Source organism: Pseudonocardia petroleophila (assembly GCF_014235185.1).
In the GTDB taxonomy this organism is placed as follows: domain Bacteria; phylum Actinomycetota; class Actinomycetes; order Mycobacteriales; family Pseudonocardiaceae; genus Pseudonocardia; species Pseudonocardia petroleophila.
The window spans coordinates 4684638-4740138 of record NZ_CP060131.1; the positions used below are offsets into that span (position 1 = coordinate 4684638).

Here is a 55501-nt window from a genome sequence, read left to right on the forward strand (position 1 = left end):
TCGGCATCGCCGACGGCGACCGCGTGCGCGTCACGTCGCGGCGGGGCTCGGTGGAGGCGCCGGTGGCGTTCGACCCCTCGCTGCGGCCCGGGCTCGCGAGCTTCACCCCGCACTTCTCCGAGGAGGTCGACGTCAACGTGCTGACGAACGACGCGTGGGACCCGAAGTCGGGCACCTCGGAGTTCAAGGCGACGGCCGTGCGCATCGAGCGGGTCGCCGAGGCGGAGCGGCCGGCGACCCTGCCGGTGGCGGGCGGCTGACGGACGTGTGCACGGTCGAGCGGGGAGTGTGAGTGGATCTTCGTCTGTCGGGAGCCGTGGCGAGCGCCGTCGAGCGGGATGCGGTCGAGGCGGTGGTGGCCGAGCACGCCCGGGCCACCGGTGACCGCATCCGCCACGACGTCCACTTCGCCGACGCCGGGCACGCCGCCCGCGGCCGCCGCCACCTGCTGCTGCCGGCGCTGCACGCGGTGATGGACGCCGTCGGGCACATCACCGAGGGGGCGCTCACCCACGTCGCGCGCACGCTGTCGGTCCCGCCCGCCGACGTGTACGGCGTGGCCACGTTCTACGCGATGTTCGCCACCGAGCCCCGGCCCCCGCACGTCGTGCACGTCTGCGACGACATCGCGTGCGGCGCCGCGGGCGGCGAGGAGGTCCTGGACGCGCTCGGCGACGGCGGGGACCCGCGGGTCGCGGTGGTGCGCAGCCCCTGTCTGGGCCTGTGCGAGCGGGCGCCCGCCGTGCTGCTGCAGCTCACCGCGCAGCCCGACGTGAGCCTCGCCCCGGCCACCGCCGCGGACGTCCGGACCGCACTGGAGCGGGCCGCCGCCATCCCTGCCGACCCCACCCTCTCCGCCGACCCCGCCCCCTCCGCCGACACCGCGTTCGCCGATCCCCGCCGCAGCGTGCCGCAGGCCGGCTCGCCGGAGCTGCGGCTGCTGCGGCGGGTCGGGGTGGTGGACCCGACGAGCCTCGCGAGCTACCGCGAGCACGGCGGGTACACGGCGCTGGCCCGGGCCGTCGAGCTGGGACGGGAACGGGTGATCGCCGAGGTGTCGGAGTCCTCGCTGACCGGACGCGGCGGCGCGGCGTTCCCGACCGGCGTCAAGTGGGACGGGGTCGCGCGGGCACCCGAGCAGCCCCACCACCTCGTGTGCAACGCCGACGAGTCCGAGCCCGGCACCTTCAAGGACCGCGTGCTGATGGAGCACGACCCGTTCGGGCTCATCGAGGCCATGACGGTGGCCGGGTACGCCACCGGGTGCGCGCGCGGGTACCTCTACATCCGCGGCGAGTACCCGCTCGCGACGCGGCGGCTGCAGCACGCGATCGAGCAGGCGCGGGCGGCCGGGCTGCTCGGCGACGACGTGCTCGGCGCCGGGTTCGCGTTCGACGTCGAGCTGCGGCGGGGCGCGGGCGCGTACATCTGCGGCGAGGAGACGGCGCTGCTCAACTCCATCGAGGGGTTCCGCGGGGAGCCGCGCAACAAGCCGCCGTTCCCGTCGGTGAAGGGGCTGTTCGGCCGGCCCACTGTGATCAACAACGTGGAGACGCTCTACAACGTCCTCGGCGTCCTCGACGTCGGCGGGGCCGAGTTCGCCACCGTCGGCGGCGGGCGCTCCACCGGGTCGAAGCTGTTCTGCGTCTCCGGCGCGGTCGGCGTCCCGGGCGTCTACGAGGTCGACTTCGGCACCACGCTGCGCGAGCTGCTCGCGCTCGCGGGCGGCGTCACCGGGGAGCTGCGCACGGTCCTGCTCGGCGGCGCGGCGGGCGGGTTCGTGCTGCCCGACCAGCTCGACGTCGTCCTGACGCTGGAGGGCGCCCGGGAGATCGGTGCGACGCTCGGCTCGGGCGTCGTGCTGGCGTTCGACACCGCCACCGATCTCACCGCGATCCTGCGGCGCATCGCCGCGTTCTTCCGCGACGAGTCGTGCGGGCAGTGCGTGCCGTGCCGGGTGGGGACCGTCCGGCAGGAGGAGTCGCTGGCCCGGCTGGAGCGCGGCGCACCGCGCGGGCCGGAGCTGGTGCTGCTCGGCGACCTCGCCCGCGTCATGGCGGACGCCTCGATCTGCGGGCTCGGGCACACCGCACCCGCCGCGGTGCAGTCGGCGCTGGCGCTCGGGCTGCTCGACGGCCCGCCCGAGTCCTCGCCCAACGGGTCGCGCAACGGGAAGGTGCCCCACTGATGGCTGCTCCGGTGATGCTCGGGACGATCGGGCGGATGGTCACCGTCACCGTCGACGGCACCGAGATGCGCGTGCCCGAGGGCGCCACGATCCTCGACGCCCTGCACGAGCAGGGCACGCCCGCGCAGGCCGACACCCCGACGCTGTGCTGGGCGCCCAACCTCACCCCGATCAACGCCTGCCGCGCGTGCGTGGTCGAGGTGGAGAACTCGCGGGTCCTCGTGCCGTCGTGCGCGCGGAAGGTCGAGGACGGGATGGTGGTGCGCACCGACACCGAGAAGGTGCGCCACAGCCGCCGGATGGTGCTGGAGCTGCTGGCCTCGTCGGCCGACCTGAGCCAGGCGAGCGCCGACGTCGCCCGCTGGATGGACGACTACGGCGTCGACGCGGAGCGCTACGGCCCGCCCGCCCCGCCCTCGACCGACCGCGACACCCGCCACGCGGGCCACCACCGCGCACCCGACGGCTCCACCGCGGAGACCGTCGCACAGCCCGTGAAGATCGACAACGACCTCTACGTGCGCGACTACTCGCGCTGCATCATGTGCTACAAGTGCGTCAAGGCCTGCGGGACCGACGCCCAGTTCACGTTCGCGATCTCCGCGGCCGGCCGCGGCTTCGACGCCCGCATCGCCACGGAGTTCGACGCGGAGCTGCCGGAGTCGGCCTGCGTGTACTGCGGCAACTGCATCGGGGTGTGCCCGACGGGGGCGCTGAAGTCGGTCCGCGAGCACGAGCTGCGCGAGGACGGCGACTGGCACCCCGAGTCCGAGACCGTGACCACCACGATCTGCTCGTTCTGCGGCGTCGGCTGCAACCTGGAGCTGCACGTGCAGCAGGGCGAGATCGTCAACGTCACCAGCCCGGCCGACCACTCCGTCACGCACGGGCACCTGTGCATCAAGGGTCGCTTCGGGTTCCAGCACGTGCAGAACCTGCCGCAGCCCTGACGAGGTCCCCGGTCGCGAGCGGGGTCAGCGGGTCCTCGACCAGCCGTCCGTCGAGCAGGACCGCGCCCGCGCCGAGCTCGCCGACGGTCGCGGCGCGCACCGTGCGCAGCCCGAACCGCACGATCGGGGCCGGGACGGCGAGGGCGGCGGCGTAGTCGTCGGGGGCGTTGACGTTGGTCAGCGAGTCGAGGTCGGGGTCCAGGCGGGCGAGGTCGGGGTCGGCGAGCAGGGTGCCGTCGTCGAGGACGGCCACCGCGCACCGGTCGTAGAGCATGCCGGGTCGGCGCTTGCCGTCCGCGAGCAGCGCCGCGATGAGCGGGGCGAGCGAGGTGCGGTAGGCCGCGGCGAGGGGCTGGCGGAACCCGCGGGCGTGCGGCAGCGCCACGTCGACGCCGGGGACCACCGCCCGCAGGACGTGGCGCACGAACGCGGGGTGCAGGAACGGCAGGTCGGTGGAGCAGGCGAACGCCACCTCGGCCCGGTCGGCGACCGCGGCCAGCCCGGCCCCGATCCCGGCGAGCGGGCCGAGACCCTCGACCGGGTCGGTGACCACCTCGACGCCGCCGGGGAGCGCGGGCAGCACCTGCCCGGCGGCGGCGACCACCACGACCGGGCCGTCGACGACGCGGGCGAGCAGGGCGGTCGTGCGGTGCAGCAGCGTGGACCCGTGCCAGGCGAGGTCGGCCTTCGGGGTGCCCATCCGCGACGACCGGCCCCCGGCCAGCACGATCCCCGCCGCGGCACCCACGCCGACGATCCTACGGTCGCCCGCACAGCGGGTCCGGACCCGTGTGCGGGGCTCAGGCGGCGAGCGCCTCCAGCCCGGGGTAGGGGCGCAGGGCGGGCCCGGCGTCCCCGGTGAGGGTGCGCAGGTCGGTGCCGTGGCGGCGCAGCAGCGCCGCCCCGTGCCGGACCGCGGGACGGGCGGGGAACCCGCCTCCGCCGAGCCCCCGCCGCGGCGGACCGGAGGTGTCCCGCGCCGCCGCCGTCGCCAGCCGCGCGAGCGGGGCGCGGACGTCGACGCGCGGACGCTCGACGGCCACCACCACGGCGAGCACCGCGGCGACGACGGCGAGCACCGGCACCGTCGCCAGCGCGGCCGGCAGCCCGGAGTGCTCGGCGAGGAAGCCGATCGCCGGCGGCCCGCCGAGCAGGCCGCTGTAGCCGACGGTCGAGGCCAGCGCGACCCCGCCGGACCCGCCCAGCGCGCCCGCCCGGGCGATCGTGACCGGGAACAGGTTCGCGAACCCCAGCCCGACCAGCACGAACCCGGCGAGCGCGACCGGGGCCGACGACGTCAGCAGGGCCAGCGCCATCCCGGCCGCGGCGAGCAGCGCGCCGCCGCCGAGCAGGCGGGTCTCCCCGAACCGGCTCAGCAGCCGCCCGCCGGCGAGCCGCCCGGTGGCCATGGCCAGGGAGAACCCGGCGTACCCGGCGGCGGCGACCCCGGCGGACGCGCCGAGGGTGTCGGCGAGGTGCAGGGCGCCCCAGTCGGTCAGCGCGCCCTCGCCGAACGCGGTGCAGCCCGCGATGACGCCGAGCAGGACGACCAGCCCGCGGGTGCGGCCCACCGGACGCCCGGCGGGGGCGGCGTCCGCCGCGACCGGGTCGGCGAGGCGGCGCAGGTCCGGGGCGGTCCCGGCCGCGACCGCGAGCCCCGCGACGCCGACGGCGGCGAGGTGCGCCGCGACGCCGACCGAGCCGGACACCAGTCCGCCGACCGCCGCCCCGGCCAGCCCGCCGAGGCTGAACGCGGCGTGCAGGGCGGGCAGCAGCGGACGCCCGGCCCCGGCCTCGACCTGCACCCCCGCGCTGTTGACGGCCACGTTGAGCAGTCCCGTCGCCGCGCCGAACACCACCAGCGCGGCGCCGAGCACCGGGACCGAGCCGGCCGCCCCGGGGAGGGCGACGGCGAGCGAGGCGAGGACGGCCGCCGCCGTCGTGACGCGGCCGGCGCCGAACCGGGCGCACAGGGCACCGGCGGGCTGCATCCCGGCCAGCGCCCCGAACGACAGGCACAGCAGGGCGACGCCGAGGGTCGCGTGCGTCGCACCGACCCGGTCGGTGACGTCGGGGATGCGGGCGGCCCAGCTGCCGAACAGCAGGCCGTCGAGGGCGAAGACGGCACCCACGGCGGACGTGGGCGCGCGCAGGCGGGTGAGGACGTCGGGCATGGGGGAGGACCTCGGACCGGGCGGTGCGCGGACGGCGTCGGTTGCCGTCGCGGGCCCGGCGGTGTCGCGGGCGGTCGGAAGGAGACGCACGACCGCGTGCGCCGCGCTCCATGGTGCGACCGGACCACCCCCTCGACGCAAGCCCGTGCCTGGTGAGTGTCCTCACGATCGATTCAGAAGCCCCCCGCTCACCAGAGGCGGGCGAGGTGGGTCCCCAGGTCCGGGAGCCCGGCGGTGTCGATCAGCAGGTCGCGCTCCAGCACCGTCCGCACCTCGGCCGGTGACCCCAGCTCGTGGCGCTCGCTCGGACCGCCGCGGTGGTGCACCGAGAGGGCGGCGCCCCCGCCCCCGACCCGGCCGCCGAGCGCGAACCGCCGGTCGGGCGCGGCGCGGCCCGCCGCCAGCCCGGTGACGAAGCCGGAGCGGGGATGGCGCGAGACGTACCAGTTGCCCACCTCGAAGTCGATCTCCGGTGCGGCCCGCGGCGCGAAGCGGTACATCGGCCGCCACTCCGCGCCGATGCGGGCCTGCATGACGTGGACGTCCCCGTCTGCGTCCCCGGCACGGACCAGCCGGAACGGCTCGTGCGGCGTCTCCTGGGTGGCGTCCGGGACGAGCGCGAGCACGCCGGTCAGGGTCTGCCCGCCGAACCCGACGTCGACGAGGTGCGGGCCCTCCGGCAGGTCGACGCGCAGCAGCATGTGGGTGAGCGGGCCGAGGGGGGCGTCGGGGGCGCTGCCCCACAGGACCCGCGCCGCGAGCCCGGTGACGGCGTAGCCGAGGCCGTCGAGGACGGAGCGGAGCAGGGTGTTGTGCTCGAAGCAGTAGCCGCCGCGGCCGCCGTCGACGAGCTTGGCGGCGACGGCGGCGGGGGAGATGTCGACGTCGCGCCCGGTCAGCGGGTCGAGGTTCTCGAACGGGATGCTGCGGGTGTGGGCGGCCACGATCGCGCGGAGGCCCGCGAGATCGGGCCGCTCGGGGGCGGTGAGCCCGATGCGGGCGAAGTAGCGGTCGCTCATGGCCGCGATCGTGCAGGCTGCACCCGGGTCGAGGTCAAGGGGCGCCCGAGGTCAGGTCCCCCGAGGTCGGATCCGCACGACGTCAGGGCCGCTCGAGGAGCCACGGGTGCAGGCTGCGGTAGCCGCGCACCGACACCGGCCGCAGCGCCCGCACGCGGAACCGGTCGTCGTCGGCGAGCGCGGCGGCGACGACGTCGTCGACGAGGACGGTGTCCGGGCGGGCGTGGGTGGTCAGGCGCGAGGCGATGTTGACGACCTCGCCGTACACGTCGCCGTAGCGGGTGAGCACGTCCCCGGCGGCGAGCCCGATGCGGAGCTGGGGGAGGACGTCCTCGGCGCGGACCCGCTCCTGCAGCGCCAGCGCGATCCCCGCCGCGGCGGGGGCGTCGTCGGCGACGAACAGCACCTCGTCGCCGACGGTCTTGACGATCCGGCCGCGCCCGTCGGCGATCACCTCGGTCGTCGATGAGCCGAACCGCTCGATCATCTCCGAGAGCTCCTCGGGCGAGCGCCTGCGCGTGGTGCGGGTGAACCCGACCATGTCCGCGAACCCGACGACCAGCGGCCACGTGTCGCCCCCGGCGCCGGCGGCCGGGGCCATCATGCGGTGCACGGTGGCGGCGAGGTGCCGGCGCCAGACGTAGCTCTGCAGCTGCTCCAGCGCCGGGATGACGGCCGCGGCGACCTGCAGCGACTCCACCGGCGTCAGCTCGTCGCCGTGCCCCTCCAGCAGCCGGCGCAGCATCCCGACCTGCCACTCGGCCAGCCGTGACATCGACTGCGCCACCGCCCGCGCGACGGCCTCGCGCACCTCCGGCTCCAGCACGCCCGCCTCGGTGAGCCCGGCCATCAGCCGCACCGCGGCGACGTCCTGGTCGGTGAACAGCACCTCGTCGTCGCCCACCTCGGCGAACCCGAGCGAGCGCCACAGCCTGCGGCCCTCGTCGAGGTCGAAGTCGGCGGCCTCGCTCAGCCCGGCGCGGGTGTAGCGCCGGGGCGCGCCGAGGACGATCTCCTCGACGGCCTCGTCGAGCGGGGCGTCGCCCGCCAGGTGGCGTACGACCGCCCCGTTGAACAGCCGTCCGACGCCGGCGAGGAAGCGGCTCCCGCGCTTGATCGCCCGGCTCCGCTCAGGTGGTGTGGACGATCAGCACGTCGACGCCCGAGCGGCGCGCGACGTCCGAGGGCACCGAGCCGAGGATGCGGCCCGAGAGCGTGTTGAGCCCGCGGTTGCCGACGACGAGGAGGTCGGCGTTCGCGTCCTCGGCGGCCCGGCGCAGGACGTCGACCGGGTTGCCGTCGGCCGCGACGGTGCGGACCTTCTGGGCACCCGCGGCGACCGCGCGCTCCTCGGCGGTGCGCAGCGTCTCCTCGGCCGGGGTCCAGCCGACGACGAGGTAGGCCTCGTCCTTGAGGGTGTCCTCGGCGCCCGCGGTGTCGTCGCGCCCGGCCGGGGTGTAGGCGCAGACGATGACGAGCTCGGCGCTGCTGTCGGCGGCCACCGACGCGGCACGGTCGACCGCGGCGAGGGAGGTGTCGGAACCGTCGGTGCCGACGACGATGGTGCGGTACGCGGACATGGGGGCCTCCGTCTTGGGGGACGTCAGGTTACTCCCGGTAGCACTCGGTTGCCGCACCGGCCCCTCACCCGATCGGGGCAGTCCCGTTGTCGGCGAGCCGGGGCCGGAACGCGGGTCCGACGAGCCTGCGGCGCAGCCGCGCGTCGGCGGCCCCGAAGAGCGCGGTCATCGTCGTGAGCGTGCCGCGCAGGTCGTCACGGCCGGAGAGGTAGGCCCGGCGGTGCCGGTCGGGCAGCGAGAAGAAGACCTCGAAGAAGCCGGCGACCTCCGGGTCGGGCATCCGCAACAGGGCCTCCAGCCCGATGCCCCGGACGTGGTGGACCACCCGGGCGGCGGGCGGCCAGACGGTGGCCCGGGCGGACGCGAGCGCGGCGTCCGGGTGGCGGGCGATCGCGGCGGCCACCGCCGGGGCCAGCCCGAGCGCCGGGGCGAGGCTGTAGCCGCTGGCCGGGTGCACCAGCGGGGCCGCGGCGCCGAAGCCCAGGGCGTGGGCCGCCCGGTGCCGGGGCCGGTCGAGCGGGAAGGAGACCTTCTCCGTCTCCGCGTCCGGCGGGGGCACGATCCCGTGGCGGTGCAGCCGGGCGAGCAGGCGCCGGCGCAGGACCGGCAGCGGCAGGCCGGGGCGGCGGGCCAGCGAGGTCTCCTCCAGCAGCACCCGGCCCCCGCCCAGCGGGATCGCGTAGAGGAACGTCGGCCAGCCGGTCTCGCCGTGGTCGGGGCGCCAGTCCATGAACAGGGCCTCGCCGGGCGCGACGAGCGGGACGGCGAGAGCCTCGTCGACGACGAGGCCGTAGGCGGTCTGCTCGGCCGGCACCCGGGTGCGGTCGCGACCGGCCCGCAGCGGCTGGGCGCGCCCCCCGGCGTCGACGACGATCCCGGCCCGCAGCGCGGTGCCGTCGGCCAGCACCGCGGTGCCCGGTCCCGGGGCGGCGATTGCGCGTCCGGTGACGACCCGTACGCCGCCGCGGGCCATCCGGTCGTCGAGGTGGGCGCGCAGGGCCGCGACGTCGAGGACGGCGTAGGTGCGGTCGAGCCGGTGCGCGGTGAGCGCGATCGCCCGGCCCTCGGCCCGGGCCGCCACCACGCCGTCCGGGAGGTCGGGGAGCTCGTCGTCCCAGACGCCGTAGGTGGCGGGCCAGGCGCGGCCGGGCGCGGGGTCGAGCAGCGTCGTGCGCAGGCCCAGGGCGCCGCACTCCGCGGCCAGGGCCCGGCCCGCCGGTCCGCCCCCGACGACCAGGACGTCGTCGACGGCGGTCATGGCGCAGTTCTACCCGGTCCCCGGCCGCGGCACGCGGCCACCGGCCGGGCGCTAGCGTCTGGCCCGTGAGCGACCCGACCAGCACCGCCCGCACCGCCCGGCGCTCCGGGCCGGGGGAGTCCGGGGCGGGGCTGGCCGCGGGCCCGTTCCGCGTCGACCGCGACCGGATCGTCGCCTCGCCGTTCTTCGCGCGCCTGGCCGGCGTCACCCAGGTCGTCAGCCCGACCGGGACGGGCCTGGTCGTGCACAACCGGCTGACCCACTCGCTGCAGGTGGCGCAGGTGGCCCGGGCGATCGCGGAACGGGTCCCGGACTGCGACCCCGACGTCGTCGAGGCCGCGGCGCTCGCGCACGACCTCGGGCACCCGCCGTTCGGGCACCAGGGCGAGCAGGTCCTCGACCGCCTGGCCCGCGAGCGCCTCGGGCTGCCCGACGGCTTCGAGGGCAACGCGCAGAGCTTCCGGATCGTCACCACGATCGACCTGCACGGCCCGACGGGCACCGGCCTGGACCTCACCGCCGCCGTCCGCGCCGCGATCCTCAAGTACCCGTGGACCCGGCGCGGGTACCCCGACCCGCACCCCAGCCGGGCCGCGGTGCCTCCGCGCGGGGGCGGCCCGCTGCCGGGGGAGCCGGAGGCCGGGTCGGCGAAGTTCTCCTGCTACGAGACCGAGCTCGACGACCTGCGCTCCGCCCGTGCCGCGTTCCCCGGCACCGGCCCGTGGCGCCAGACCGTCGAGGCCGCGGTGATGGACACCGCCGACGACGTCGCCTACGCCATCCACGACCTGGAGGACTTCCACCGCGTCGGGGTGCTGCAGCAGGCCGGGGTCGCGGCCGAGCTGGCCGGGTGGCGGCGCAACGCGGGCACGTCGGGGCCCGGGGCCGGGCTGGAGGCGATGCGGCGGCGGCTGGCCGACAAGGACGCCTGGGCCTACGACGACGACCTGTTCGCCGCAGCCGTCGACCGCGTCCGCGACGAGCTGGTCGACGGCCTGCTCGGGGTCGCCTTCGACGGCTCGATGGCCGCGGAGCGGGCGGTGGCGGAGTTCTCCGCCCGCTGGACGGCCCGCCTCGCCGGCGGTGTGGTCCGCGACCCCGACCCGCCGGTGCGGTCCGGGCCCGTCGCGCTCGCCGGGCCGCAGTGGCACGAGGTGGCGGTGCTGAAGTTCGTCCACCAGCGGTTCGTGCTCGGCCGCGCCGACCTCGCGTCCTACCAGCGGGGGCAGGGCACCGTGCTGACCGGGCTGGTGGGGGCGCTGGCCGACTGGCTCGCCGACGACGACGCGCCCCGGCTCCCGGCCCGGCTGCACGACCTCGCCGAGCTCGCCCGCAGCCAGGGCGCGCCGCTGGAGCAGGCCCGCGGCCGCGCGGTGATCGACTACACCGCCAGCCTGACCGACGGCCAGGCCGGCGCCCTGCTCGACGTGCTCACCGGCCGCACCGGCCGGATCTGGACCGACGCCGCGGTCCTCTGACGCGGGTCCGGGGGACGCGGGCGGGTCAGACCGCGCCGAGGCTGCCCGTCGCGAGGATCCCGCCGTCGACGCGGACGGTCTCGCCCGTCATCCAGCCCGCGGCGTCGGAGACCAGGAAGCCGACGACGTTCGCGATGTCCTCGGGCTCGCCCAGGCGCTTGAGCGGGTACGGCGCGCTAGCCTTCTCCTCGCCCTCGGAGTAGAGCGCGGCGGCGAACTTCGTCTTGACGACGGCGGGGGCCACCGCGTTGACCCGGATCGACGGGCCCAGCTGCCAGGCCAGCTCCTCGGTGAGCCGGATCAGGGCGGCCTTCGACGCGCCGTAGGCCGGGATGACCCCGTTGGAGCGCAGGCCCGCGACCGAGGCGATGTTGACGATCGTGCCGCCGTGCTCGCCCATCCAGGCGCGGTAGGCGAGCTGCACGTAGCCCAGTGTGGCGACGACGTTGGTGTCGAAGGTCTTGCTGACCGCGGCGAGGTCGGCGTCCATGAGGAAGCCGTAGGTGGGGTTGATGCCGGTGTTGTTGATGAGGATGTCGAGGCTGCCGAACCGCTCGACCGTCCGCGTCACCGACTCCTCCCGCGACTCAGCGGAGCCCGCGTTCGCGGCGATCGCCAGCACGCGCCCGGCGTCGCCGCCCGCGTGGTCGGCGGCGAGCGTGGCCGCGGCGGCGTCGAGTTCGTCGGGCTTGCGGGCGGTGATGGTCACCGAGGCGCCACGGGTGAGGAGCTCGGCGGCGATGGCGTAGCCGATTCCGCGGCTGGCGCCGGTGACGAGGGCGGTGCGGCCGGTGAGATCAGTCATGCGCCGACCCTACGTCGGGAATCCCGGTGCACCGGCCGGTACTCTGGTCGGCGTGATCCGGATCGGGTAGCGGCCGTCTCGGCCCACGTCCCCCGAACCCTGGAGTCCTCTCGTGATCACCGCCACCGACCTGGAACTGCGTGCCGGGTCCCGCATCCTGTTGTCCGGGGCCACGCTGCGCGTGCAGCCCGGCGACCGGATCGGGCTGGTCGGGCGCAACGGCGCCGGCAAGACCACCTCGATGCGCGTGCTGGCCAACGAGGGCGAGCCCTACGGCGGCGGCGTCCACGCCAACAGCCCCGTCGGCTACCTGCCCCAGGACCCCCGCGAGGGCGACCTGCGGGTCACGGCCAAGGACCGCGTCCTGTCGGCCAAGGGCCTCGACGTGATGCTGCGCGAGATGGAGAAGGCGCGGAACGCGATGGCCGAGCTGGTCGACGGCGACGCCAACGACAAGGCCGTGCGCGACTACGGCCGCATCGAGGAGCGCTTCTCCGCGCTCGGCGGGTACGCCGCGGAGAGCGACGCCGCCCGGATCTGCGCCCACCTGGGCCTGCCCGACCGCATCCTCGGCCAGCAGATCGCCACGCTCTCCGGTGGCCAGCGCCGCCGGGTGGAGCTCGCGCGGATCCTGTTCTCGGCCACCGACGGCGGCGCGTCGAGCAACACCACGCTGCTGCTCGACGAGCCCACCAACCACCTCGACGCCGACTCGATCACGTGGCTGCGCTCGTTCCTGCAGAACCACGACGGCGGGCTCGTCGTCATCAGCCACGACACCGACCTGCTCGCCGACGTCGTCAACAAGGTGTGGTTCCTCGACGCCACCCGCGGCGAGGTCGACGTCTACAACATGAACTGGAAGCGGTACCAGGAGGCGCGCGCCACCGACGAGAAGCGCCGCCGCCGCGAGCGCGCCAACGCCGAGAAGAAGGCGTCGGTGCTGCACACGCAGGCGCTGAAGATGGGCGCGAAGGCCACCAAGGCCGTGGCCGCGAAGAACATGGCCCGCCGGGCCGACGAGCTGCTGGCCAACCTCGAGCCCGAGCAGCAGCACGACCGCGTCGCCAAGATCCGCTTCCCGGACCCGGCGCCGTGCGGCAAGACCCCGCTCACCGCCGAGGGCCTGAGCAAGGCGTTCGGGTCGCTGGAGGTGTTCACCGGTGTCGACCTCGCGGTCGACCGCGGCGCCAAGGTCGTCGTGCTCGGGCTCAACGGCGCGGGCAAGACCACGCTGCTGCGGCTGCTCGCGGGCACCGAGCGCGCCGACGCGGGCGACGTGCGTCCCGGCCACGGGCTGCGCGTCGGCTACTTCGCGCAGGAGCACGAGACGCTCGACCCCGACGCCACGGTGTGGGAGAACATCCGGCACGCCTCTCCCGACACCCCCGAGCAGCAGCTGCGCACGGTGCTCGGCACGTTCATGTTCTCCGGGGAGCAGCTCCAGCAACCCGCCGGCACGCTCTCGGGCGGTGAGAAGACCCGCCTCGCGCTGGCCGGCCTGGTGTCCAGCGCGGCCAACGTCCTGCTGCTCGACGAGCCCACGAACAACCTCGACCCGGCCAGCCGCGCCCAGGTGCTCGACGCCCTGCGCCGCTTCACCGGCGCCGTCGTGCTGGTCTCGCACGACCCGGGCGCGGTGGAGGCGCTGCACCCGGACAAGGTCATCGTGCTGCCCGACGGCACCGAGGACCTCTGGTCGGCGGAGTACCTGGAGCTCGTGCAGTTGGCCTGATCGGGCGATCATGGTCCCGGCCGCGCCACCCGAACGCCGGTGTGACCGGCGTCTCGTCGGCCGCGCTCGTCGTCCGGGTGACGGGGGAGCGGCGTCGGGGTGACGCCCCGGTGTCGCCCGTGCAGAGATGATCACCCGTACGCGTGATCCATTCGGGCGAACCGCTCACCGATCATCGAGTCGATCTCCTTCTCGTGGCCTCTGACCTGGACGATCATTGCTGCACCGGGGGGCCGGACGAGATCCCTCGCGGGGATCCGCGGGGAGCTAACGAGGAGGCGCGCGTCATGCCCGACCTGAAGAAGGGGGCCCGTATCACGGGTACCCAGCGCGACAAGCTCGCAGGCGATCTGAAGAAGAAGTACGAGAAGGGCGCCAGCATCCGGGCGCTCGCGGAGTCCACCGGCCGTTCCTACGGCTTCGTGCACCGCGTGCTGTCGGAGACCGGGGTCACGCTGCGCGGGCGCGGCGGAGCCACCCGGACCAAGAAGAAGTAGCCCGTGGGCGGGCGGGTTACGGAGCAGTAGCCTGCCGGGCATGACCCTCGCGGAACCCGACCTGCTCCAGCGCGGCGGACTGACCCTGGACGTCGACGGCGCCCGGGCCACCATCACGCTGTCCCGACCCGAGTCGCTCAACTCCCAGACCCCGCACACGTGGGCCGCGCTGGCCGCGGTCGGCGAGTCGCTGTCCGACGACGTGCGGGTGGTCGTCGTGCGCGGACAGGGCCGGGCGTTCTCCGCCGGTCTGGACCGCAGCCTGTTCACGCCCTCGGCCGACGAGCCCGGGATCAGCGCACTGGGCACGATGCCGCCGGAGGAGGCGGACCTGACGATCGCGGGGTACCAGTCCGGGTTCTCCTGGCTGCGCGACCCGGCCCGGGTCACGGTCGCCGCGGTGCAGGGCCACGCGATCGGCGGGGGGTTCCAGCTCGCGCTGGCCTGCGACCTGCGGATCGTCGCCGACGACGTGCAGTTCTGCATGGCCGAGCCCGCGCTGGGCATCGTGCCCGACCTCGGGGGCACCTACCCGCTGGTGCGGGCCGTCGGCTACGCCCGGGCCGTCGAGATCTGCCTGACCGGCCGCCGCGTCGGGGCCGTCGAGTCCGTCGCGCTCGGCCTCGCGCTGCGCTCGGTGCCCGCCGATGAGCTCGACGCCGCCGTCGACGAGCTCGCGACCGCACTGGTCTCGGCCCCGCCGAAGGCCGCCGCGGAGACCCTGCGCCTGCTCTCCGGCGTCGCCGACGGCCTGGACCCCGCCGCCGCGCTCGCCGCCGAGCGCGCGGCCCAGATCCGCCGGCTCCGCTCGCTGGCCGCCGGCACCGGCTGACCCCGGCGACCGGCCTCACCGGCCTGCGTCAGGTGGTGCCGTCCGCCCGGCCGCGGTCGGCGTCGGGACCGGGGTGCGCGGCGTGGTGCGCCTCGAGCTCGTCGATGCGGGCGCGCGCGGTGTCGAGCTCGTCCTGCAGGCCCACGATGCGGGCGGCGGCGTCGAGGGTCATGCCCTCGTCGAAGAGCTTCCGCAGGCGGGCGGCGAGCTCGAGCTGGCGGCGGGAGTAGCGGCGGTGCCCGCCGCTGGAGCGCTGCGGTGTGAGCACCCCGGCCGCGTCGAGGCTGCGCAGGAACGCCGGTTGGACCTCGAGCAGCTCCGCGGCCTGGCCCATGGTGACCGCGGGGTAGTCGTCGTCGTCGAGCCGGCCGACACCCATCGAGACCCCGTTCCCGCCCGCTGTCCGGACGTGTCGCCCACCGATCCGACGGTCGGCGAGCGCGCTGTGCTGCGGAGCGCGCTGCAGCAACTGTACAGCCCGCGCTGCAGGTTCCGGAGCAGGTCACGCGGGTGGGCCGTGCACCGCGGCGTCCGCGGTGCACGGCCCACCCGGTGACTCAGGCGTCGATCTGCTGCCGTCCGCCGTCGGCGTGGGCGATGGAGATCCGGCGGGGCTTGGCCCGCTCCGCGATCGGGATCCGCAGGGTCAGCACGCCGGCGTCGTAGGCGGCGTCGATGTGCTCGGTGTCGAGGGTGTCGCCCAGGAACAACTGCCGGGAGAACACCCCGAGCGGCCGTTCGGCCACCTGCATCTCGACGTGCTCACCGGACGCGGCGGGCCGCCGCTCGGCCTTGACGGTCAGCACGTTGCGCTCGACGTCGAGCTCGATCGCGTCGGGGGACACGCCGGGCAGGTCGAAGGAGACGACGAACTCGTCCCCGGCGCGGTAGGCGTCCATCGGCATCGCGCTGGGACGGCTCCAGGTCCCGGGCGCGTTGCCGAACACCTGCTGGGTCAGCCGGTCCATCTCGCGGAACGGGTCGGTGCGCATCAGCATCGCAGGCCACTCCTCTCTCGGTCGACATCAGGAGGCGATGCTCCGGGCGGTCCCTGGGGTGACTCGGGTCCGCTCCGGATATCTGCAACCATAGATGCAGATTTGCTCCGGCGCAAGAGGTAGAGTTGTCGCAGTCGCCGATGGCGGTCCGTCGTCGGCCCGAGCGGTGGGGAGGGTGCGGTGAGCCTGACGAACGTGTGGGTGCAGACCCAGTCGGACGGGTTGGTGCGGGCCGACCAGGTGGTGGGCGTCGACGCCCACACCACGCCCGCGCTGAGCGGCAAGCCCTCGCGGTGGCTGCTCGACGTGGTGCTGGCCGGGCCGCTCGGCAGCGGCACCCGGGACGGGTGGACGGTGACGATGGCCCACCGCACGCTGGTCCAGACCGCGGAGGATCCCGGTGACGCGCCGGCGGCGCTGGTCCGGCTGCTCGCCCAGCTCGACCTGGTCAACGCGGCGGGCATCGTCACGGCGACCCGTGCGGACGCGCGCGACGACGACGGGCCGGGCCGCCCCGGCCCCGCCGGGGACGTCGTCGCCGGGGGCGGTCGGGTGCGGTTGCGCTTCGTGCCCTTCGCCGGCCCGGAACCCGGGCACCACACCGGCGCCGAGTACCTCTGAACGGCCGACCCGCCGGGCGCGGTCGCGCGTCGCGGCCGGGGTACGGAGGATGGGGGAGTAGGCGGGCGCCGCACGGCGTTGTCCGACGCAACCGTGTAGGTGGAGGTGGTGCCCGTGGAACGGCCCGTCGGGATGATGAGCAAGGTGGCGGCCGGGGTGGACGCGCCGCGGTCGGTCGCACCCGGGACGATCCCGCGGATCTGGCGCTTCGCCGCCCCCTACCGCGGCTGGCTGCTGGCGTTCCTGCTGCTCACCGTCGTGATGGCGACCATCGGCGTCGCGACGCCGGTGCTCGCGGGGCAGGTCGTCAACGCGATCGTCGGGGGCGGCACGGCGTCGGCGGCCGCCGCGACCGTCGTCGCGCTGGCGGCGGGCATCGCGGGACTGGCGATCCTCGAGGCGGTCACCGGGCTGGCGTCGCGGTGGTTCTCCTCCCGCATCGGCGAGGGCCTGATCGTCGACCTGCGCAAGGCCGTCTACACCCACGTCCAGACGATGCCGGTGGCGTTCTTCACCCGGACCCGCACCGGGGCGCTGGTCAGCCGGCTCAACAACGACGTCATCGGGGCGCAGTCGGCGATCACCTCGACGCTGGCGACGGTGCTGTCCAACTCGATCCAGCTCGCCCTCGCGCTCGGGGTGATGCTGACGCTGGCCTGGCAGGTCACGCTGCTGGCCCTGCTGCTGCTGCCGATCTTCGTGCTCCCGGCCCGGCGGATGGGGCGCACCATCGCCGACCTGCGCCGCGAGTCCGCCGACCTCAACGCCGGCATGGGCTCCCAGATGACCGAGCGGTTCTCCGCGCCCGGGGCCACGCTGGTCAAGCTGTTCGGCCGCCCCGACGAGGAGGCCGCCGACTTCGGCGAGCGGGCCGAGCGCGTCCGCGACATCGGGGTGCGCACCGCGATGGTCTCCCGCGTGTTCGTCACCGCGCTGTCGCTCGTCTCGGCGCTGGCCCAGGCCCTGGTCTACGGCCTCGGCGGCTACCTGGCCGTCACCGGGCAGATCGAGCCGGGCACGGTCGTCACCCTCGCGCTGCTGCTCACCCGCCTCTACACGCCGATGACGGCACTGGCCAACGCCCGCGTCGACGTCATGACGGCGCTGGTGTCGTTCGAGCGGGTCTTCGAGGTGCTCGACCTCGACCCGATGATCCGCGAGCGCCCCGACCCGCTCCCGCTGCCGGACGGCCCGGTCTCCGTCGCCCTGCGCGACGTCCGGTTCGGCTACCCGAGCGCGGAGCAGGTGTCGCTCGCGTCGCTGGAGGAGGTCGCGGTGCTGGACCAGCGGCCCAGCGAGGAGGTGCTGCACGGCGTCGACCTGGAGGTGGGCGCCGGGCAGCTGCTGGCGCTCGTCGGGTCGTCGGGGGCGGGGAAGTCGACGATCGCCTCGCTCGTGCCGCGCCTCTACGACGTCGACTCCGGGGCGGTGACGCTGTCCGGCGTCGACGTGCGCGACCTGGCCTTCGCCGACCTGCGCGGCGCGGTCGGCGTCGTCACCCAGGACGGGCACCTGTTCCACTCCTCGATCGCGGAGAACCTGCGCTACGCGAAGCCGGACGCCACCGACGCCGAGATCGTCGAGGCCCTGCGCCGCGCGCGGCTCGGCGAGCTGTTCGAGAGCCTGCCCGACGGGCTCGACACGGTGGTGGGGGAGCGCGGGTACCGGCTCTCCGGCGGTGAGCGCCAGCGCCTGACGATCGCGCGGCTGCTGCTGGCCCGCCCGCGCGTGGTGATCCTCGACGAGGCGACGGCGCACCTGGACTCGGAGTCGGAGTCGGCGGTGCAGGAGGCGCTGGTGGAGGCCCTGTCCGGGCGCACGGCGATCGTCATCGCCCACCGCCTGTCGACGGTGCGCCGCGCCGACACGATCGCGGTCGTCGAGCACGGGAGGGTCGTGGAGAGCGGCACGCACGAGGAGCTGATCGCCGCGGGCGGCCGGTACGCGGTGCTGCACCGGACCCAGTTCGCGCAGCAGCCCGACCCGGACCCGCCGCACGACGGGATCGAGTGCGGCATCGACGGCTGCACCGTGCGGCACAGCGAGGAGCACCTGGTCCGCTGAGGGGTCGTGCGCGGGAACGGCGGCCAGGGCCGCCGTTCCCGCGCACGGGCTCTATCTCCGGACCGCGGTCTCCACCAGGTCGAGCACCGGGCCGAGGTCGTCGGCGGACAGGCCCATCGCGAGGTGCGACACCAGCCCTTCCATCACCAGCTCGAGGTACTGCGCGAGCACCGCGACGGGCACGTCGTCGCGCACCGCCCCGGCCCGGGCCTGGCGCTCCAGGCGGGCGCGGGTGGCGCGGGTCAGCGCCGCGGAGTGCGCGCTCCAGCGCTCGCGGAACTCCGGCTCGGTGCGCAGCCGCCGCGACACCTCCAGCCGGGTGCCCAGCCAGCTGCGCTCGTCGACGGGATCGGCCAGGAGGTTGCGCATGACCTGCACCAGGCCGTCGGCGGCGACGACGTCGGCCATCCGCTCGGCGTCCTGCTCGGCCAGCGCCAGGAACAGGGCGTCCTTGTCGCGGAAGTAGTGGAAGATCGCGCCGCGGGACAGGCCGGTGGACTGCTCCAGCCGCCGGACGGTGGCGCCCTCGTAGCCGTGCCGCGCGAAGCAGGTGCGGGCCCCGTCGAGGATCTCCTGGCGCCGCGCCGCGAGCTGGTCGGTGCTGACGCGGGGCATCGCACCAGGATAGCCACCCAGACGTACGTACGGCTTGGGAAGGATGTCACGAGTTCGTTCGCCGCAGCACCCCTGCGCGCGGCCCGGCGCGCGGGTAGCGTCGTTCCGCGTGAGTCAGGACGTGTCCTCGGGGATCGACGAGGCGAGGGAAGCAGATCCGGTTCGTCCGGATCCGGGTCCGTCGGTGCTGCGCGACTGCGCCGACGCCGAGGCCTACGTCGCGTCGGTCTGCTTCAAGCACGGGCCGCCGCGGCTGATCGGCGTCGAGCTGGAGTGGCTGCTGCACCGCCGGGCGGTGCCGGACGGCCCCCTCGACGTCGACACGCTCGTGGCCGCACTCGGCCCGCACGCCCCCACGACCCTCGATCCCGCGTCACCGGCCCGCCCGCTCCCGGCCGGGTCCTCCGTCACCGTCGAGCCCGGCGGCCAGGCCGAGCTGGCCAGCCCGCCGTTCCCCGACCTCCCGGGCCTGCTGCGCGCGGTCCGCACCGACAGCGCGGCCCTGCTGGGCCGCCTCGCCGCCCGCGGCCTGCAGCCGCACCCCCGGGCCGCCGACTCGCTGCGTCCTCCCGTGCGCCTGCTGCAGGTGCCGCGCTACCGCGCGATGGAGCAGTCCTTCGACCGCACCGGCCCCTACGGCCGCAGCGCGATGTGCTCGACCGCCGCGGTCCAGGTCTGCGTCGACACCGGGGAGGGCGCCGACGCGGCCCGCCGCTGGGCGGCCGTGCACGCCGTCGGGCCGGTGCTGCTCGCCGCGTTCGCCAACTCGCCGGTCCTGCACGGGCGGCGCACCGGCTGGAAGTCCTCGCGCTGGGCGGCGTGGCAGGCCTGCGACCCGGCGCGCACCGGCCCTCCGCCGCTGCACGACACCGACCCCGACGTCGATCCCGCACCGGCGTGGGCGCGTCGCGTCGTGGCGAGCCCGCTGCTGTGCGTCCGGAGCGCGGGCACGTGGACGGTGCCCCGCGGCGTCACCTTCGGCGACTGGGTGAACGGCGCGCTGCCCACCCCGCCCACCACCGCCGACCTCGACTACCACGTCTCCACGCTGTTCCCGCCGGTCCGCCCGCACGGGTTCCTGGAGATCCGCTACGTCGACGCCCAGCCCGGCGACGGGTGGGCGCTGCCCACCGCCGTCCTGGCCGCGGTGCTCGCCGACCCGGCCACCGTCGACCGGGTGCTGGAGCTGTGCGAGCCCGCCCGCGGCCGCTGGGTCTCCGGGGCCCGCCACGGCCTCGACGACCTCGTGCTCGCCCGCGCGGCCGCCGGCGTGTTCACCCTCGCGCTGGACCGGCTACCCGGTCTGGGCGCGCCGCGGTGGGTGCTCGACGCGCTCACCACCATGACCGAGCGCCACGTCCTGCGCGGGCTGTGCCCCGCCGACGACCCGGTGGCCGGCGACCTCGACGCCGTCACCGCCCCCCGTCTCGAACCGGGGATCCCGGAAGGAGAGACCGCATGACCGCCACCTCCACCCAGGACGGCGACGCCGAGGCCCTGCGCACCCGCGTGGCCGACCTGCTCGCCGCCTCCCGCGCCCGCAGCATCGCCCTCACCGACGCCGTCGACGAGGCCGACCTCGTCGCCCAGCACTCCCCGCTGATGTCGCCGCTGGTCTGGGACCTCGCGCACATCGGCAGCCAGGAGGAGCTGTGGCTGGTCCGCGACGTCGGCGGCCGCGAGCCGCTGCGCCCCGAGATCGACGGGCTCTACGACGCGTTCCAGCACTCCCGCGCGAGCCGCGTCGAGCTGCCGCTGCTCACGCCGTCGGAGGCCCGGACCTACGTCGCCGAGGTCCGGGACAAGGCCCTCGACGCGCTGGGCCGCAGCCCGCTGACCGGGCGCCGCCTGGAGCGGCACGGGTTCGCGTTCGGGATGATCGTGCAGCACGAGCAGCAGCACGACGAGACCATGCTCGCCACCCACCAGCTCCGCACCGGCGCCCCGGTCCTGCACGCGCCCGCCCCGCCCCCGGGGTCCGCGCTGCCGGCCCGCGAGGTGTACGTCCCGGCCGGGCCGTTCGAGATGGGCACCTCCGTCGAGCCGTGGGCGCTGGACAACGAGCGCCCCGCCCACACCGTCGACGTCGGCGCGTACTGGATCGACACCGCGCCCGTCACGAACGGGGAGTACGCCGAGTTCGTCGACGCCGGCGGCTACGACGACCCGCGCTGGTGGAGCGACGCCGGCTGGCGCCACCGCGTCGACGCCGGGGTGGTCGCGCCGCAGTTCTGGGAGCGCGACGCGTCCGGGGCCTGGTTCCGCGACCGGTTCGGCGTCCGCGCGCCGGTCGTCGCCGACGAGCCGGTGGTGCACGTCTGCTTCCACGAGGCCGCCGCGTACGCCCGCTGGGCCGGCAAGCGGCTGCCCACCGAGGCGGAGTGGGAGAAGGCGGCCCGCCACGACCCCGCCACCGGCCGCACCCGCCGCTACCCCTGGGGCGACGACGAGCCGACGCCCCGGCACGCCAACCTCGGCCAGCGCCACCTGCAGCCCGCCCCCGTCGGCGCGTACCCGCTGGGCGCGTCGCCGCTGGGGGTGCACCAGCTCATCGGCGACGTGTGGGAGTGGCTCGACACCGGGTTCCACCCGTACCCGGGCTACGAGACGTTCCCGTACCCGGAGTACTCCGAGGTGTTCTTCGGCGGCGACTACCGGATGCTGCGCGGCGGCTCCTTCGGTACCGACCCGTCGGCGCTGCGGTCGACGTTCCGCAACTGGGACCACCCGATCCGCCGGCAGATCTTCTCCGGCTTCCGCTGCGCGCGCGACGCCGGAGCGCGTGACGCCGCCGAGCGGGGCGCCTGACCGGGTGTGCCGACATCTGGCCTACGTCGGGCCACCGGTGACGCTGTCGTCGCTGGTCCTCGACGCCCCGCACTCGCTGCGGCACCAGTCCTACGCGCCTGCCGACATGCGCGGCGGGGGCACCGTGAACGTCGACGGGTTCGGCGCGGGCTGGTACCCCGAGCCGGGCGGTGCCGCCCTGCGCTACCGCACGTCGGTGCCGATCTGGGCCGACGACTCGTTCGCGGCCCTCGCCGCAGCCACCCGGACCGGGGCACTGCTCGCCGCGGTCCGCTCGGCCACCACGGGGATGCCGGTCACGCCGAGCGCCAACGCCCCCTTCGTCGACGGGCCGTGGCTGTTCAGCCACAACGGCCGCGTCGCGGGCTGGCCGGACGCCGTGGCCGCGCTGGCCGGCGAGCTGCCGGTCACCGACCTGCTCACCCTCGACGCCCCGACCGACGCCGCCCTGCTGTGGGCCCTGGTCCGGCGCCGGCTGCGCGCGGGCGAGGACCCGGCCGCCGTGCTCGCCGGCACCGTCACCGCGGTCGGCGCGGCGGCGCCGGGGTCGCGGCTCAACCTCCTGCTCACCGACGGCGCGACGGTCTGGGCCACCGCCTGGGACCACGCGCTGTCGCTGCGGGTCGACGACGGATCGGCGCTCGTCGCGTCCGAACCGCTCGACGACCACCCCTCCTGGACCGAGGTGCCCGACCGGCACCTGGTGGTGGCCCGCCCGGGCCGGCACCGCCTGGATCCGCTTCTGACGACAACGGGAGTCCGATGAACGCCCTGCTCGACGTCCACCTCACCGACGGCGACGCCGACCGCGCCCTGCGCGCCGACGCCGCCGCCGGCCTGACCGCCGTACCCAAGTCGCTGCCGCCCAAGTGGTTCTACGACGCCCGCGGCAGCGCGCTGTTCGAGGACATCACCGAGCTCCCCGAGTACTACCCGACCCGCACGGAGGCGGCGCTGCTCGCGCAGAGCGTCGACGAGATCGCGGCGGCCTCCGGGGCGCAGACGCTCGTCGAGCTGGGGTCGGGGTCGTCGTCGAAGACGCGGCTGCTGCTCGACGCGTTCGGGCGCACCGGGACGCTGCGCCGGTACGTGCCCCAGGACGTCAGCGAGTCGGCGCTGCGCCTGGCGATGGACGCGCTCGCCGTGGAGTACCCGGACCTGGAGCTGCACGGGGTCGTCGGGGACTTCACCCAGCACCTCGACCGGCTCCCGCGCGGGGGGCGGCGGATGGTCGCGTTCCTCGGGGGCACGATCGGCAACCTCACCCGCGACGAGCGCTACGCCTTCCTCCGGCAGCTGCGCGGGGTGCTGGAGCCGGGGGAGCAGCTGCTGCTGGGCACCGGTCTGGTCGTCGAGGAGTCGGTGATGGTGCCCGCCTACGACGACGCGGCGGGCGTGACCGCGGAGTTCAACCGCAACGTGCTGCACGTGCTCAACCGCGAGCTGCGCGCCGACTTCGACGTCGAGGCGTTCCGGCACCGGGCGCTGTGGGACGCGGAGAACAGCTGGATCGAGATGCGGCTGGTGGCGCAGCGGGCGATGACGGTGCGGGTCGCCGAGCTGGACCTGACCGTCGAGTTCGCCCAGGGGGAGGAGATGCGCACCGAGATCTCCACGAAGTTCCGCCCCGACGGCGTGGCCGAGGCGCTGGAGGACACCGGCTACGCGGTGACCCGCACCTGGACCGACCCCGACGACCGCTTCGCCCTGACGCTGGCCACCGCCGTGTGATCCCGGGCAGGATCTCGGGCGTGAGCACCGACTGGCGAGACGACGGCGTCCGGGTGATCCCGCCCGACGCCCTCGACACGAACACCCCGCAGACCCCCGGCATGCACCGGGCCGCCGCGGTCACCCACGCGCGGGCCGGGGCGGAGAAGCTGTGGGCGGGCACCGTGACCATCCATCCCGGTGCCCGCACCGGCGCCCACCACCACGGCGAGCTGGAGAGCGTGATCTACGTGGTGCGGGGCCGGGCCCGGATGCGCTGGGGCGAGAACCTGGAGTTCGTCGCGGAGGCGGGGCCGGGCGGGTTCATCTTCGTGCCGCCGTGGGTGCCGCACCAGGAGATCAACGCCCTCGACGACGAGCCGCTGGAGTGCGTGCTGACCCGCAGCGGGCAGGACCCGGTGGTGGTCAACCTCGAGATCGAGGGCGTGGCGGAGCCGGAGCACGTGCCCTGGGTCGACCCGCTGCACCGGGCCTGACCGATCCCGCCCCGCGGCTGGTCCGTCGCCCTCCAGAAGTCAACGACTCATTGACGCCGTCGTTCCGGCAGCGGTTCGTTGACGAGATCAGACCGCGGCGGCGAGAGCCGTGTAGTCGGGCAGGTCGATGGCGTCGGCCTTCGCGAACTGCCGCTCCAGCAGCGGACGCACGGGCCGGCGGGTCATCGCCCGCAGGGCCGCCGCCCCCGCGCGGATGGCCAGGCGGCTGTTCGGGGCGTACCCGCCGACCCCGCCGGGCGGGAGCGTCTGGGCCTGCGCGACGTAGGGCCGGAGCACCCGCTCGTAGCGGTCGAACGCGACGCGGTGGTCGCCGCCCGCCGCGGCGAGCTCGCCCGCCAGCACGTACGCCCCGACCAGGGCGAGGCTCGTGCCCAGACCGGTCAGGGGAGTGGGGCAGTAGCCCGCGTCCCCGAGGAGCACCACCCGCCCGCGCGACCAGCGGGGCATGTGGACCTGTGACACGGCGTCGACGGCGAGGTCCGGGGCGTCCCGCATGGCCTCGACCAGCCACCCCGCCCGCCACCCGACGCCCGCGAACCGGGCCGCGAACTCCTCGACCCACTCCGCGGGCTCCCGGCGGTCCGTCGACGCCGTCCGGAAGCTCAGCTCGGCCTTCGACTCGTGCGGCAGGCGGCCGGGCCGCAGCGACGCGACGAGGCCGGGCGCGCGGTGCGTGAGGTACCAGCCGTCGAGGTCGGGTGCGGCGGGTGCGGTGAACCAGGCGGTGCGCAGGCCCAACGGGCGGACGCCGCCGTCGCCGAAGGTCAGGGTCCGGACGGCGGAGTGCAGGCCGTCGGCGCCGACCACCAGCCCGACGCGGCGCGGCGGCGCGTTCTCGAAGGTGACGGTGACCCCGTCGGCGTCCTCGTCCAGGCCGGTGATCGTGTCGCCGTGGACGTGCTCGACGTCCGGGCCCGCGCCGGCCAGCACCGCGGCGAGGTCGCCGCGCAGGATCTCGTGCGCGGAGACGATGCCCTCGCCGCCGAACGCCTCGACGGGCATCCGGGCGGTCACCCGGCCGTCGGCGTCGACCCACGCGATGCCCCTCTGGTGGAGGGTGACCTCGCGGAGCCGGTCGGTGAGCCCCATCCGCGCGACGACGGTGCGTCCCGCGCCGCGCAGGTCGACGGCCTGGCCGCCGGTGCGCGGGGCGGGCGCCCGCTCCACGACGGTGGCCCGGAAGCCGTACCGGGTGAGCCAGTGGGCGAGCGCCGGGCCGGCGATGCCGCCGCCGGACACGATGATGTCGGTGTTCTGCATGGCCCGTAACGTACGACGTACACGGTGTTCTAGCAAGTGCGTTTTACGAGCTCAGAGACCTGATCGTACTAGTGCACTGGCCATCCGGCGAGCCGTGCTGTACTAGTACAGGGGTGACGACGACGGGTTCTGCGGCCATCACCGGTGAGCTGCGCAGGCGGATCCTGTCCGGGGAGCTGGCGCCGGGGGAGCGGGTGCCGTCGACGCGGGCGATCACGCGCGAGTGGGGCGTCGCCATCGCCACCGCGAGCCGGGTCCTCGCGGCGCTGCAGGCCGAGGGGCTGGTGCGGGCCGTCCCGGGCGTCGGCACGGTCGTCGCGGCCCCCGCGGACCCGTCGGCCCCCACCGAACCCGGTGTCGCGGCACCGCCGTGGGCCCGGTCGAGGGCGCCCGCCACCGACCGCGCGGTCCCGGAGCCGGTCCTCACGCCCGAGCGGATCGTCGGCGCGGCGGTGCGGGTCGCCGACGTCGAGGGGCTCACGGCGGTGTCGATGCGCCGGGTCGCGGCCGACCTCGGGGTCGTGCCGATGGCGCTCTACCGGCACGTGGGCGACAAGGACGACCTCGTCGTGCGGATGCTCGACGCGGCGCTGGGGGAGTGGCGCCCGCCCGTCGACGCCCCGGCCGGGTGGCGGCCGCGCGTCGAGGTCGCGGTGCGGGCGCTGTGGGCGGGGTTCCGGCGCCATCCGTGGCTGGCGCACGCGCTGTCGATCACCCGGCCGCAGCTGATCCCGGCGGGCATGGCGTACTCGGAGTGGGTGCTGTCCGCGCTCGACCCGCACCTGGAGCCGACGGAGGCGTTCGACGTCCACCTCATGCTGATCAACTTCGTGCGCGGCACGGCGGTGGGGCTGGAGTCCGAGCGCGACGCCGAGGCCGCGTCGGGGCTCGACAACGAGGAGTGGATGGCCGAGCAGGAGCCCGCCCTGCTCGCGCTCGTGTCGTCGGGGGACTTCCCGCACCTGCAGCGGATGGTGTCCGGGGAGTACGACCTCGACGTCGACGCCCTGTTCGAGCGGGGCCTGCGCCTGCTGCTCGACGGCCTGGCGGTGCAGTTCGACCGCAGCGCCGACGCAAGCCGCACCGCCGCCCCGCCCTGGACCCGCGCCTGAGCCGTCCGCGCCCGAGCCGCCCGCGCCCGAGCCGCCCGCGCCCGACCCTCAGCCGGTCGCGGCCTGGACCAGCAGCGCGACGGCGCCCGCCGCGGCCAGGCCCACCACCGCGGGGCGGGTCCAGCCGCGGTCGAGCAGGGGGCGGGCGGGGCCCGACAGCGCGAACCCGGCGAGCATCGGGACGAGCAGCAGCCCACCGGCCGTCAGGGCCTGGGCGGTGACCTGCCCGGCCAGCGCCAGCGCACCGATCGAGAGCAGGGTGCCCGCGGTGAAGTAGGCCGCGAGCGTGGAGCGGACGCGGGGTCCGGTGGCGGCCTGGTAGAGCAGGGCGACCGGCGGGCCCCCGATCGACGACGACGTGCCGCCGGCCCCGGACACGAACCCGGCGACGAGCAGGGCGGGCACGGTCGGGCGGGGCCGCCAGCGGATCACCGACAGGCCCGCGCACACCAGCACGGTCAGCCCGACGACGGCCACGAAGGCCCGCGGGGGGAGCGTGGACACCGCGAGCACCCCGATCCCGATGCCGGGCAGGCGCCCGAGCAGGGCCCAGCCGACGCCGGGCCAGTCGGTGTCGCCGAACTCGCGGCGCAGCGTCAGCAGGGCGTGCACCGCGGTGATCATCAGCAACGGCACGGGGACCAGCGCGGCGTCCAGGATCGCGAGCAGGGGAGCGGCCACCAGGGCCAGCCCGAACCCCACCGTCCCCTGGACGAGCGCCCCGACCGCCACCACGAGCCCCGCCACGACGACCACCACGCCCGCACGGTAGCCGCACACGGCGGTCCCGCCTCCCGGAGCGCCCCTCCCCTGATGTCAATGAGTCATTGACGCCAGCGGATCGACAATGAATCGACGACGTCGAACCGCGGCCCGGACGACGAACGGCCGCCGCTCCGGCAGGGGAGCGGCGGCCGTCGGGTCGGGCGGAGGAGGGACTAGCTGCGCAGCATGCCGCGCAGCACGTACTGCAGGATCCCGCCGTTGCGGTAGTAGTCCGCCTCGCCGGGGGTGTCGATGCGGACGACCGCGTCGAACTCGACGGTCGAACCGTCGGCCTTCGTGGCCGTCACGGCGACGGTGCGGGGTGTGGAGCCGTCGTTCAGCGCGGTGATGCCCGCGATGTCGAAGGTCTCGGTGCCGTCCAGGTGCAGCGACGACGCCGACTCGCCCGCCGGGAACTGCAGCGGGATGACGCCCATGCCGATCAGGTTCGACCGGTGGATGCGCTCGAAGGACTCCACGATCACGGCGCGGACGCCCAGGAGCGCGGTGCCCTTCGCCGCCCAGTCGCGCGAGCTGCCCGAGCCGTACTCCTTGCCCCCGAGCACCACCAGCGGGGTGCCGGCCGCGGCGTAGTTCTGCGCGGCGTCGTAGATGAACGCCTGCGGGGCGTCGTCCTGGGTGAAGTCGCGGGTGTAGCCGCCGCTCACGTCGTCGAGCAGCTGGTTCTTCAGCCGGATGTTCGCGAACGTCCCGCGGATCATCACCTCGTGGTTGCCGCGGCGGGAGCCGAAGGAGTTGAAGTCCTTCCTGTCCACGCCGTTGTCCGTGAGGTACTGGGCGGCCGGCGTGCCGGGCTTGATGGCGCCGGCCGGGGAGATGTGGTCGGTGGTGACCGAGTCGCCCAGCAGCGCGAGCACGCGGGCCCCGGAGATGTCGGTGACCGGCGAGGGCTCGGTGTCCATGCCCTCGAAGTACGGGGGCTTGCGCACGTAGGTCGACTGCGGGTCCCAGTCGAAGGTCTTGCCCTCCGGCGTGGGCAGCGACTTCCAGCGCTCGTCGCCCGCGAAGACGTCGGCGTAGTCCTTGGTGAACATCTCCTGGCTGATCGAGTCGTCGATCGTCTTCTGGACGTCGGTCGCCGACGGCCAGATGTCGCGCAGGTACACGTCGGTGCCGTCGGGGGAGGTGCCCAGCGGCTGGTTCTCGAAGTCGAAGTCCATCGTGCCCGCGAGGGCGTAGGCGATGACCAGCGGCGGCGAGGCCAGGTAGTTCATCTTGACGTCCGGGTTGATCCGGCCCTCGAAGTTGCGGTTGCCCGAGAGCACCGAGACCACGGTGAGGTCGGCCTCGTTGACCGCGGCCGAGATCTCGTCGGAGAGCGGGCCGGAGTTGCCGATGCAGGTGGTGCACCCGTAGCCGACGAGGTGGTAGCCCAGCTTCTCCAGGTACGGCCAGAGTCCGGCCTTCTCGTAGTAGTCGGTGACGACCTTCGACCCGGGGGCCATCGACGTCTTCACCCACGGCTTGACGGTCAGCCCGCGGTCGACGGCGTTCTTGGCCAGCAGCGCCGCGCCGAGCATCACCGACGGGTTCGAGGTGTTGGTGCAGCTGGTGATCGAGGCGATCACGACGGCGCCGTGGTCGAGCACGAACTCGCCGCGGCTCTCCGAGCGCACGGTGGTGGGCTTGGTCGGGCGGCCCTCGCAGCCGTCGGCCGCGGAGAACACGACGGGCTTCTCGGCGTCGTCGTCGGCGAAGGACAGGCTGGGGGAGTCGCTCGCGGGGAAGGACTCCTCGACCGACTCGTCGACCTTCGTCTCCGGCGCGGCGGCCTCGCCGCCGACGTAGTCGTGGATCGACTTGCGGAACGCCGACTTGGCGTCGGTGAGCTCGATGCGGTCCTGCGGGCGCTTCGGGCCGGCGATCGACGGGACGACCGTGGACAGGTCGAGCTCGAGGGTCTCGGAGAACACCGGCTCGCGGCTCGGGTCGTGCCAGAGGCCCTGCTCCCGGGCGTAGGCCTCGGTCAGCTCGAGCTGCTCGGCGGGGCGGCCGGTCAGCTTCATGTAGCGGATGGTCTCGTCGTCGATCGGGAAGATCGCGGCGGTGGAGCCGAACTCGGGGCTCATGTTGCCGATGGTGGCGCGGTTGGCCAGCGGCACCGCGCCGACGCCCTCGCCGTAGAACTCCACGAACTTGCCGACGACGCCGTGGCGCCGCAGCATCTCGGTGATCGTCAGCACGACGTCGGTGGCGGTGGCCCCGGCCGGGATCTCGCCGACGAGCTTGAACCCGACGACCTTCGGGATGAGCATCGAGACGGGCTGGCCGAGCATGGCCGCCTCGGCCTCGATGCCGCCGACGCCCCAGCCCAGCACGCCCAGGCCGTTGACCATCGTGGTGTGCGAGTCGGTGCCGACGAGCGTGTCGGGATAGGCCTGGCCGCCCCGGGTCATGACGACGCGCGCGAGGTGCTCGATGTTGACCTGGTGCACGATGCCGGTGCCGGGCGGGACGACCTTGAACTCGTCGAAGGCGCCCTGGCCCCAGCGCAGGAACTGGTAGCGCTCCTTGTTGCGGCTGTACTCGTAGTCGACGTTGCGCTCGAACGCGTCCGGGGTGCCGAAGACGTCGATGATCACCGAGTGGTCGATGACCAGCTCGGCGGGGGCGAGCGGGTTGACCTTCGACGGGTCCCCGCCCAGCTCGGTGACGGCCTCGCGCATGGTCGCGAGGTCGACGACGCACGGCACGCCGGTGAAGTCCTGCATGATCACCCGGGCCGGGGTGAACTGGATCTCGGTGTCCGGCTCGGCCGACGGGTCCCACCCGGCGAGCGCGCGGATGTGGTCGGCGGTGACGTTGGCGCCGTCCTCGGTGCGGAGCAGGTTCTCCAGCAGCACCTTGAGGCTGAACGGGAGCTTCTCGGACCCCTCGACGGCGGAGAGCCGGAAGATCTCGTGCTCGGCGCCGCCGGCCTGGATGGTCCCTCTCGCTCCGAAGCTGTCGGTGCTGGCCACTGATGTCCTCCTGCGGTGGTGGGCGCGGGTTCGTCGGAGTCTCGCCTACTGCACCCGCGTCGTGTGCGAGACCCCTCTCACCCCAAACAGTACGCTTGTCCGGTTAGAACGTCAGCGTGAGGTCCGCCCCAAGGGTGGAGTTCGGGGCGTCCCTGCGCGTGGCAACCCGACGACGCGGCGCGGTGGTGGCACAGTCGCCCCGTTCGGTCGGGTGATCAAGAAGGGCTGGCGGGGTGCGCGGATCCGTGCGGGTGGTCGTGGTGCTGCTGCTCGTCGCGCTGCTCGGCGGGACGTCCCCGGCGTTCGCCCAGCCGCCGCCCCCGCCGCCCAACCCCACCGACGACGAGCTGAGCTCCAGCCAGCAGGCGGTGCAGGAGCGCGCGGGCCAGGTCGGCGCGCTCACCAACCGCCTCGCCGAGCTCGACGCGCAGACCGACGACCTGCAGGCGGAGCTGGCCGGGCAGCGGGAGAACGCCGAGGCCGCGCTCGTCGACCTCGAGGCCGCGGAGGGGGCGGCCGACGAGGCCGGTCGGCGGGCCGAGGACGCGCGCGTCGCCACCGACGCGGCGACCGTCGCCATCGACCAGGCCCGGGCCCGCCTCGACGACTTCGTCACCGCGACCTACCAGGAGGGCCTCGACACCGGCCCGCTCGGCCTGCTGACCTCGTCGGAGACCCCCGAGGAGCTCGTCGCCAGGGCGGAGTTCACCGATCTCCTCGCCCGCGCCCAGCTCGCCGCGCAGGACGGGCTGGAGCGCGCGCGCGTCGACAAGGCCAACGCCGACTCGACCGCCCGCGCCCAGCTGGAGGAGGCGCAGGACCGCGAGGCCGAGGCCGCGCGGGCCAAGGAGAGCGCCGACGCCGCGTACGCCGCAGCCGACCAGGCGGCGCGCGCCCAGGCCGAGCAGCTGGCCGCCGTGCAGGCCGAGCGCGCCCAGGTCCAGGCGCTGCTCGACGCCGCCGAGTCCTCCGACGCCGGGCTGCGCGACCAGCGCGCCCGGTACGACGAGTGGCAGCGGGTCCTCGCCGAGCAGGAGGCGGAGCGGCAGCGCGCCGAGCGGCAGGCCGCGGCGGCGCGGGAGGAGGCGTCGTCCTCGGTCGCCGCCCCGCCGCGCGCGGGCGCGGGATCGGTGCAGCGGGTGATCGACCGGGCGGTGTCGCAGATCGGGGTGCAGTACGTGTGGGGCGGCGGCAACGGCCGCGGCGCCACCACCGGGATCCCCGGTCCGGCGGGCGACCCGGGCAACCGCGTCGGCTTCGACTGCTCGGGCCTCATGCTCTACGCCTTCAACGGCGCGGGCGTGTCGCTGCCGCGGGTGAGCCGCAACCAGTTCAACGCGGGCCGCAAGGTTCCGATCTCGCAGCTGCAGCCCGGCGACATGGTCTTCTACCGGAAGGGCCGCGCGCCGATCCACCACGTCGCCATGTACATCGGCGACGACCGGATGATCGAGGCCCCCTACACCGGGTCCGAGGTCCGGATCGTGCCGCTGCGCCGCAAGGACCTGGTGCCCGAGGCGACCCGGGTGCTGTAGGGAGCCGGTGCCCTAGACCTGGACCGGGATGCGCGGCGCGTTCTCCCACAGCATCCACGGCCGGTGACCGGACTGGTAGGCCTGCTCCAGGGCGTTGCGCTCCTTCGCCGTGTCCGCCGACTGCCAGAACCCGCGGTGGCGGTGCGCGGTCATCCGGCCCTCCCTGGCCAGCGGGGTGCAGGCGTCGGCGATGAGGTCGCCGCCCTCGGGGAGGTAGTCGAAGATGTCCGGGCGCAGCACGAAGTAGCCGCCGTTCTCCCACAGCGGCATCTCCTGCAGCGGGCTGATGGCGGTGATCCGGTCGTCCTCGCCGATCCCGACGCAGTGGAACGCGGGCTGCGGCGGGACGGCGAGGAGCCGGCCGACGGCGTCGGAGGCGGCGAAGTCCGCGACCATCGTGTCCAGGTCGAGGTCGGTGAGGACGTCGGCGTAGTTGGCCAGGAACATCTCCTCGCCCGCGACGTGCTCGCGCACGCGGCGCAGCCGCTCGCCGATCGGGGAGTCCAGGCCGGTGTGGGCGAAGGTGATCGTCCAGTCCTGGATGTCGGACCCGAGCAGCTCCACGCGCCCGCCGTTGAGCACGAAGTCGTTCGACGCGGTCTCGGAGTAGTTGAGGAAGTACTCCTTGATGTGCTCGGCGCCGTAGCCCATGCAGAGCACGAAGTCGGTGTGCCCGAAGTGGGCGTAGTAGCGCATGACGTGCCAGATCAGGGGCCGCGGCCCGACCCGGTGCATCGGCTTGGGCAGGTCCGACACCCCGTCACGCATCCGCATGCCGTAACCGCCGCAGAACAGGACGACCTTCACGTCGGAACCTCCCGCTGTGTCCGAGTTGCTTGTCCCCTCCAACGAGGTACCCCTGATCAGGTGACGCTTCGTGGTCGTGTCGTGACAGTCGTGTCGGGACGGAGGGGGCTCACCGCCCGCTCACGGACGATGCGGTGAGATGGCGGCGTGACCGCCCCGGATCCCGCTCCCACCAGCCCCGCCCACGAGGGCGAGCGCCTCGAGCGCGTCGTCCTGGAGATCAAGCGGGTGATCGTCGGGCAGGACCGGCTCGTCGAGCGGATGCTCGTCGGCCTGCTGGCCAAGGGCCACCTGCTGCTCGAGGGCGTGCCCGGCGTCGCGAAGACGCTCGCCGTGGAGACGGTGGCGAAGGTCGTCGGCGGGTCCTTCTCCCGCCTGCAGTTCACCCCCGACCTGGTGCCGGCCGACATCCTCGGCACCCGGATCTACCGGCAGGGTCGCGAGGAGTTCGACGTCGAGCTGGGCCCGGTCGTCGCCAACTTCGTGCTCGCCGACGAGATCAACCGCGCGCCCGCCAAGGTGCAGTCGGCGATGCTCGAGGTGATGGCCGAGCGGCACCTGTCGATCGGCGGTAAGACCTTCCCGATGCCCGACCCGTTCCTCGTGCTCGCCACGCAGAACCCGATCGAGAACGAGGGCGTGTACCCGCTGCCCGAGGCGCAGCGCGACCGCTTCCTGTTCAAGCTGATCGTCGAGTACCCGGGGGTCGAGGAGGAGCGCGAGATCGTCTACCGGATGGGCGCGGAGCCCCCGGTGGCGCAGCAGATCATCGACCCGGCCGAGCTGGTGCGCCTGCAGAAGGTCGCCACGACGGTCTTCGTGCACCACGCGCTCGTCGACTACGTCGTGCGGCTCGTCGTCGCCACCCGGACGCCTGCCGAGCACGGCCTGTCCGACATCGCGGGCTGGGTCTCCTACGGCGCGTCGCCGCGGGCCACGCTGGGCATCGTCGCCGCCGCGCGAGCGCTGGCGCTGCTGCGCGGCCGCGACTACGTGCTGCCGCAGGACGTCCTCGACGTCGCCCCCGACGTGCTGCGGCACCGGCTGGTCCTGTCCTACGACGCCGTCGCCGACCAGGTGCCGATGGACCACATCATCTCCCGGGTGCTCGCCACCGTGCCGCTGCCGCAGGTCAGCGCCCGGCCGGCGCAGCAGTACACGCCCGCGTGACGTCCCCGCCCGCCGCGCGCCGCACGCCGACCGCCCCGCCGTCGTTCCGCGACGGGCGGATGGAGGCGTCGCTGCGCCAGCTGGAGCTCTCGGTGCGCGGCCGGCTCGACGGGCTGCTCCAGGGCAACCACCTCGGGCTCGTGCCCGGCCCGGGCAGCGAGCCGGGGGAGGCGCGCGGCTACCAGCCCGGCGACGACGTGCGCCGCATGGACTGGGCCGTCACGGCCCGCACCACGCAGCCGCACGTGCGGGAGACCGTCGCCGACCGCGAGCTGGAGACCTGGGTCGTGCTCGACCTGTCGCCCAGCCTCGACTTCGGCACGGCCTCGTGCGAGAAGCGCGACCTGGCGATCGCCGCCCTCGCCGCCGTCACCCACCTGACCCGCGGCGGCGGCAACCGGATCGGCGTCCTGGCCGCCACCGGCGACTCCGTCGTCCGCATCCCGGCCCGCGGCGGCCTCGCGCACGCCCGCGGGATGCTGCGCCGGGTCGCGGAGATCCCGCGGACGCCCGAGGGCACCCGCGGCGACCTCGCCGCCGCGGTCGAGCAGCTGCGCCGCCCGCCCCGACGGCGCGGGCTGGCCGTCGTCATCTCCGACTTCCTCGGCGACACCGACTGGGAGCGCGCCCTGCGGGCGCTGTCGACCCGCCACGACCTGCTCGCCGTGGAGGTGCTCGACCCCCGCGAGCTGGAGCTGCCCGACGTCGGCACGGTGGTGCTGGCCGACCCGGAGACCGGGCGGCAGCGCGAGGTCACCACGACCCCGCTGCTGTGCCGGGAGTTCGCCGCGGCGGCGGCCGCGCACCGCGAGGCGGTGGCCGCCACCCTGCGCCGCTGCGGCGCCGCGCACCTCACGCTGCGCACCGACTCCGACTGGATCGCCGACGTCGTGCGGTTCGCGCTCGCCCGCAAGCGGGCCTGGTCCGGCGGGGGGCGGTAGATGTCCACCCTGTTCTCCGCGCCGTGGTGGCTGCTGCTGCTCGTCGTCGTCGCCGTGCTCGCGGCCGGGTACGTGGTGCTGCTGTCCCGGCGCCGGCGCGACGTCGTCCGGTTCACCAACCTGGAGCTGCTCGACCGCGTCGCCCCGCAGCGGCCCGGCTGGTACCGGCACCTCCCGGCCGTCGCCCTGATCACGTCGCTGGCCGTGCTGACGATCGCGCTCGCCGGCCCGCAGGCCGAGGCGCGCGTCCCGCGCAACCGCGCCACGGTCGTACTGGTCATCGACGTGTCGCTGTCGATGCAGGCCACCGACGTCGAGCCCAGCCGCCTCGCCGCCGCGCAGTCGGCGGCCAAGGACTTCGCCGACCAGCTGACGCCCGGGGTCAACCTGGGGCTCGTCGCGTTCGCGGGCACGGCCGCGGTACTGGTGTCGCCGACCGTCGAGCGCGACCCGGTGAAGCGGGCGATCGACGGCCTGCGCCTGTCGGAGTCGACCGCCACCGGTGAGGCGATCTTCGCGGCGCTGCAGTCGGTCGAGACGTTCTCCCAGGCCATCGCGGGCACGGGCGAGGAAGGCCCGCCGCCGGCCCGGATCGTCCTGATGAGCGACGGCAAGCAGACCGTGCCGGACTCGGCGTCCGGGGCGCCGGAGGAGGAGCCGCGCGGCTCGTTCACCGCGGCCCGCGCGGCCGCCGAGGCCGGCATCCCGGTCTCCGGCATCTCCTTCGGCACCCGCTACGGCACGATCGAGCTGGAGCCGGGGGAGTCGACGCCGGTGGCCGTCGACGACGCCTCGATGCGCACGATCGCGGAGCTCTCCGGCGGCCAGTTCTTCACCGCCGCGAGCGAGGAGGAGCTGCGGCAGGTCTACTCCGAGCTGGGCGAGCAGATCGGGTACGAGGTGCGCCGGGTCGACACGAGCCGGCCGTGGCTGGCGGGTGGGGTGCTGCTGCTCGTGGTGGGGGTCGGGGCCGGCCTGGCCCTGGGCCGGCGCCTGCCCTGAGTCCCCGCCCCGCCCGAGTTGCAGCAAGGCCACCATGCCGCCACCAGACGGCAGCATGGTGGCCTTACTGGGACGGGGGGCGGGCCGTCGAGGTCACCAGTCGCCGTACCGCCGCCGCGTCGCCGGTGACCGTCAGCGTCCCTGACGCCACCGCGTGGTCCAGTGCGTCGGTGCCCGCGGCCAGCGCGGTGAGGTCGTCGCCGGTCAGGACGGCGTCCGGCACCTGCGCCGGTGCCCCGCGCGACAGCTCCCGCAGCTCCCCGTCGACGACGACCACGCGGTAGACCTCCCGCCCCGCCCGGATCTCCACGACGGCGTCCCAGCCGGGGGTGCGGGCGAAGAAGGTGCGCAGGCCCAGCAGGACCGAGTCGGTGCTGATCGGGCCCGTGCGCGGCGTGGGCGACGCCATCCCCCACGCCGCGAGCGCCCGGAAGACCGGTTCGAGTCCCACGCCCCATGCGGTGAGGCCGTAGCCGGTGCCCCGCTGCTCCAGGACCCCCGCGTCCACCAGGTCGCGCAGCCGCTGCGACAACACGCTCGGCCCGATCCCGGGCAGCGCGGCGGCGAGGTCGCTGTAGCGGCGGGGACCCAGCCGCAGCTCGCGCACGACGAGCAGGGACCAGCGGTCACCGACGGCGTCGAGGGCGTGGGCGACGGGACAGGCCTCGCCGTAGGTGCGCACCGGACCTCCTTGTTCGAAATTCATAGTGACTGCTACGTTCATCGTAGTCGATGCAGGGGAGAGAGTCATGACGATCACCGAGACGCGCGTCGCGACCGCCGGCGCCGAGCTGACCGTGCAGGCGTTCGGGGCGCCGCGGGACCCGGCCGTGCTGCTGGTCGCGGGCGCGGCGTCGTCGATGGACTGGTGGGAGGACGCGTTCTGCGCGCGGCTCGCCGAGGGCGGCCGGTACGTCGTGCGCTACGACCAGCGCGACACCGGCACCTCGACGTCGTGGCCGGCGGGCCGGCCGGGGTACACGGGCGCCGACCTCACCGCCGACGCCCTCGGGGTCCTCGACGGGCTGGGGATCGCCGCGGCGCACGTCGTCGGCATCTCGATGGGCGGGGGCATCGGCCAGGAGCTGGCGCTGGGCCACCCCGGCCGGGTCGCCACCCTCACCCTGCTCTCCACCACCCCCGTCGGGCCCGCCCCGGTCGGCCGACCCGCCCTCCCCGGCATGCGCGAGGACGTGGCGCGGTCCTTCGCCGAGCCGCAGCCCGAGCCGGACTGGTCCGACGCCGAGGCGGCCGTCACGGCGTTCGTCGACGGCGAGCGGCTCTTCCACGGCACCCTCCCCTTCGACGAGGGACACGTCCGGGAGCTCGCGGCGCGGGTCGTCGCCCGCTCCACCGACATCGCCGCGACGATGACCAACCACTGGATCCTCGACCAGGACGACGCCCGCACGGCCGGGGTCGGGGCGATCGGCGTGCCGACGCTCGTGCTGCACGGCACGCAGGACCCGCTGTTCCCGTTCGGGCACGGCGAGGCGCTGGCCGCGGAGATCCCCGGCGCCCGCCTGGTGCCGCTGCCGGGCGTCGGGCACCAGATGCCGCCGCCCGCGGTGTGGGACCTGGTGATCACGGAGATCCTGGCGCACACGTCCCGTTAGGGTGTCGCCCGTGGGAAGAACAGTGTTGGTGACCGGAGGCAACCGCGGGATCGGGCTGGCGATCGCCCAGGCCTTCGCCGCGCAGGGCGACCAGGTGGCGGTGACGCACCGCGGCCCGGTCGACGACCTGCCGGGGGAGCTGTTCCCGGTGCAGTGCGACGTCACCGACGCCGCCGCCGTCGACGCCGCGTTCACCGCGGTCGAGGAGGAGCTCGGGCCGGTGGAGGTCCTGGTGTCCAACGCCGGGATCACCGACGACGGCCTGCTCATGCGGATGAGCGAGGACTCCTTCACGAAGGTCGTCGACGCCAACCTGACCGCGGCCTACCGCGTCGCCAAGCGCGCCACCCGCGCCATGCTCAAGGCCCGCGCCGGTCGGATGATCTTCGTGTCCAGCGTGGTCGGACTGACCGGGTCGGCCGGCCAGGTCAACTACGCGGCGTCGAAGTCCGGGCTGGTCGGGCTGGCCCGCTCGGTGGCCCGCGAGCTGGGGTCGCGCGGGATCACCGCCAACGTCGTGGCGCCCGGGTTCGTCGACACCGACATGACCCGCGCCCTGCCCGACGCCCGCCGCACCGAGATCCTCGGGCAGGTGCCGCTGGGCCGGTACGCGAGCGTCGAGGAGGTGGCCTCGGTGGTCACCTGGCTGGGATCCGACGGTGCCGGATATGTGACCGGCGCCGTCATCCCGGTCGACGGCGGACTCGGAATGGGGCACTAGTTTGACTGCCATGGGTCTTCTCGAGGGCAAGAAGCTGCTCGTCACCGGCGTGATCACCGACGCCTCGCTCGCGTTCCACGCCGCCAAGGTGGCGCAGGAGCAGGGCGCCGACGTCGTGCTCACCGGGTTCGGCCGGATGCGGCTGGTCGAGCGCATCGCGCAGCGCCTGCCGAAGCCCGCGCCGGTCGTCGAGCTCGACGTGAGCGACCAGGAGCAGCTGGACTCCCTGGTCGACCGGCTCGCCGAGCACACCGACCGCCTCGACGGCGTGCTGCACTCGATCGGTTTCGCCCCGGCCTCCTGCCTGGGCGAGGGTGCCTTCCTGAAGGCGCCGTGGGAGGACGTCGCCACGACGATCCAGGTGAGCGCGTACTCCTTCAAGTCCCTCGCCGTCGCCGCGCTGCCGCTGATGGGCCCGGGCGGCTCGATCGTCGGCATGGACTTCGACAACCGCCAGGCCTGGCCCGCGTACGACTGGATGGGCGTGGCGAAGTCGACGCTGGAGTCGGTCACCCGCTATCTCGCGCGCGACCTCGGCCCGCAGGGCATCCGCGTCAACCTCGTCGCCGCGGGCCCGGTCAAGACGATGGCCGCCAAGTCCATCCCCGGCTTCGCCGCGTTCGAGGACGCCTGGGACGGCCGCGCGCCGCTGGGCTGGGACGTCGGCGACCCGGTGCCGGTGGCGAAGACCGTCTGCGCGGTGCTGTCCGACTGGCTGCCCGTCACGACCGGCTCGATGGTCATGGCCGACGGCGGGTTCCACGCCATCGGGGTCTAGCCCGACCCGCCCCGGGGCCTCCTCCGTCGGCCCCTCCATCCCCGACTAGAGACCCCGGCTCGCCAGCCACTGCGCGGCCCGGCGCTTCGACGCCTGCGCCAGCCAGGCGTCCTGCACGATCTCGGCGAGCTCGGCCCGGTCGAGCTCGCCGATCCGGCTCCCGCGGACCAGGACCGACGGGTGCCCGTCGAAGTGCGGCGTGGTGAAGAACGGCGTGCCCGGGTCCTGCACGAGCGCCTGCTTGTCGTCGTCGGAGGGGACCCAGAACACGATGACGTCGGCGTACCGCTCGCCGGTGGCGGGATCGACCGCGTCCGGGCGCGGGGTGCGGAAGAACACGAACGACTTCCCGCCCACCTGGTAGACGCGGTTGCCGGCACCGCCGGTGACCACGGTGACGTGCGGCATCGCCTCGGCGAGGTCGTGGACGTCCTGCACGCGCGCGGGGGGCACGGCAGGCAGTGTGCCCCGGCCGGTGCGAGGATCACCAGGGTGACCGGTGACTTCCAGGCCCTGCTCGTCCTGTCCTTCGGCGGCCCCGAAGGGCCCGACGAGGTCCGACCGTTCCTGGAGAACGTCACGCGCGGGCGGGGGATCCCGCCGGAACGGCTCGACGCCGTCGAGGAGCACTACCAGCACTTCGGCGGCGTCTCGCCGATCAACGCCCGCAACCGCGAGCTGATCGCGGCCATCCGGGAGCGCCTCCTCGATCAGGACCGGGACCTGCCGGTGTACTTCGGCAACCGCAACTGGCACCCGATGGTCGAGGACACCGTCGCCGAGATGGCGCGGGACGGGATCACCCGCGCGCTGGTGTTCGCCACCAGCGCCTACGGCGGGTACTCCGCGTGCCGCCAGTACCACGAGGACATCGCGCGGGCCCGCAAGGCCGTGGGGGAGGGCGCACCGGAGCTGGTGAAGCTGCGCCACTTCTTCGACCATCCGGCGTTCGTCGCCGCCAACGCCGACGCCGTGCGCGCGGCCGGGCTGCCCGACGGTGCCCGCCTGGTGTTCACCGCGCACTCGGTGCCCGAGTCGGCGGACGCGTCCGCCGGGCCGCCGGAGGAGGGTGGGCACCGCTACTCGAAGCAGGTCACCGAGGCGGCGCGGCTGGTGGCCGCCGAGCTCGGCGTCGCCGACCACGACGTGGTGTGGCAGTCGCGGTCCGGCCCGCCGCGGATCCCGTGGCTCGGGCCCGACATCGTCGACCACCTCGACGCCCTGCACGCCCGGGGCGTCCCGGCCGTCACGATCGCGCCGGTGGGGTTCGTCTCCGACCACGTCGAGGTGATCTGGGACCTCGACACCGAGGCCCGCGAGCGGGCCGAGGAGCTGGGCATGGGGTTCGCTCGCGCCGCGACCGCGGGCCCGGACCCGCGGTTCGCCGACATGGTCGTCGAGCTGATGGACGAGCACTGCCACGACCGCGCCCCGCGCGGCCTGGGCACCGTGCCGCGCGCGGGGTGCGGCGTCAACGGCGGGCTGTGCGCGGTCGCGTGCTGCGAGCCCCCGCGCCGACCCGCGCGCGATCAGGAGTCGGCAGGCGCGTAGAACGCGATCGAGCGGTCGGCGGCCGCGCGCTGGGCCCGCTCGTCGAGCCCGCTCGCCACCCCCGCGGCGCACCAGGCGTCGCCCGACTCCGCGACGAACCGCCGGCCCTCGGCGGACGCACCGAAGGCGGCCTCGTCGAACCGGGCGGTCGGGTCGTCGAGGTGCCGGGCCAGGCCGAGCAGGCCGACGGCGGTGAGCGACACGGTGATCCGGCTGGTCCCGCCGGCGAACTCCCAGGTCGCGACGAACCGGTGCGGCGGATCGCACTCCTCCACGGTGCCCGCGGCGTCGCCCTCCAGCTGGTAGCGACCGCCGCGGCGCAGGTCGCCGGTGACCGGGAGGAACCAGCGGCTGATCCGCTCGGCGGTGGTGCAGGCCTCCCACAGGTCGTCGGTCGGGTGGGTCCGGGCGATGGTCGCGACGCGGGCCTCCTCCCCGTCGACGGTGCGGGTGCCGGTGCTGCGGGACACGTCGGTCACGGGTCGTTCCTCTCTCGTCGTCGACGGCCGCGGGCCACCTCGGTGGCGAGCGCGTCGAGCGGGGGCGTCCAGAAGCGGCGGAAGTGGTCGAGCCAGGCGTCGACCTCGCGCAGCGGTGCGTCGCGCACGGCGTAGAGCCGCCGCGTCCCCTCGGGGCGGACGGTCGCGAACCCGTTGTCGCGCAGCACCTTGAGGTGCTGGGAGACCGCGGGCTGGGAGATCCCGAACTCCGCGCGGATCGTCGCCATGACTTGGCGGAGGGGTCGTCCGGCCGGACCGGTACTCTCCGCTCAGCCGACCCCAGGAGCAGGCCGATGTCGGATCCCCACGCCCTGGCTCGGGCCATGGAGGAGCTGCCGCACGGCGTCCTCGTCCACCGGGGCCCCGGGCACCTCGTCGTCGGCGCCAACCGGGCCGCCCGCACCTTCCTCGGTGACCGCCCCGGGATCCTCGGCCGGCCGCTCGCCGAGGTGTTCCCCGAGATCGCCGGCCAGAACCTGCTGGGCCACTTCGACCGCGTCTACGCCACCGGCGAGCCGTTCACGGCGCGGGAGTGGCGCATCGAGGTCACCGGCGACGGCGACGACCGGTTCGTCGACGTCGACGCCGTCGCGCTGCACGACCCGCCGGGGGAGGTCTCGGGGGTGGCGGTGCAGTTCCGCGACGCGACCGCGACCGTCCGGCACCGCCGCTCGCTGGAGGCCGACACGGCCGACCTGCGCGAGCGCTACGCGGCCGCGCAGGACGTCGTCCTGACGCTGCAGCGCAGCCTGCTGCCCGACGGCCTGCCCGTCCTGCCCGGCATGCGGATCGCCGCGCACTACCTGGTGGCCGGCGCCGAGCAGGCCGCGGGCGGTGACTGGTTCGAGGCGGTGGCGCTGGACGGCACCGCCGCGATCATGGTCGGCGACGTCGTCGGGCACGGGTCGGCCGCGGCCGCGGTGATGGCCCAGCTGCGGGCCGTGCTCGTGGAGTTCCTGCTCGACGGCGACGACCTCGACACCGTCCTCGCCCGCCTCGACGCCTTCGCCGGCCGGGTGCCCGGCGCGCGCGGGGCCACGGTCTGCATCGCGCTGGTCACGCCGGACGGGGAGGTGCGCTACGTGTGCGCGGGCCACCCGCCACCGCTGGTCGTGTCGATCGACGGCGCGGCGCGCTACCTGCCCGCCCCCGGCGGCGGCCCGCTCGGGGTCGCGGGGCCGGCGGCGACGGTCGGCACGGCCGTGCTCGCCGCGGGCGATCTCGTCCTGTGCTACTCCGACGGCCTGGTCGAGCGGCCGTCGCAGGACCTCACCGTCGGGCTGACGGAGCTCGCCGAGGTGGCGTCGGCGGCGATGCGCCGCGGCCCGTCGTCGACGATGTCGGCGGACGCGACCGACCGCGTCGCCGAGCTGACCGTCGAGCGGATGACCCGCCACGGCTACCACGACGACGTCACCGTGCTGGCGCTGCGGCTCACCGGGCGGGCCGTCCCGGACTTCGTGACCGAGATCCCGGCGGAACCGGCACGGCTCTCGACCCTGCGCCGCGACCTGGAGACCTGGCTCACCGAGCTCGGCGTCTCCGACGCCGACATCGCCTCGATCGAGATCGCGGCGGTGGAGGCGGCGACCAACAGCGTCGAGCACGCCTACCCCGGCGGCGGCGGCAGCGTGCGGGTCGAGGGCCAGCTCGACGGCCAGGGGCGGGTCTGCATGACGATCACCGACGGGGGCAGGTGGCGGCCCGCGCCGCCCGACCCCGGCCACCGCGGCCGCGGGCTGATGATGATGCGCGGCTGCATGGACACCGTCGAGATCGACGACTCGCCCGAGGGCACCGTCCTGCTGCTGGACCGGCGGGTGCGGCGCGAGCCGGTGGTCAGCCCGGCGACGGTCGTCGAGACCAGCGCGGTGCCGCGGCCGTCGACGATGAGCGTGACCCGCACGGTCGCGCCCGAACCGCGGATCGCGCTCGGCGGCCCGATCGACCTCAGCACGGCCGAGGACCTGCGCCGCGAGCTGTGGTCGGCGAGCCGGGGCGGGGCGCTGCCGCTGGTGGTCGAGCTGGGGGCGGTCACGCACCTGGGCAGCGCCGGGATCCAGGTGCTCTACGACTTCGTCGAGGACATGGCCGCCGACGGCAGGGCGCTGCGGTTCGTCGTGCCGCCGGGGTCTCCCGCGCGGCACGCGATCGTGCTGAGCGACCTGGACCGGATCGTGGCCGTCGGCGAGGTGTGACCCTCAGCGGGGCACCGGCGCACCCCGGCGCACCGCCCCCGGCGTCGTGCCGATGACGCGGGTGAAAGCCCGGCTGAACGCGGCCTCCGAGCGGTAGCCGAGGCCGCCGGCGACCTCGGCGACGCCCCCGCCGCCGCGGAGGCGGTCCAGCGCCAGGTGCATCCGCCGCCGCGTCAGGTAGGCGAGTGCGGGTTCGCCGACCATCTCGGTGAACCGCGCGGCGAACGCGGAGCGCGACATCGGGATCTCCGCCGCGAGCGAGGCGACCGTCCACGGGTGGGCCGGGTCGCGGTGGATCAGGGTGATCGCGCGCCCGATCCGGGGGTCGGCGAGGGCGCCGAGCCAGCCGGTGCGCGCCGCCGGGTCGGTCTCCAGCCAGGACCGCACGACCTGGATGACCAGGACGTCGGCCAGGCGGGTGAGGACGGCCTCGCCGCCCGGGCGCAGCTCCTCCGCCTCGGCCGCGACCAGGCGCAGCGTCGCCCGCATCCACTCGGTGCGGGGTGACGCGCCGACGTGCAGCAGCGGCGGCAGCAGCTCGACGAGGTCGCGGGCCCCCGGGGTGTCGACCTGCACCGCGGCGCAGACGAGCGTCGTCGGGGCGCCGCCGGAGCCGTGGCGCAGCTGCGCGTACCGGTCGTTGGTGAACGTCTGGGGCAGGTCCATCACCGACGGGGCGATGGTGCCGGGCGCGCTGCGCAGCCGGTGGCCGTCCCCGTGCGGCACGAGCGCGACGTCGCCGGCCCGCAACTGCACGGCCTCGGCGCCGTCGGTCTCCAGCCGGCACCCGCCCGCCGTGACGACGTGCAACCACAGGTGGCCGGGCATCGGCGGCAGCGTGAGGCCCCACGGCGCCGTCAGCTCGGAGCGGCAGTAGAAGGTGCCGACGAGCCGCAGGTGGTGCAGGGCCTCGCCGAGCGGGTCGGGCGGCGCGACGGACCAGGGCGTCTCCACGTCCCCAGTGTGGCAGCCCGGACGTCCGATCGGTCGGGACGATCGAGCACGGATCGGCGACGGATGGGCATGGAACGTCCGGTCGCCCGGCGGCAGCCTGGACGCACGGCAACCGACGAGGGGAGCAGACGATGATCACGGTGATGGGTGCGACGGGCCGGGTGGGCCGGCAGGTGGTGGCCGCGCTGGACGGCGAGGAGGTGCGGGCGGTCGGCCGTTCCGCGGAGCGGCTCGCGGCGGTCGGGGTGGTCCCGTGCGTGGGCGACGCCGGGGACGCGGCGTTCCTGACCGAGGCGTTCCGCGGGGCCGACGCCGTGTTCACGATGCTGCCGGTCGACGAGCACGAGCCCGACCACCGCGGCGCGCAGGAGGCCAAGGCCGCCGCGATCGCCACCGCGGTCCGGGCGGCCGGGGTGCCCTACGTCGTGGCGCTGAGCAGCCTGGGGGCCGAGCTGCCGACCGGGACCGGGTTCATCGAGGGGCTGCACGCCCACGAGCGGCACCTCGCCGGGACCGGCGCCCGGGTGCTCGCCCTGCGACCGGGCTGGTTCCTGGAGAACGCCGCCGACGCGCTGCCGGTCGTCGAGGCGCTCGGGTGCGTCGCGGACTCGCTCGACCCGGACCTCGCGCTGCCGATGGTCGCGACCCGGGACGTCGCCGCGGCGGCGGCCCGTGCGCTGTGCACGCGCTACCGGACGGGCCCGGTCGAGCTGCTCGGGCCGCGCGACCTCACCCAGACCGAGGTCGCACGGGTGCTGGGGACGGCGCTGCACCGCCCGGACCTGCCCTACGTCCGGCTGCCCGACGACGAGATGGTGGCCGCGCTGGTCGGCGCCGGGTTCTCCCCGGACGCCGCGGCCCGGCACACCGGGATGACGGCGGCGCTGAACTCCGGGCGGATCTCCGCGGTGCGCACGGCGGAGAACACCACGCCGACCGGCATCGAGGACCTGGTGGGGGGGTGGGTGGCGTGACCGTCCTGCGGATCGTGGCCGCGACGGGGTGCGGGCTGGTCGCCGGTCTGCTGTTCGCGTTCTCGGCGGGGGTGATGGCGGCGCTGGGCCGGTTGCCCGGGCGCGACGGGGCGGCCGCCATGCGCGCGATCAACGCCGCGGTGCTGAACCCGGTGTTCCTCGGGATGTTCGTCGGGACCGGGCTGGCCTGCGCGGCGCTGGTCGTCGGGGTCGCGGTGACGGGTGGGTCGGCGCTGCCGGTGCTCGGCGCCGCCCTCTACCTGGCCGGGGTCCTCGGGGTGACGGCCGCGGTGAACGTCCCGCTGAACGACGCCCTCGCCGCCGGCGCGGTGGACTGGGACCGCTACCGGGCGCGCTGGACCCGGTGGAACCACGTCCGGACCCTCGCCGGGACGGCCGGGCTGGTGCTCCTGCTGCTCGGATGAGCGCGCGCAGGGTGATCCGGACCCGCCTCCTCGCCAGACTTGCCCGATACGTTCCGTTCGGGTCTTCTTGCGAGCTATGACACCTCCGCCGCCCCTCGCTGCACCGCTCGCCGCCGCGCCCGGCGGGCTGCTCGGCGAGATCGAGTCGTCCATCAACGGTGCGTTCGACCCGATGTCGACGGCGGTCTTCGCCGACTTCAACACCCTGTCCGGCTCGCGCTCAAGATCGTCCGGGGGCGCTTCACCCGCAACGACGAGCCCGGCGAGATCACCCACTTCCAGGCGCCGACCTCGGCGGTCTCCGGGACCGTCGGCCTGGGCAACATCGCGGGGGTCGGCGTGGCGATGACCGTGGGCGGTGCGGGTGCCACGTCCTGGATGATCCTGGCCGGGCTGCTCGGCATGTGCACGAAGTTCGTGGAGTGCACCCTGGGCGTGCGCTACCGGGAGGTGCACGAGGACGGCACCGTCTCCGGCGGCCCGATGCACTACCTGCGCAAGGGCGTCGCCGAGCGGTACCCCGGGGCCTTCGGCTCGGCCTTCGGGCGGGTGCTGGCCGCCCTCGCCGCGGTCTTCCTGCTGTTCTTCGGGGGCGCCGGCGGCAACATGTTCCAGGCCGACCAGACCTTCGCCCAGCTGCGGAGCGTCACCGGCGGCGACACCGGCGCGCTGGGCAGCGACGGCGCCGCGCTGATCTTCGGTGTGGTGCTGGCACCGGTCGTCGGGGCGGTGATCTTCGGCGGGATCACCGCGATCGGCCGGGTCACCGGCCGGCTGGTGCCGGCGATGGCGCTGATCTACGTCGCGGCGTGCCTGACCGTCATCGCGGTCAACATCGACCAGGTGCCCGCGGCGTTCGGCGCGATCATCAGCGGCGCCCTCACCGCCGAGGGCGTCGTGGGCGGGGCGATCGGGGCCCTGATCGTCGGCTTCCGTCGTCGGCTCGGTGCTGACGCTGGGCAGCGTGCTGAACGTCGCCGACGCGGTGCTGTTCCTGCTCGCCCTGGTCAACATCATCGGGCTCTACATCCTCGCGCCCGTGGTGAGGAAGGAGGTCATCAGCTTCCGCGACCGGATGGCCGGCGGCGAGGTCCGCGAGCTCGACCGGTCGGAGAAGGTCGACGGCTGACCGGCGGTCTCCCCGGTGGCGCTCAGCGCTCGCCGGGGAGATCGACCACGGCCTTGACGTCGAGGACCGGGGTGCCGTCGAGGGCCTCCAGGTCGTGCACCCCGATCCGGAGGCCGTCGATCGAGCGGATCCGCACGCGGTGCAGCCCGATGGGGTTGGGCCGGTCCGGCGAGCGGGTGGAGAACACGCCGGTGGGCGGCCGGGCGGGGTCGTCGCGGGGGCGGGTCAGCTGCACGTCGCGGTCGGCGCGGTCGAGCCAGGTGAGCACGATCGCGTCCTGGCCCACGGTCAGGTCCCGGGCGGCGACGGCCACCGACGGGTCGAGCACGACGACGGCCTCCGGTGCTCCCTCGTGCCCCTGCTTCGGCGCGGCGGCCCGGTCGGTGAGCGGGGAGGAGACGCGGCCGATCGGGCGCAGCTCGTAGCGGTCCACGGCGGCCACGCTACGGGCCGGTGATCGCGGCGGCCACCACGTCGGCCGCGGTGGTGCGGCGGCTGCGCAGGCCCCGGTCGTAGTGCTGGGTGGTGGCGATCGAGGCGTGCCCGACGTCGGCCTGGACGTGCTGGATGCGGGCGTCGTTCTCCAGCGCGATGGTGACGTAGGCGTGCCGCAGGGCGTGCGGGTGCACGCGGTCGGCCACGCCGTCGAGCTCGGGCCCCGCACCGGCGGCGATCCGCCGCAGCAGGGTGTAGAGGTCGATGCGGGAGCAGCGGCCGCCGTCGCGCGTGGCGATCATGGGCGACGCCGCGGCGGCGCCGGTCCCGCGGCGGGCGGGGGCCGCGCCGCCGCTGACCCGGTCGCGCTCGGCGAGGTAGGCGACCAGCGCGTCCCGGACCGGGGCGGTGAGGTAGACCTCGCGGTGCAGCCCGCCCTTGCCGAGCACCCGCAGCACCTCCTCGCCGCCGGTGCGGTAGAGATCGGACCGGTCGAGCCCGACCAGCTCGGAGATCCGCAGACCCAGCGTGAGCAGCGCGACGAACGCCACCGCGCGGCGGGCGTAGAGCGCGGCGGTGCGGGGGTCGCGCGTGTAGTGCAGCTCCGCGGCCGACACAAGCAGCGCGCGGAGCTGGGCGGCGGTCAGCCGCACGGTGGGTGAGGCGTCGCGCGCACCGGTCGACAGCCCGAGCCGGGCGCGGTTGAGCGCCGCCGGGTTGGCCGCGACGACACCGGTCTCGGTGAGGTGGGCGTAGAGCGCGGACACCGTGGACAGCATCCGTTGCCGGGTGCGCCGCTGCGCGCCCGCGGCGTCGAGCGCGTGCAGCCAGGCCGTGACCTCGGTGCCGGTGGCGGCGCGCGGATCGAGCCCGCGGCGGGCGCACCAGCGGAACCAGGCGAGGTCGTGCAGCGGGCCGGTCGCGGCCGCCGGCGGGCGGCGCCGGGCCGACGGGGCGGTGACGGGGTCGACCCACGAGGTCGGCAGCCCCAGCGCGTAGGCGTAGGTGCGGCGGGTGCCGGCGTTGGCGTACTGGCTGAGCCAGCCGAGCAGCTGCTCGCGCAGCGCGTCCGGATCGGGGACGCCGGGCCAGTCGTCGGTCTGCGGGACGGCGGGGAGCACGCGGCCATCCTAACTCCCAACGAAACATCGGTTTCGTTGGGAGTCGGTTCAGTTCTCCTAACTAACAACCGGTTTTCTAGTTCAGCCGCTACGATCGTCGGATGCTCGACGAGGCCACACGCTGCGGCTACAGCCGCTGCCGCGCGGAACTGCCCGCCCCCGGACCGCAGGGCGGCCGCCGCCGTTCCTTCTGCCGCGACACCCGCTGGGAGTCCGGCCGCACGTGCGCGCAGATGGCCCGGGCGGAGCGGGACGCGCTGGGCGCACTGGGCCTGGACTCCGGGGGCACCGCGTTCGGGCTCGACGCCGACCGGTTGCGCGAGCACGTCGACGCCGTCCGCGGTCCGGTCGGGGAGCTGGCCGCCGCGCTCGACGCGGTGCTCGGGCGCCTGGACGAGGTGCAGCGCGACGCCGTCGAGGCGGTCGGGTCGGCGCACGCGCGGGTGGCCGAGGCCGAACGGCTGCGCGTGGCGGCGGAGCAGGCGCGCGAGGAGGCCGTCGGCCGGGCGCGGCGGGCCGCCGAGACGGCCGAGCGGGCGGGGAAGGAGCGGGCGGAGGCGGTCGAGCGGGCGGGTGCGGCGGCCCGTCAGGCGCTGGAGGCCACCGAGGCGCTGGGGGCGGCGCGGGAGGTCGCGGAGCGCGCGGTCGCCGACCGGGCCGCGGCCGAGGAGCGGGCCGAGCGCGACCGGACCCGGCTCGACGCGGCCCGGGCGCAGGCCGAGCGGTCGGCCGCGGAGTCGGAGGCGGCCCGCGCCCGCGCGCAGGAGTGGCAGGAGCTGGGGGAGCGGGCCCGCGCGGAGCGCGACGCCGCACGGTCCGCCCAGGAGGCCACCGAGGCGGCGGCCCGGGCGGCGCACGCCGACCTGCACCGCGCGGCGCAGCAGGGGGAGGCCGCGGCCGCGGCGCAGCGGCGCGCCGAGGAGCGCGCCGCCGAGGCGGTCGCCGCGTCGGCGGGGGACCGGGCGGCCCGCGAGCGCGCCGAGCGCGAGCTGCTGACCGTGACCGCCCGCGTCGACGGGGAGCGGGCGCTGCGGGAGCGGGCCGACGCCGAGCTCGACCGGCTGCGCGCCGAGCTCGCCGAGACCCGCACCCGCCACGCGGCCGAACTGCGCGACCTGCGCACCCCGCCCCCCACCTGAGCCGGCCCCACCCGAGTCGGCCCCCACCCGAGTCAGTCGGCCAGGCGGAAGGCCAGTTCGGTCTCCCAGTGCTCCGGGTCGGGCTCGTCGCGGGGGTCGGTGAGGAAGTGCTCGGTGCGGGCCGCCCAGTGCTCCGCGTCGCCGGTGACCGTCCTGTCCCAGGCGTGGCCGCCCCGCTCGGCCCAGCGCAGGAGCCGGTCGGTCACCTCGAGCAGCCCGTCGGGGTGGCCGCGGTGCAGCACGACGGCGTACCGCCCGGCTGGGAGGACCCCCGCCGCGATCTCGCCGTCGGCGGCGCCGACGTCGTCTGCGGGCACGCACGCCTCCACCTCCGTCGACCCCGAACCGTCGAGCACGCGGTAGCGCAGGAACGGGGCCCCCGCGGCCTCCCCGCCGGTGGACAGCAGGTGCCCGATCACCTCCGGGATGCGGTCGGCGGCGAGGTGCGTCGTGGTGGGGGTGCAGCTGCGGCGGACCCCGAGGTAGGGGCGCGCGGGCAGGTCGACGACGCGGGGTTCTCGGGCTCTCCGGTGGTGGTCGGGCCGCCGGGACACGGCGACGAGGACGGTGGGGTCGGTGCCCCGGTTGTGCAGGGTGCGCAGGCCGAGGTGGTCGAGGCAGATCACCGCGCCGGTCGGGAAGCTGCGGACACCGCCCGCCCGGCACTCCAGGTCGAGCCGGCCCTGTTCCACCACGACGAGCTCGTCGGACCACTCGGCGCTGTCGTAGGGCCGCGAGTCGCCGGGCTCGACGACGACGGTGCGCCGCCGGAACGCCGCGGGCAGCGGCCCGCGCAGGAAGGGCAGGTCCACGGTCAGAGCCGCTCGGGCAGGCCGAGGGACCCGAAGACCTCGCTGCCGAACGTGGTGACCTCGGTGACCAGGCCGTCCTCGATGCGCAGGACGTCGAGGGCGCACCGCTCGAAGTGCGGCCCCGGGACCCGGCGGACCCCGTCGAGCAGCACCAGGTCCCGCGACGGGCGCAGGTAGCAGGCCAGCGCGACCTGCCGGTTGACCTCCACGGGCAGGCACCGCCACTCGCCCCACGCGTCGGGTCCCTGCAGCACCGTCCGCCAGATCCCCAGGATGGCCGCACGGCCCTCGGTGACGACCGGCAGCGGCGGCATCGTCTGGCGCGCGTGCTCGGCGAGCAGCGCCACCAGTGCGTCGACGTCGCCGTCCTCGTTCCTGGCGAGGTAGCGCTTCAGCAGGGCGCGCTCGTCCTTGGTGGGTGCGGTCCACTCCGCGCGGCGCTCGGGCAGGTGCTCCCGCATCGTGGCGCGGGCCCGCTGCAGCGCGCTGTTGGCCGCGGCGACGGAGACGCCGAGGACCTGCGCGGCCGCCGCCGCCCGCCAGCCCAGTACGTCGCGCAGCAGCAGGACCGCGCGCTGCCGCGGCGGCAGGTGCTGGACCGCGGCGAGGAACGCCAGCTCGATCGTCTCCCGCGCCACCGCGACGGCGTCGGGCCCGGCGTCGGGGTCGGGGAGATCGAGCAGGGCGTCGGGGTAGGGCTGCAGCCACGCGACCTCCGACGTCCCGCCCGCGCCCCCGGCCCGCCGCGTGCCGGCGAGGTCGAGGCACACGTTGGTGGCGATCCGGTAGAGCCACGCCCGGAACTCGCCCCGGGCGCCGGCCCGCGACCGCCAGGCCCGCAGGAAGGTGTCCTGCACCGCGTCCTGCGCCTCGTCGAACGAGCCGAGCATCCGGTAGCAGTGCACCTGCAGCTCCCGGCGGTGGCGCTCGACGAGCGCGGCGAACCGCTGCTCGTCGTCCGGGACCGGCGCGGTCACCGTGGGGTCGGCGCCGGCCCGTACAGCGCGGCGACGTCGGGCGAGTCGAGCCACCGGCTGTAGGCCTGCTCCTGCGGCCAGCCCTCGGGGGAGTCCTGCCACTCCTCCCGGCGGCCGTAGGGCAGCAGGTCGATCAGCGCGAAGGTGTGGCCGAGCTGCTCGGTGCCCCGCCCCTCGGTCTGCCAGGTGCGGAAGACCGTGTCGCCGTCGCGCAGGAACACGTTGACGGCGAACCCGCCGCCCGCCGGTGCCCCGACGTCGGCGCCGAAGGGGCTGTTCGCGGTGGAGTACCAGGTCATGGTGTTGCCGACCCGCCGCCGGTAGGCCAGCGCCTCGTCGATCGGGCCCTGGGTGACGACGACGAACCGCGCGTCGTAGTTGCGCAGGACGTCGAGGCGGGTGAACTGGGAGGTGAACCCGGTGCAGCCCCCGCACTGCCACTCCTGCCCGGGCGACCACATGTGGTGGTAGACGATCAGCTGCGACGCCCCGTCGAAGACGTCGACCAGGCGGATCGGACCGTCCTCGCCGTCGAGGGTGTAGTCGGGCAGCTCGACCATCGGCAGGCGGCGGCGCTGCGCGGCGATCGCGTCGAGCTCACGGGTGGCGGCCTTCTCCCGGGCGCGCAGCGCGTCGAGCTCGCGCCGCCAGGTCTCGGCGTCGGTGACGGGGGGCAGGGCAGGGGTGCTCATACGGGTAGGACGGCGGGGGCGCCGGGAACTCATCGATCGCGGGCCGGCCGGCCGGGCCGGGTTCAGACCAGCGGGCTCGCCGCGAGCACCCGGACGGCCTCCGCGACCGCCGCGCGGCGGGCGACGCGGACCGCGGTCTCGATGGGCCGCAGCGCCTCCCGGCGCGCCTCGGCGGCCGACGCCGACAGCGCGCCGCCGGGCTCGTCGACCTGGGCGGCGGCCAGGATGGCCTCGACCTCGTCGGCGTGCTGGAGCACGCGCAGGGCCTGCCCGGGCATCCCGGCGGGCCACATCGACTCGGGCCGCGCGCGCAGGGCGGCGGCGATCTCCTCGCGCACGCCGGGGCGGTGCCGGGCCACGCCGAGCGAGGTGAGGACCGACGCCGACTGCCGCACCTGCTCGCGCAGCTCGCGCTCGGCCTGGTTCAGCGCGACGAACTCCACCGGCGGACCGGCCTCGGGCACCGGGTAGACCGTCCAGCGCACGACGTTCTCCGCGACCGTCGTCGGGACGACGCCCAGCCCGGCGTCGACGAACAGCACGCCCTCACCCGCCGAGGTGGCCTCGCGGCTGAACGCCCCGGGCCCGGGCAGGCCGCGCACGTCACCGGGCACCGGGAGCACCAGGCGGGCCGGGCCGCGGGGGGAGGCGCGGCGCAGGGTGGCCAGCAGGAACGCCAGCGAGGAGACGGGGGAGCCGGGCGGGGGCAGCGCGGTCAGCGCCGCGGTCTCGGCGTCGGCGGCCTGCACGTCGTGCGCGAGCGCCCACGGCCCGAGCGCGTCGAGCACGTCGTCGGGCGCCGCGGCGCCGGCCAACCAGGCCGACGCCCACACGGTGAAGGTCGCGGAGGCACGGGGCACGGGGGCCAGGTTAGCGAGCAACCCCATGGGGTCGCACGCCTGCCGCACGGGTGACCCCGTGCACCCACCGTCACCGCAGGTCACCGTGTGGGTGCGTGTCGCAGCGCCCGCGCGTCGCGGCCCACCGGTAGAACTCCTCCCATGACGCGAAGCCACGACTACCGCGGAGCCTTCGGATCCGACGGCACCCGCACCGTCGTGCGCCGCACGATCCCCGACGTCCCCGCCGAGCCGGGTCTCGTCGTCGAGGACCACGAGGGGTTCTGCGGCGCGGTCGTCACGGTGAACGTGCGCGAGGTGACGCTGGAGGACCGGCACGGCAGGCGCCGCGTGTTCCCGCTGCGGCCCGCGGCGTTCCTCGTCGAGGGCGTGACGTCGACGCTCGTCGTGCCGAAGCGGGCGCCGGCCGGGCCGCTGCGTTCGGCGTCGGGGTCGGTCGCCGTCACCGGCCACCGGGCGCGCACCGCCCGCGCCGCCCGGATCTGGGTGGAGGGCATCCACGACGCCGCGCTGGTCGAGACCGTGTGGGGGCACGACCTGCGCGTCGAGGGGGTCGTCGTCGAGCCGATGCACGGCATGGACGACCTGGCCGCCGCCGTCGCCGAGTTCGGTCCCGGACCGGACCGGCGCCTCGGCATCCTCGTCGACCACCTCGTCGCCGGGTCCAAGGAGACCCGCGCCGCGCACGCCGTCGCCGGGCCGCACGTGCTCGTCACCGGCCACCCCTACGTGGACGTGTGGGAGGCCGTGAAGCCGTCCGTCGTCGGGATCCGGGCCTGGCCGCAGGTGCCCCGCGGGACGGACTGGAAGACCGGCGTGTGCGCGGCGCTGCGCTGGGGCGAGCCGGCCGACGGCGCCCGCCGCGTGCTGGGCTCGGTGAAGAACTTCCGCGACCTCGAGACCCCGCTCATCGGGGCCGTCGAGCAGCTCATCGATTTCGTGACGGGCTGATCACGGTTCGTGGACAGGAAGATCGACTTCCCCAACGGGAAGCGGACTTCTGGCAGGATCGGGGCATGACCCCGGCCGTGATCTGGCTCATCGTGGGCCTTGCGCTGATCGCGGCCGAGGTGCTGTCCGGGGAGTTCGTGCTGCTGATGCTGGGCGGTGGCGCGCTGGCGGCCGCCGGCGTGACGTTCCTGGTCGGCGGCCCGGTCGCGGGCGTGATCGCCTTCGTGGTCGTGGCGCCGCTGCTCGTCTTCGCGGTGCGGCCGGCGCTGCGGCGCAGGCTCGAGCACGAGATCGAGGACTCCCGGTTGCACCACCGGGCGCTCGAGGGCCGCGAGGCCGTCGTGGTCTCCCGCGTCGACGGGGCGGGTGGCCGCGTCAAGATCGGCGGCGAGGTGTGGTCGGCCCGGCCGGTGCACGAGGACGACGTGATCGACGAGGGCCGGTCCGTGCTGGTCGTCGAGATCACCGGCGCCACCGCAGTGGTGGTCGCGCACGACTAATCCGCCCCTGACGGGGCGATGAGAGGGCGGACATGGATCCCCTGTTGATCGTCGGGCTGCTGTTCCTGGCACTCGTCGTTGTCTCGGTCGTCAAGGCGGTGCAGATCATCCCGCAGGCCACGGCCGCGGTGATCGAGCGCCTGGGCCGCTTCAAGGGCACGGCCGACCCCGGGCTGGTGTTCCTCGTCCCGTTCGTCGACAAGGTGCGCGAGCGCATCGACCTGCGCGAACAGGTGGTGTCGTTCCCGCCGCAGCCCGTGATCACCCAGGACAACCTGACGGTCAACATCGACACCGTCGTCTACTACACCGTGACCGACCCCAAGGCCGCGGTCTACGAGATCTCCGACTACATCCTCGGCGTCGAGCAGATCACCACGACCACGCTGCGCAACGTCGTCGGCGGCATGAGCCTGGAGGGCACGCTCACCTCGCGCGACGAGATCAACACCGTGCTGCGCGGCGAGCTCGACGACGCCACCGGCCGCTGGGGCATCCGCGTCGGCCGCGTGGAGATCAAGGCGATCGACCCGCCCGCCTCCATCCAGGAGTCGATGGAGCGGCAGATGAAGGCCGACCGCGAGAAGCGCGCCATGATCCTCACCGCCGAGGGCCAGCGGGAGTCGGCGATCCGCAGCGCCGAGGGCCAGAAGCAGAGCCAGATCCTGCTGGCCGAGGGCGCGAAGCAGGCCGCGATCATGGACGCCGAGGCCGAGCGGCAGTCGGCGATCCTGCGGGCGCAGGGCGAGCGGGCCGCGAAGTACCTGGAGGCGCAGGGCGAGGCGGCGGCCATCGAGAAGGTGTTCGCCGCGATCAAGGCCGGGCGCCCCACCCCGGAGCTGCTCGCCTACAAGTACCTCGAGACGCTGCCGGAGATGGCGCAGGGCGAGGCCAACAAGGTCTGGATGGTGCCCAGCGACTTCGGCAAGGCGCTGGAGGGCTTCACCCGCATGCTCGGCGCGCCCGGCGAGGACGGCGTCTTCCGGTTCACCCCGTCCGAGCTGGAGGACACGGCCACCACGACCCGTCCCCAGGACGACGAGGAGTCGATGAAGCACTGGTTCGACACCTCCACCAACCCGGAGATCGCGAAGGTCGTCGCCGACGCCGAGGCCGAGGCGCGCCGGGAGGTCCCGGCGCTGGGGGCGACCACCGGGGTCCCGGCCCGGCCCGCGGCGCAGGAGCCGGCGGCCATCCCGCCGCACCTGCCCCCGCCCGCCCGGATCTCCGCCAACGGCGGCGCGGAGCACGAGAGCTCCGTGCCCACCCCGCCCCGCGGGATCCCGCGCGTGGAGAAGGACTCCCCGGTCCGTCCCGGCTACCCGTCCCCGCCGCCGGAGTCGTGACGCCGCTCCGCACGCCGGGCGGTCGGTCCTCCGACCACCCGGGCGTGCGGGTCAGGTCAGGCTGAACCCGAACGGCAGCTCCAGGCGGTGGCGCGCCAGCATCTCCGGGTCGGCGAGCAGCTCGCGGGTGGGGCCGTCGGCCACGACCTCGCCGTCGTCGAGCACCACGCTGCGCGGGCACAGCTGCAGGGCGTAGGGCAGGTCGTGGGTCACCATCAGCATCGTGACGTCGAGGTCGAGCAGCACCTCGGCCAGCTCGCGCCGCGCCGTCGGGTCCAGGTTGGACGAGGGCTCGTCGAGGACGAGGATCTCCGGCTCGCAGGCCAGCACGGTGGCCAGCGCGACGCGCCGGCGCTGGCCCCCGGACAGGTGCAGCGGCGAGCGGTCGGCGTGCTCGGC

Annotated in this window: 56 protein-coding genes and 2 pseudogenes (2 of these 58 only partly in view); 32 read left to right on the forward strand and 26 right to left on the reverse strand. The window is 75.1% G+C overall.

Translation table 11 applies throughout. The features are described from left to right. The 3 genes in view from H6H00_RS23085 to H6H00_RS23095 are tightly spaced (at most 32 nt apart) and all read left to right on the forward strand, a layout consistent with a single transcriptional unit that may run on beyond the window. A protein-coding gene (locus tag H6H00_RS23085) for a molybdopterin oxidoreductase family protein (protein WP_185717799.1) crosses the window boundary here: on the forward strand, positions 1 to 260 show its end. It extends 1675 nt beyond the left edge of the window; the window shows 260 of its 1935 coding nt (coding positions 1676-1935); its start codon lies off the left edge, out of view; it ends in the stop codon at positions 258 to 260. A gap of 32 nt (positions 261 to 292) precedes the next feature. Beyond that, positions 293 to 2188, forward strand: a complete 1896-nt coding sequence (locus tag H6H00_RS23090; protein ID WP_185717800.1) for an NAD(P)H-dependent oxidoreductase subunit E — start codon at positions 293 to 295, stop codon at positions 2186 to 2188. Continuing rightward, complete coding sequence (locus H6H00_RS23095) at positions 2188 to 3138, forward strand: 2Fe-2S iron-sulfur cluster-binding protein (protein WP_185717801.1); 951 nt, start codon at positions 2188 to 2190, stop codon at positions 3136 to 3138. The genes H6H00_RS23090 and H6H00_RS23095 overlap by 1 nt, the downstream gene beginning before the upstream one ends. Here H6H00_RS23095 and mobA read toward each other — a convergent pair. From mobA to H6H00_RS23125, 6 genes are all read right to left on the reverse strand, one after another. Further along, the gene (mobA, locus tag H6H00_RS23100) at positions 3089 to 3886 is read right to left on the reverse strand and encodes a molybdenum cofactor guanylyltransferase (protein ID WP_221775636.1); all 798 of its coding nucleotides are present in this window, start codon (positions 3884 to 3886) and stop codon (positions 3089 to 3091) included. The genes H6H00_RS23095 and mobA overlap by 50 nt on opposite strands. A 52-nt stretch (positions 3887 to 3938) precedes the next feature. After that, a complete protein-coding gene (locus H6H00_RS23105) occupies positions 3939 to 5312 on the reverse strand; it encodes an MFS transporter (protein ID WP_185717802.1) in 1374 nt (457 codons plus the stop codon). A 188-nt stretch (positions 5313 to 5500) separates the two neighbouring features. Beyond that, positions 5501 to 6331, reverse strand: coding sequence for an arylamine N-acetyltransferase family protein (locus H6H00_RS23110; protein WP_185717803.1), 831 nt, complete (start codon positions 6329 to 6331; stop codon positions 5501 to 5503). An 82-nt stretch (positions 6332 to 6413) separates the two neighbouring features. Next, complete coding sequence (locus H6H00_RS23115) at positions 6414 to 7235, reverse strand: adenylate/guanylate cyclase domain-containing protein (RefSeq protein ID WP_255425329.1); 822 nt, start codon at positions 7233 to 7235, stop codon at positions 6414 to 6416. A gap of 226 nt (positions 7236 to 7461) precedes the next feature. After that, positions 7462 to 7911 carry a universal stress protein gene (locus H6H00_RS23120; RefSeq protein WP_185717804.1) on the reverse strand — a complete coding sequence of 150 codons (450 nt, stop codon included), beginning with the start codon at positions 7909 to 7911 and terminating at the stop codon, positions 7462 to 7464. Positions 7912 to 7975: 64 nt separating this feature from the next. Beyond that, complete coding sequence (locus H6H00_RS23125; RefSeq protein ID WP_185717805.1) at positions 7976 to 9169, reverse strand: lycopene cyclase family protein; 1194 nt, start codon at positions 9167 to 9169, stop codon at positions 7976 to 7978. A gap of 65 nt (positions 9170 to 9234) precedes the next feature. Here H6H00_RS23125 and H6H00_RS23130 point away from each other — a divergent pair, with 65 nt between their 5' ends. After that, positions 9235 to 10647 (forward strand): deoxyguanosinetriphosphate triphosphohydrolase family protein, encoded by a 1413-nt coding sequence (locus H6H00_RS23130; RefSeq protein WP_185717806.1) that lies wholly within the window; start codon positions 9235 to 9237, stop codon positions 10645 to 10647. A 25-nt stretch (positions 10648 to 10672) separates the two neighbouring features. Here the strand turns inward: H6H00_RS23130 and H6H00_RS23135 are convergent, their stop codons facing one another. Next, positions 10673 to 11452 (reverse strand): SDR family oxidoreductase, encoded by a 780-nt coding sequence (locus H6H00_RS23135; protein ID WP_185717807.1) that lies wholly within the window; start codon positions 11450 to 11452, stop codon positions 10673 to 10675. 112 nt (positions 11453 to 11564) lie between these two features. Between H6H00_RS23135 and H6H00_RS23140 the strand changes: the two genes are divergently transcribed. The 3 genes from H6H00_RS23140 to H6H00_RS23150 all read left to right on the forward strand — a co-directional run bounded on the left by H6H00_RS23140 (position 11565) and on the right by H6H00_RS23150 (position 14516). Then, positions 11565 to 13187, forward strand: coding sequence for an ABC-F family ATP-binding cassette domain-containing protein (locus tag H6H00_RS23140; protein WP_185717808.1), 1623 nt, complete (start codon positions 11565 to 11567; stop codon positions 13185 to 13187). 287 nt (positions 13188 to 13474) lie between these two features. Beyond that, a complete protein-coding gene (locus H6H00_RS23145; protein ID WP_141276274.1) occupies positions 13475 to 13684 on the forward strand; it encodes a helix-turn-helix domain-containing protein in 210 nt (69 codons plus the stop codon). Positions 13685 to 13724: 40 nt separating this feature from the next. Beyond that, complete coding sequence (locus tag H6H00_RS23150) at positions 13725 to 14516, forward strand: enoyl-CoA hydratase/isomerase family protein (RefSeq protein WP_185717809.1); 792 nt, start codon at positions 13725 to 13727, stop codon at positions 14514 to 14516. A 28-nt stretch (positions 14517 to 14544) separates the two neighbouring features. Here the strand turns inward: H6H00_RS23150 and H6H00_RS23155 are convergent, their stop codons facing one another. Together H6H00_RS23155 and H6H00_RS23160 are read right to left on the reverse strand one after the other, a co-directional pair. Continuing rightward, positions 14545 to 14895 carry a MerR family transcriptional regulator gene (locus H6H00_RS23155; RefSeq protein WP_185717810.1) on the reverse strand — a complete coding sequence of 117 codons (351 nt, stop codon included), beginning with the start codon at positions 14893 to 14895 and terminating at the stop codon, positions 14545 to 14547. 178 nt (positions 14896 to 15073) lie between these two features. Beyond that, entirely contained in the window at positions 15074 to 15514 is a 441-nt protein-coding gene (locus H6H00_RS23160; RefSeq protein ID WP_185717811.1) for an Hsp20/alpha crystallin family protein, read from the reverse strand. Positions 15515 to 15694: 180 nt separating this feature from the next. Between H6H00_RS23160 and H6H00_RS23165 the strand changes: the two genes are divergently transcribed. Together H6H00_RS23165 and H6H00_RS23170 are read left to right on the forward strand one after the other, a co-directional pair. Then, positions 15695 to 16135: a hypothetical protein gene (locus H6H00_RS23165; protein WP_185717812.1), complete on the forward strand. Its 441-nt coding sequence runs from the start codon at positions 15695 to 15697 to the stop codon at positions 16133 to 16135. Positions 16136 to 16270: 135 nt separating this feature from the next. After that, positions 16271 to 18199, forward strand: coding sequence for an ABC transporter ATP-binding protein (locus H6H00_RS23170; protein WP_379539997.1), 1929 nt, complete (start codon positions 16271 to 16273; stop codon positions 18197 to 18199). A 51-nt stretch (positions 18200 to 18250) separates the two neighbouring features. Here H6H00_RS23170 and H6H00_RS23175 read toward each other — a convergent pair whose 3' ends face one another. Continuing rightward, on the reverse strand, positions 18251 to 18814 hold the full coding sequence (locus H6H00_RS23175; RefSeq protein WP_185717813.1) for a TetR/AcrR family transcriptional regulator: 564 nt from the start codon (positions 18812 to 18814) through the stop codon (positions 18251 to 18253). 109 nt (positions 18815 to 18923) lie between these two features. Here H6H00_RS23175 and egtA point away from each other — a divergent pair, with 109 nt between their 5' ends. Genes egtA through H6H00_RS23200 form a run of 5 tightly spaced genes read left to right on the forward strand, consistent with a single transcriptional unit; the run spans position 18924 to position 23829 of the window. Next, a complete protein-coding gene (gene egtA / locus H6H00_RS23180; RefSeq protein WP_255425330.1) occupies positions 18924 to 20276 on the forward strand; it encodes an ergothioneine biosynthesis glutamate--cysteine ligase EgtA in 1353 nt (450 codons plus the stop codon). Further along, on the forward strand, positions 20273 to 21622 hold the full coding sequence (gene egtB, locus H6H00_RS23185; protein WP_185717815.1) for an ergothioneine biosynthesis protein EgtB: 1350 nt from the start codon (positions 20273 to 20275) through the stop codon (positions 21620 to 21622). The genes egtA and egtB overlap by 4 nt, the downstream gene beginning before the upstream one ends. A 4-nt stretch (positions 21623 to 21626) precedes the next feature. Then, positions 21627 to 22388, forward strand: a complete 762-nt coding sequence (egtC, locus tag H6H00_RS23190) for an ergothioneine biosynthesis protein EgtC (RefSeq protein ID WP_185717816.1) — start codon at positions 21627 to 21629, stop codon at positions 22386 to 22388. Next, positions 22385 to 23353: an L-histidine N(alpha)-methyltransferase gene (gene egtD / locus H6H00_RS23195; RefSeq protein WP_185717817.1), complete on the forward strand. Its 969-nt coding sequence runs from the start codon at positions 22385 to 22387 to the stop codon at positions 23351 to 23353. The genes egtC and egtD overlap by 4 nt, the downstream gene beginning before the upstream one ends. A gap of 20 nt (positions 23354 to 23373) precedes the next feature. Continuing rightward, the gene (locus tag H6H00_RS23200) at positions 23374 to 23829 is read left to right on the forward strand and encodes a cupin domain-containing protein (RefSeq protein WP_255425331.1); all 456 of its coding nucleotides are present in this window, start codon (positions 23374 to 23376) and stop codon (positions 23827 to 23829) included. Positions 23830 to 23916: 87 nt separating this feature from the next. Here the strand turns inward: H6H00_RS23200 and H6H00_RS23205 are convergent, their stop codons facing one another. Continuing rightward, positions 23917 to 25110: an FAD-dependent monooxygenase gene (locus tag H6H00_RS23205; protein ID WP_185717818.1), complete on the reverse strand. Its 1194-nt coding sequence runs from the start codon at positions 25108 to 25110 to the stop codon at positions 23917 to 23919. A gap of 113 nt (positions 25111 to 25223) precedes the next feature. Between H6H00_RS23205 and H6H00_RS23210 the strand changes: the two genes are divergently transcribed. Continuing rightward, positions 25224 to 26222: a TetR/AcrR family transcriptional regulator C-terminal domain-containing protein gene (locus H6H00_RS23210; protein ID WP_185717819.1), complete on the forward strand. Its 999-nt coding sequence runs from the start codon at positions 25224 to 25226 to the stop codon at positions 26220 to 26222. A gap of 48 nt (positions 26223 to 26270) precedes the next feature. On the opposite strand, the gene H6H00_RS23215 is transcribed toward H6H00_RS23210, so the two are convergent. Together H6H00_RS23215 and H6H00_RS23220 are read right to left on the reverse strand one after the other, a co-directional pair. Continuing rightward, a complete protein-coding gene (locus H6H00_RS23215) occupies positions 26271 to 26981 on the reverse strand; it encodes a sulfite exporter TauE/SafE family protein (RefSeq protein WP_185717820.1) in 711 nt (236 codons plus the stop codon). Between the two features lie 179 nt (positions 26982 to 27160). After that, entirely contained in the window at positions 27161 to 29968 is a 2808-nt protein-coding gene (locus H6H00_RS23220) for an aconitate hydratase (protein ID WP_185717821.1), read from the reverse strand. Positions 29969 to 30201: 233 nt separating this feature from the next. Here H6H00_RS23220 and H6H00_RS23225 point away from each other — a divergent pair, with 233 nt between their 5' ends. After that, the gene (locus H6H00_RS23225) at positions 30202 to 31503 is read left to right on the forward strand and encodes a C40 family peptidase (protein ID WP_185717822.1); all 1302 of its coding nucleotides are present in this window, start codon (positions 30202 to 30204) and stop codon (positions 31501 to 31503) included. 12 nt (positions 31504 to 31515) lie between these two features. Here H6H00_RS23225 and H6H00_RS23230 read toward each other — a convergent pair whose 3' ends face one another. After that, positions 31516 to 32310 (reverse strand): sugar phosphate nucleotidyltransferase, encoded by a 795-nt coding sequence (locus H6H00_RS23230; protein WP_185717823.1) that lies wholly within the window; start codon positions 32308 to 32310, stop codon positions 31516 to 31518. Positions 32311 to 32457: 147 nt separating this feature from the next. Here H6H00_RS23230 and H6H00_RS23235 point away from each other — a divergent pair, with 147 nt between their 5' ends. Genes H6H00_RS23235 through H6H00_RS23245 form a run of 3 tightly spaced genes read left to right on the forward strand, consistent with a single transcriptional unit; the run spans position 32458 to position 35423 of the window. Beyond that, entirely contained in the window at positions 32458 to 33480 is a 1023-nt protein-coding gene (locus H6H00_RS23235; protein WP_185717824.1) for an AAA family ATPase, read from the forward strand. Between the two features lie 59 nt (positions 33481 to 33539). After that, entirely contained in the window at positions 33540 to 34421 is an 882-nt protein-coding gene (locus tag H6H00_RS23240; RefSeq protein ID WP_185722704.1) for a DUF58 domain-containing protein, read from the forward strand. Beyond that, complete coding sequence (locus tag H6H00_RS23245; RefSeq protein WP_185717825.1) at positions 34422 to 35423, forward strand: VWA domain-containing protein; 1002 nt, start codon at positions 34422 to 34424, stop codon at positions 35421 to 35423. Between the two features lie 64 nt (positions 35424 to 35487). Here H6H00_RS23245 and H6H00_RS23250 read toward each other — a convergent pair whose 3' ends face one another. Beyond that, on the reverse strand, positions 35488 to 36105 hold the full coding sequence (locus H6H00_RS23250) for a winged helix-turn-helix transcriptional regulator (RefSeq protein ID WP_221775637.1): 618 nt from the start codon (positions 36103 to 36105) through the stop codon (positions 35488 to 35490). 67 nt (positions 36106 to 36172) lie between these two features. Here H6H00_RS23250 and H6H00_RS23255 point away from each other — a divergent pair, with 67 nt between their 5' ends. Genes H6H00_RS23255 through fabI form a run of 3 tightly spaced genes read left to right on the forward strand, consistent with a single transcriptional unit; the run spans position 36173 to position 38538 of the window. Then, positions 36173 to 37039, forward strand: coding sequence for an alpha/beta fold hydrolase (locus tag H6H00_RS23255; protein WP_185717827.1), 867 nt, complete (start codon positions 36173 to 36175; stop codon positions 37037 to 37039). Between the two features lie 10 nt (positions 37040 to 37049). After that, positions 37050 to 37760: a 3-oxoacyl-ACP reductase FabG gene (gene fabG, locus H6H00_RS23260; RefSeq protein WP_185717828.1), complete on the forward strand. Its 711-nt coding sequence runs from the start codon at positions 37050 to 37052 to the stop codon at positions 37758 to 37760. Positions 37761 to 37770: 10 nt separating this feature from the next. Continuing rightward, complete coding sequence (fabI, locus tag H6H00_RS23265; protein ID WP_185717829.1) at positions 37771 to 38538, forward strand: enoyl-ACP reductase FabI; 768 nt, start codon at positions 37771 to 37773, stop codon at positions 38536 to 38538. A gap of 45 nt (positions 38539 to 38583) precedes the next feature. On the opposite strand, the gene H6H00_RS23270 is transcribed toward fabI, so the two are convergent. Further along, positions 38584 to 38991: an MmcQ/YjbR family DNA-binding protein gene (locus tag H6H00_RS23270; RefSeq protein ID WP_255425332.1), complete on the reverse strand. Its 408-nt coding sequence runs from the start codon at positions 38989 to 38991 to the stop codon at positions 38584 to 38586. Positions 38992 to 39030: 39 nt separating this feature from the next. Here H6H00_RS23270 and H6H00_RS23275 point away from each other — a divergent pair, with 39 nt between their 5' ends. After that, positions 39031 to 40089 (forward strand): ferrochelatase, encoded by a 1059-nt coding sequence (locus H6H00_RS23275; protein WP_185717830.1) that lies wholly within the window; start codon positions 39031 to 39033, stop codon positions 40087 to 40089. On the opposite strand, the gene H6H00_RS23280 is transcribed toward H6H00_RS23275, so the two are convergent. Next, the gene (locus H6H00_RS23280) at positions 40068 to 40568 is read right to left on the reverse strand and encodes an SRPBCC domain-containing protein (RefSeq protein ID WP_185717831.1); all 501 of its coding nucleotides are present in this window, start codon (positions 40566 to 40568) and stop codon (positions 40068 to 40070) included. The two genes, H6H00_RS23275 and H6H00_RS23280, sit on opposite strands and share 22 nt — an antisense overlap. Continuing rightward, a pseudogene (locus H6H00_RS23285) lies at positions 40565 to 40819 on the reverse strand (ArsR/SmtB family transcription factor); the annotation flags it as partial. The pseudogene H6H00_RS23285 and the gene H6H00_RS23280, both read right to left, overlap by 4 nt. A gap of 63 nt (positions 40820 to 40882) precedes the next feature. Here H6H00_RS23285 and H6H00_RS23290 point away from each other — a divergent pair. Then, positions 40883 to 42787: a SpoIIE family protein phosphatase gene (locus H6H00_RS23290; protein ID WP_185717833.1), complete on the forward strand. Its 1905-nt coding sequence runs from the start codon at positions 40883 to 40885 to the stop codon at positions 42785 to 42787. 3 nt (positions 42788 to 42790) lie between these two features. Here the strand turns inward: H6H00_RS23290 and H6H00_RS23295 are convergent, their stop codons facing one another. After that, positions 42791 to 43741: an AraC family transcriptional regulator gene (locus H6H00_RS23295; protein ID WP_221775638.1), complete on the reverse strand. Its 951-nt coding sequence runs from the start codon at positions 43739 to 43741 to the stop codon at positions 42791 to 42793. A gap of 131 nt (positions 43742 to 43872) precedes the next feature. On the opposite strand from H6H00_RS23295, the gene H6H00_RS23300 reads away from it, so the two are divergent. The 4 genes and pseudogenes from H6H00_RS23300 to H6H00_RS33025 all read left to right on the forward strand — a co-directional run bounded on the left by H6H00_RS23300 (position 43873) and on the right by H6H00_RS33025 (position 46269). After that, entirely contained in the window at positions 43873 to 44715 is an 843-nt protein-coding gene (locus H6H00_RS23300) for an NAD(P)H-binding protein (protein WP_185717834.1), read from the forward strand. Beyond that, positions 44712 to 45140, forward strand: a complete 429-nt coding sequence (locus tag H6H00_RS23305) for an anthrone oxygenase family protein (RefSeq protein ID WP_221775639.1) — start codon at positions 44712 to 44714, stop codon at positions 45138 to 45140. Before H6H00_RS23300 ends, H6H00_RS23305 begins: the two co-directional genes overlap by 4 nt. A gap of 76 nt (positions 45141 to 45216) precedes the next feature. Beyond that, positions 45217 to 46079 (forward strand): annotated as a pseudogene (locus H6H00_RS23310) (alanine:cation symporter family protein); the annotation flags it as partial. A 25-nt stretch (positions 46080 to 46104) separates the two neighbouring features. Further along, on the forward strand, positions 46105 to 46269 hold the full coding sequence (locus tag H6H00_RS33025) for a hypothetical protein (RefSeq protein ID WP_425566743.1): 165 nt from the start codon (positions 46105 to 46107) through the stop codon (positions 46267 to 46269). Between the two features lie 22 nt (positions 46270 to 46291). On the opposite strand, the gene tsaA is transcribed toward H6H00_RS33025, so the two are convergent. After that, on the reverse strand, positions 46292 to 46702 hold the full coding sequence (tsaA, locus tag H6H00_RS23315) for a tRNA (N6-threonylcarbamoyladenosine(37)-N6)-methyltransferase TrmO (protein ID WP_185717835.1): 411 nt from the start codon (positions 46700 to 46702) through the stop codon (positions 46292 to 46294). Between the two features lie 10 nt (positions 46703 to 46712). Then, positions 46713 to 47825, reverse strand: coding sequence for a tyrosine-type recombinase/integrase (locus tag H6H00_RS23320; RefSeq protein ID WP_185717836.1), 1113 nt, complete (start codon positions 47823 to 47825; stop codon positions 46713 to 46715). Positions 47826 to 47926: 101 nt separating this feature from the next. Here H6H00_RS23320 and H6H00_RS23325 point away from each other — a divergent pair, with 101 nt between their 5' ends. Beyond that, complete coding sequence (locus H6H00_RS23325; RefSeq protein WP_185717837.1) at positions 47927 to 48964, forward strand: coiled-coil domain-containing protein; 1038 nt, start codon at positions 47927 to 47929, stop codon at positions 48962 to 48964. Positions 48965 to 48996: 32 nt separating this feature from the next. Here H6H00_RS23325 and H6H00_RS23330 read toward each other — a convergent pair whose 3' ends face one another. The 4 genes from H6H00_RS23330 to H6H00_RS23345 form a co-directional block, all read right to left on the reverse strand. Then, positions 48997 to 49776, reverse strand: a complete 780-nt coding sequence (locus H6H00_RS23330; protein WP_185717838.1) for a GyrI-like domain-containing protein — start codon at positions 49774 to 49776, stop codon at positions 48997 to 48999. Positions 49777 to 49778: 2 nt separating this feature from the next. Beyond that, positions 49779 to 50753 carry an RNA polymerase subunit sigma-70 gene (locus H6H00_RS23335; protein WP_185717839.1) on the reverse strand — a complete coding sequence of 325 codons (975 nt, stop codon included), beginning with the start codon at positions 50751 to 50753 and terminating at the stop codon, positions 49779 to 49781. After that, complete coding sequence (locus H6H00_RS23340) at positions 50750 to 51445, reverse strand: DUF899 domain-containing protein (protein ID WP_185717840.1); 696 nt, start codon at positions 51443 to 51445, stop codon at positions 50750 to 50752. Before H6H00_RS23340 ends, H6H00_RS23335 begins: the two co-directional genes overlap by 4 nt. A 62-nt stretch (positions 51446 to 51507) precedes the next feature. Continuing rightward, on the reverse strand, positions 51508 to 52305 hold the full coding sequence (locus tag H6H00_RS23345; protein ID WP_185717841.1) for an Rv1486c family protein: 798 nt from the start codon (positions 52303 to 52305) through the stop codon (positions 51508 to 51510). Between the two features lie 141 nt (positions 52306 to 52446). On the opposite strand from H6H00_RS23345, the gene H6H00_RS23350 reads away from it, so the two are divergent. The 3 genes from H6H00_RS23350 to H6H00_RS23360 all read left to right on the forward strand — a co-directional run bounded on the left by H6H00_RS23350 (position 52447) and on the right by H6H00_RS23360 (position 55102). After that, entirely contained in the window at positions 52447 to 53256 is an 810-nt protein-coding gene (locus tag H6H00_RS23350; RefSeq protein ID WP_185717842.1) for a DUF3097 domain-containing protein, read from the forward strand. 65 nt (positions 53257 to 53321) lie between these two features. Further along, on the forward strand, positions 53322 to 53756 hold the full coding sequence (locus H6H00_RS23355) for an NfeD family protein (protein WP_185717843.1): 435 nt from the start codon (positions 53322 to 53324) through the stop codon (positions 53754 to 53756). A 32-nt stretch (positions 53757 to 53788) separates the two neighbouring features. Beyond that, positions 53789 to 55102, forward strand: a complete 1314-nt coding sequence (locus H6H00_RS23360; RefSeq protein ID WP_185717844.1) for an SPFH domain-containing protein — start codon at positions 53789 to 53791, stop codon at positions 55100 to 55102. 51 nt (positions 55103 to 55153) lie between these two features. On the opposite strand, the gene H6H00_RS23365 is transcribed toward H6H00_RS23360, so the two are convergent. Further along, positions 55154 to 55501 carry the 3' end of an energy-coupling factor ABC transporter ATP-binding protein gene (locus H6H00_RS23365; RefSeq protein WP_185717845.1) on the reverse strand. The gene runs 399 nt beyond the window's last position, so 348 of the gene's 747 nt are visible here — the last part of the coding sequence; the start codon falls outside the window, past its right edge; the stop codon is at positions 55154 to 55156.

Bases quoted from the DNA above. Each gene is read 5' to 3' on its own strand.
- H6H00_RS23160 (WP_185717811.1), bottom strand. From the start codon at position 15,514: ATGCTGATGCGCACCGACCCGTTCCGCGAGATGGACCGGCTGACCCAG.
- H6H00_RS23095 (WP_185717801.1), top strand. From the start codon at position 2,188: ATGGCTGCTCCGGTGATGCTCGGGACGATCGGGCGGATGGTCACCGTC.
- H6H00_RS23325 (WP_185717837.1), top strand. From the start codon at position 47,927: ATGCTCGACGAGGCCACACGCTGCGGCTACAGCCGCTGCCGCGCGGAA.
- H6H00_RS23150 (WP_185717809.1), top strand. From the start codon at position 13,725: ATGACCCTCGCGGAACCCGACCTGCTCCAGCGCGGCGGACTGACCCTG.
- H6H00_RS23340 (WP_185717840.1), bottom strand. From the start codon at position 51,445: ATGAGCACCCCTGCCCTGCCCCCCGTCACCGACGCCGAGACCTGGCGG.
- H6H00_RS23105 (WP_185717802.1), bottom strand. From the start codon at position 5,312: ATGCCCGACGTCCTCACCCGCCTGCGCGCGCCCACGTCCGCCGTGGGT.
- H6H00_RS23255 (WP_185717827.1), top strand. From the start codon at position 36,173: ATGACGATCACCGAGACGCGCGTCGCGACCGCCGGCGCCGAGCTGACC.
- H6H00_RS23245 (WP_185717825.1), top strand. From the start codon at position 34,422: ATGTCCACCCTGTTCTCCGCGCCGTGGTGGCTGCTGCTGCTCGTCGTC.
- H6H00_RS23120 (WP_185717804.1), bottom strand. From the start codon at position 7,911: ATGTCCGCGTACCGCACCATCGTCGTCGGCACCGACGGTTCCGACACC.
- H6H00_RS23360 (WP_185717844.1), top strand. From the start codon at position 53,789: ATGGATCCCCTGTTGATCGTCGGGCTGCTGTTCCTGGCACTCGTCGTT.
- H6H00_RS23355 (WP_185717843.1), top strand. From the start codon at position 53,322: ATGACCCCGGCCGTGATCTGGCTCATCGTGGGCCTTGCGCTGATCGCG.
- H6H00_RS23300 (WP_185717834.1), top strand. From the start codon at position 43,873: ATGATCACGGTGATGGGTGCGACGGGCCGGGTGGGCCGGCAGGTGGTG.
- egtB (WP_185717815.1), top strand. From the start codon at position 20,273: ATGACCGCCACCTCCACCCAGGACGGCGACGCCGAGGCCCTGCGCACC.
- H6H00_RS23205 (WP_185717818.1), bottom strand. From the start codon at position 25,110: ATGCAGAACACCGACATCATCGTGTCCGGCGGCGGCATCGCCGGCCCG.
- H6H00_RS23125 (WP_185717805.1), bottom strand. From the start codon at position 9,169: ATGACCGCCGTCGACGACGTCCTGGTCGTCGGGGGCGGACCGGCGGGC.
- H6H00_RS23145 (WP_141276274.1), top strand. From the start codon at position 13,475: ATGCCCGACCTGAAGAAGGGGGCCCGTATCACGGGTACCCAGCGCGAC.
- H6H00_RS23170 (WP_379539997.1), top strand. From the start codon at position 16,271: ATGAGCAAGGTGGCGGCCGGGGTGGACGCGCCGCGGTCGGTCGCACCC.
- H6H00_RS23290 (WP_185717833.1), top strand. From the start codon at position 40,883: ATGTCGGATCCCCACGCCCTGGCTCGGGCCATGGAGGAGCTGCCGCAC.
- H6H00_RS23110 (WP_185717803.1), bottom strand. From the start codon at position 6,331: ATGAGCGACCGCTACTTCGCCCGCATCGGGCTCACCGCCCCCGAGCGG.
- fabI (WP_185717829.1), top strand. From the start codon at position 37,771: ATGGGTCTTCTCGAGGGCAAGAAGCTGCTCGTCACCGGCGTGATCACC.
- H6H00_RS23240 (WP_185722704.1), top strand. From the start codon at position 33,540: ATGGAGGCGTCGCTGCGCCAGCTGGAGCTCTCGGTGCGCGGCCGGCTC.
- H6H00_RS23155 (WP_185717810.1), bottom strand. From the start codon at position 14,895: ATGGGTGTCGGCCGGCTCGACGACGACGACTACCCCGCGGTCACCATG.
- H6H00_RS23350 (WP_185717842.1), top strand. From the start codon at position 52,447: ATGACGCGAAGCCACGACTACCGCGGAGCCTTCGGATCCGACGGCACC.
- H6H00_RS23135 (WP_185717807.1), bottom strand. From the start codon at position 11,452: ATGACTGATCTCACCGGCCGCACCGCCCTCGTCACCGGCGCCAGCCGC.
- egtD (WP_185717817.1), top strand. From the start codon at position 22,385: ATGAACGCCCTGCTCGACGTCCACCTCACCGACGGCGACGCCGACCGC.
- H6H00_RS23175 (WP_185717813.1), bottom strand. From the start codon at position 18,814: ATGCCCCGCGTCAGCACCGACCAGCTCGCGGCGCGGCGCCAGGAGATC.